Source organism: Thioalkalivibrio sp. ALE22 (genome assembly GCF_000381445.1).
GTDB lineage: Bacteria > Pseudomonadota > Gammaproteobacteria > Ectothiorhodospirales > Ectothiorhodospiraceae > Thioalkalivibrio.
In genome coordinates this window covers 281,279-337,761 of the sequence record NZ_KB906500.1, presented here as the reverse complement: position 1 = coordinate 337,761, position 56,483 = coordinate 281,279, and the positions used below count along the sequence as shown (strand labels likewise).

Annotated in this window: 50 protein-coding genes, 4 tRNA genes, 1 other RNA gene and 1 pseudogene (2 of these 56 running past the window's edge); 24 read left to right on the top strand and 32 right to left on the bottom strand. The window is 66.8% G+C overall.

Going from position 1 to position 56,483, the window contains the following annotated elements; translation table 11 throughout:
• Positions 1-219: the 5' portion of a LapD/MoxY N-terminal periplasmic domain-containing protein gene (locus F793_RS0103280; protein WP_026280835.1), read on the bottom strand. 1,689 nt of this gene lie to the left of the window's left edge; the window shows 219 of its 1,908 coding nt (coding positions 1-219); its start codon is at positions 217-219; the stop codon falls past the left edge of the window.
• A 13-nt stretch (positions 220-232) separates the two neighbouring features.
• The gene (locus F793_RS0103275) at positions 233-907 is read right to left on the bottom strand and encodes a transglutaminase-like cysteine peptidase (RefSeq protein ID WP_038032697.1); all 675 of its coding nucleotides are present in this window, start codon (positions 905-907) and stop codon (positions 233-235) included.
• A gap of 401 nt (positions 908-1,308) precedes the next feature.
• On the opposite strand from F793_RS0103275, the gene F793_RS0103270 reads away from it, so the two are divergent.
• Complete coding sequence (locus F793_RS0103270; RefSeq protein WP_026280836.1) at positions 1,309-2,697, top strand: TolC family outer membrane protein; 1,389 nt, start codon at positions 1,309-1,311, stop codon at positions 2,695-2,697.
• Between the two features lie 104 nt (positions 2,698-2,801).
• Here F793_RS0103270 and F793_RS0103265 read toward each other — a convergent pair whose 3' ends face one another.
• From F793_RS0103265 to F793_RS0103245, 4 genes and pseudogenes are all read right to left on the bottom strand, one after another.
• Positions 2,802-4,106: a citrate synthase gene (locus F793_RS0103265; protein WP_018867031.1), complete on the bottom strand. Its 1,305-nt coding sequence runs from the start codon at positions 4,104-4,106 to the stop codon at positions 2,802-2,804.
• 204 nt (positions 4,107-4,310) lie between these two features.
• A pseudogene (locus F793_RS0103260) lies at positions 4,311-5,276 on the bottom strand (diguanylate cyclase).
• Positions 5,277-5,317: 41 nt separating this feature from the next.
• Positions 5,318-6,268 (bottom strand): diguanylate cyclase domain-containing protein, encoded by a 951-nt coding sequence (locus tag F793_RS0103250; protein ID WP_018882011.1) that lies wholly within the window; start codon positions 6,266-6,268, stop codon positions 5,318-5,320.
• A 37-nt stretch (positions 6,269-6,305) separates the two neighbouring features.
• Positions 6,306-7,802: an FAD-linked oxidase C-terminal domain-containing protein gene (locus F793_RS0103245; RefSeq protein ID WP_018882012.1), complete on the bottom strand. Its 1,497-nt coding sequence runs from the start codon at positions 7,800-7,802 to the stop codon at positions 6,306-6,308.
• Between the two features lie 247 nt (positions 7,803-8,049).
• Between F793_RS0103245 and serS the strand changes: the two genes are divergently transcribed.
• From serS to F793_RS0103230, 3 genes are all read left to right on the top strand, one after another.
• Entirely contained in the window at positions 8,050-9,336 is a 1,287-nt protein-coding gene (gene serS / locus F793_RS0103240; protein WP_018882013.1) for a serine--tRNA ligase, read from the top strand.
• A gap of 82 nt (positions 9,337-9,418) precedes the next feature.
• On the top strand, positions 9,419-10,432 hold the full coding sequence (locus F793_RS0103235; protein ID WP_018882014.1) for a thioredoxin fold domain-containing protein: 1,014 nt from the start codon (positions 9,419-9,421) through the stop codon (positions 10,430-10,432).
• Positions 10,433-10,460: 28 nt separating this feature from the next.
• A complete protein-coding gene (locus F793_RS0103230) occupies positions 10,461-10,895 on the top strand; it encodes a hypothetical protein (RefSeq protein ID WP_018875617.1) in 435 nt (144 codons plus the stop codon).
• Between the two features lie 34 nt (positions 10,896-10,929).
• On the opposite strand, the gene cyaY is transcribed toward F793_RS0103230, so the two are convergent.
• From cyaY to F793_RS0103215, 3 genes are all read right to left on the bottom strand, one after another.
• Complete coding sequence (gene cyaY, locus F793_RS0103225; RefSeq protein ID WP_018867024.1) at positions 10,930-11,253, bottom strand: iron donor protein CyaY; 324 nt, start codon at positions 11,251-11,253, stop codon at positions 10,930-10,932.
• 337 nt (positions 11,254-11,590) lie between these two features.
• Positions 11,591-11,977 (bottom strand): DUF423 domain-containing protein, encoded by a 387-nt coding sequence (locus tag F793_RS0103220; protein WP_018875616.1) that lies wholly within the window; start codon positions 11,975-11,977, stop codon positions 11,591-11,593.
• Entirely contained in the window at positions 11,977-12,312 is a 336-nt protein-coding gene (locus F793_RS0103215) for a hypothetical protein (protein WP_018875615.1), read from the bottom strand. The genes F793_RS0103220 and F793_RS0103215 overlap by 1 nt, the downstream gene beginning before the upstream one ends.
• Positions 12,313-12,385: 73 nt before the next feature.
• Here F793_RS0103215 and F793_RS0103210 point away from each other — a divergent pair, with 73 nt between their 5' ends.
• Positions 12,386-12,946: a hypothetical protein gene (locus F793_RS0103210; RefSeq protein ID WP_018875614.1), complete on the top strand. Its 561-nt coding sequence runs from the start codon at positions 12,386-12,388 to the stop codon at positions 12,944-12,946.
• Between the two features lie 18 nt (positions 12,947-12,964).
• Here F793_RS0103210 and F793_RS0103205 read toward each other — a convergent pair whose 3' ends face one another.
• From F793_RS0103205 to F793_RS13965, 7 genes are all read right to left on the bottom strand, one after another.
• Positions 12,965-13,741 carry a class I SAM-dependent methyltransferase gene (locus tag F793_RS0103205; RefSeq protein ID WP_018882015.1) on the bottom strand — a complete coding sequence of 259 codons (777 nt, stop codon included), beginning with the start codon at positions 13,739-13,741 and terminating at the stop codon, positions 12,965-12,967.
• Between the two features lie 4 nt (positions 13,742-13,745).
• Positions 13,746-13,964 carry a SlyX family protein gene (locus F793_RS0103200; RefSeq protein WP_018867019.1) on the bottom strand — a complete coding sequence of 73 codons (219 nt, stop codon included), beginning with the start codon at positions 13,962-13,964 and terminating at the stop codon, positions 13,746-13,748.
• A 5-nt stretch (positions 13,965-13,969) separates the two neighbouring features.
• Positions 13,970-14,941 (bottom strand): D-2-hydroxyacid dehydrogenase, encoded by a 972-nt coding sequence (locus F793_RS0103195; protein ID WP_018882016.1) that lies wholly within the window; start codon positions 14,939-14,941, stop codon positions 13,970-13,972.
• Between the two features lie 97 nt (positions 14,942-15,038).
• Entirely contained in the window at positions 15,039-15,728 is a 690-nt protein-coding gene (locus F793_RS0103190; RefSeq protein ID WP_017941768.1) for a Bax inhibitor-1/YccA family protein, read from the bottom strand.
• A 122-nt stretch (positions 15,729-15,850) separates the two neighbouring features.
• On the bottom strand, positions 15,851-17,923 hold the full coding sequence (locus tag F793_RS0103185; protein WP_018867017.1) for a SulP family inorganic anion transporter: 2,073 nt from the start codon (positions 17,921-17,923) through the stop codon (positions 15,851-15,853).
• A 456-nt stretch (positions 17,924-18,379) separates the two neighbouring features.
• Positions 18,380-18,469, bottom strand: a tRNA-Ser gene (locus F793_RS0103180).
• A gap of 69 nt (positions 18,470-18,538) precedes the next feature.
• Positions 18,539-18,698, bottom strand: a tRNA-Ser gene (locus F793_RS13965).
• Positions 18,699-18,874: 176 nt separating this feature from the next.
• On the opposite strand from F793_RS13965, the gene F793_RS0103175 reads away from it, so the two are divergent.
• A tRNA-Val gene (locus F793_RS0103175) sits at positions 18,875-18,949 on the top strand.
• Positions 18,950-19,195: 246 nt separating this feature from the next.
• Here the strand turns inward: F793_RS0103175 and F793_RS13540 are convergent.
• From F793_RS13540 to pdxH, 3 genes are all read right to left on the bottom strand, one after another.
• Positions 19,196-19,326, bottom strand: a non-coding RNA gene (locus tag F793_RS13540) — RtT sRNA.
• A gap of 238 nt (positions 19,327-19,564) precedes the next feature.
• Positions 19,565-19,654: transfer RNA gene (locus F793_RS0103170), tRNA-Ser, on the bottom strand.
• A 91-nt stretch (positions 19,655-19,745) separates the two neighbouring features.
• Positions 19,746-20,390 carry a pyridoxamine 5'-phosphate oxidase gene (gene pdxH / locus F793_RS0103165; protein WP_018867016.1) on the bottom strand — a complete coding sequence of 215 codons (645 nt, stop codon included), beginning with the start codon at positions 20,388-20,390 and terminating at the stop codon, positions 19,746-19,748.
• A gap of 117 nt (positions 20,391-20,507) precedes the next feature.
• Between pdxH and F793_RS0103160 the strand changes: the two genes are divergently transcribed.
• The 3 genes from F793_RS0103160 (at position 20,508) to F793_RS0103150 (ending at position 25,030) form a co-directional block, all read left to right on the top strand.
• Positions 20,508-22,082, top strand: a complete 1,575-nt coding sequence (locus F793_RS0103160; protein WP_018880559.1) for a glutamate synthase-related protein — start codon at positions 20,508-20,510, stop codon at positions 22,080-22,082.
• A 92-nt stretch (positions 22,083-22,174) separates the two neighbouring features.
• The gene (locus F793_RS0103155) at positions 22,175-22,573 is read left to right on the top strand and encodes a globin (protein ID WP_018875608.1); all 399 of its coding nucleotides are present in this window, start codon (positions 22,175-22,177) and stop codon (positions 22,571-22,573) included.
• Positions 22,574-22,705: 132 nt separating this feature from the next.
• Positions 22,706-25,030: a YgiQ family radical SAM protein gene (locus F793_RS0103150; protein WP_018882017.1), complete on the top strand. Its 2,325-nt coding sequence runs from the start codon at positions 22,706-22,708 to the stop codon at positions 25,028-25,030.
• 12 nt (positions 25,031-25,042) lie between these two features.
• Here the strand turns inward: F793_RS0103150 and F793_RS0103145 are convergent, their stop codons facing one another.
• From F793_RS0103145 to hpnD, 3 genes are read right to left on the bottom strand one after another with little or no spacing between them, the layout of a single operon-like run.
• A complete protein-coding gene (locus F793_RS0103145; protein ID WP_018867012.1) occupies positions 25,043-25,831 on the bottom strand; it encodes an SDR family NAD(P)-dependent oxidoreductase in 789 nt (262 codons plus the stop codon).
• Entirely contained in the window at positions 25,828-27,174 is a 1,347-nt protein-coding gene (hpnE, locus tag F793_RS0103140) for a hydroxysqualene dehydroxylase HpnE (RefSeq protein WP_026280837.1), read from the bottom strand. The genes F793_RS0103145 and hpnE overlap by 4 nt, the downstream gene beginning before the upstream one ends.
• A 4-nt stretch (positions 27,175-27,178) precedes the next feature.
• Positions 27,179-28,039 carry a presqualene diphosphate synthase HpnD gene (hpnD, locus tag F793_RS0103135; protein WP_018882019.1) on the bottom strand — a complete coding sequence of 287 codons (861 nt, stop codon included), beginning with the start codon at positions 28,037-28,039 and terminating at the stop codon, positions 27,179-27,181.
• Positions 28,040-28,218: 179 nt separating this feature from the next.
• Here hpnD and hemN point away from each other — a divergent pair, with 179 nt between their 5' ends.
• Positions 28,219-29,607 carry an oxygen-independent coproporphyrinogen III oxidase gene (hemN, locus tag F793_RS0103130; RefSeq protein ID WP_018882020.1) on the top strand — a complete coding sequence of 463 codons (1,389 nt, stop codon included), beginning with the start codon at positions 28,219-28,221 and terminating at the stop codon, positions 29,605-29,607.
• Here the strand turns inward: hemN and hpnC are convergent.
• The 8 genes from hpnC to F793_RS0103090 form a co-directional block, all read right to left on the bottom strand.
• The gene (hpnC, locus tag F793_RS0103125) at positions 29,604-30,473 is read right to left on the bottom strand and encodes a squalene synthase HpnC (protein ID WP_018867008.1); all 870 of its coding nucleotides are present in this window, start codon (positions 30,471-30,473) and stop codon (positions 29,604-29,606) included. The genes hemN and hpnC overlap by 4 nt on opposite strands.
• 33 nt (positions 30,474-30,506) lie before the next feature.
• Complete coding sequence (gene gph / locus F793_RS0103120; protein ID WP_018882021.1) at positions 30,507-31,196, bottom strand: phosphoglycolate phosphatase; 690 nt, start codon at positions 31,194-31,196, stop codon at positions 30,507-30,509.
• Positions 31,193-31,936: a bifunctional 2-polyprenyl-6-hydroxyphenol methylase/3-demethylubiquinol 3-O-methyltransferase UbiG gene (gene ubiG / locus F793_RS0103115; RefSeq protein ID WP_018882022.1), complete on the bottom strand. Its 744-nt coding sequence runs from the start codon at positions 31,934-31,936 to the stop codon at positions 31,193-31,195. The genes gph and ubiG overlap by 4 nt, the downstream gene beginning before the upstream one ends.
• A 314-nt stretch (positions 31,937-32,250) precedes the next feature.
• Positions 32,251-33,585, bottom strand: coding sequence for a TRZ/ATZ family hydrolase (locus F793_RS0103110; RefSeq protein ID WP_018880565.1), 1,335 nt, complete (start codon positions 33,583-33,585; stop codon positions 32,251-32,253).
• A 380-nt stretch (positions 33,586-33,965) separates the two neighbouring features.
• Positions 33,966-34,358 carry a DoxX family protein gene (locus F793_RS0103105; protein ID WP_018877471.1) on the bottom strand — a complete coding sequence of 131 codons (393 nt, stop codon included), beginning with the start codon at positions 34,356-34,358 and terminating at the stop codon, positions 33,966-33,968.
• Between the two features lie 124 nt (positions 34,359-34,482).
• Positions 34,483-35,103, bottom strand: a complete 621-nt coding sequence (wrbA, locus tag F793_RS0103100; RefSeq protein WP_018867003.1) for an NAD(P)H:quinone oxidoreductase — start codon at positions 35,101-35,103, stop codon at positions 34,483-34,485.
• 109 nt (positions 35,104-35,212) lie between these two features.
• Positions 35,213-38,005 (bottom strand): EAL domain-containing protein, encoded by a 2,793-nt coding sequence (locus F793_RS0103095; RefSeq protein ID WP_018882023.1) that lies wholly within the window; start codon positions 38,003-38,005, stop codon positions 35,213-35,215.
• Between the two features lie 213 nt (positions 38,006-38,218).
• Positions 38,219-39,085 carry a phosphate/phosphite/phosphonate ABC transporter substrate-binding protein gene (locus F793_RS0103090; protein WP_018882024.1) on the bottom strand — a complete coding sequence of 289 codons (867 nt, stop codon included), beginning with the start codon at positions 39,083-39,085 and terminating at the stop codon, positions 38,219-38,221.
• Positions 39,086-39,432: 347 nt separating this feature from the next.
• Here F793_RS0103090 and F793_RS0103085 point away from each other — a divergent pair, with 347 nt between their 5' ends.
• Complete coding sequence (locus F793_RS0103085; RefSeq protein ID WP_038032684.1) at positions 39,433-40,473, top strand: hypothetical protein; 1,041 nt, start codon at positions 39,433-39,435, stop codon at positions 40,471-40,473.
• Positions 40,473-41,234, top strand: a complete 762-nt coding sequence (locus F793_RS0103080) for an OmpA family protein (RefSeq protein WP_018877467.1) — start codon at positions 40,473-40,475, stop codon at positions 41,232-41,234. Before F793_RS0103085 ends, F793_RS0103080 begins: the two co-directional genes overlap by 1 nt.
• Before the next feature lie 37 nt (positions 41,235-41,271).
• Here the strand turns inward: F793_RS0103080 and glnD are convergent, their stop codons facing one another.
• On the bottom strand, positions 41,272-43,947 hold the full coding sequence (gene glnD / locus F793_RS0103075) for a [protein-PII] uridylyltransferase (protein WP_018882025.1): 2,676 nt from the start codon (positions 43,945-43,947) through the stop codon (positions 41,272-41,274).
• Positions 43,948-44,005: 58 nt separating this feature from the next.
• Positions 44,006-44,791 carry a type I methionyl aminopeptidase gene (gene map / locus F793_RS0103070; protein WP_018866997.1) on the bottom strand — a complete coding sequence of 262 codons (786 nt, stop codon included), beginning with the start codon at positions 44,789-44,791 and terminating at the stop codon, positions 44,006-44,008.
• A gap of 245 nt (positions 44,792-45,036) precedes the next feature.
• Between map and rpsB the strand changes: the two genes are divergently transcribed.
• From rpsB to fabZ, 12 genes are all read left to right on the top strand, one after another.
• Positions 45,037-45,810, top strand: coding sequence for a 30S ribosomal protein S2 (gene rpsB, locus F793_RS0103065; RefSeq protein ID WP_018866996.1), 774 nt, complete (start codon positions 45,037-45,039; stop codon positions 45,808-45,810).
• 57 nt (positions 45,811-45,867) lie between these two features.
• Positions 45,868-46,737, top strand: coding sequence for a translation elongation factor Ts (gene tsf / locus F793_RS0103060; protein ID WP_026280838.1), 870 nt, complete (start codon positions 45,868-45,870; stop codon positions 46,735-46,737).
• Between the two features lie 102 nt (positions 46,738-46,839).
• Positions 46,840-47,577 carry a UMP kinase gene (gene pyrH / locus F793_RS0103050; protein WP_018866994.1) on the top strand — a complete coding sequence of 246 codons (738 nt, stop codon included), beginning with the start codon at positions 46,840-46,842 and terminating at the stop codon, positions 47,575-47,577.
• A complete protein-coding gene (frr, locus tag F793_RS0103045) occupies positions 47,570-48,127 on the top strand; it encodes a ribosome recycling factor (protein ID WP_018866993.1) in 558 nt (185 codons plus the stop codon). The genes pyrH and frr overlap by 8 nt, the downstream gene beginning before the upstream one ends.
• A gap of 12 nt (positions 48,128-48,139) precedes the next feature.
• Positions 48,140-48,892, top strand: a complete 753-nt coding sequence (uppS, locus tag F793_RS0103040; protein ID WP_018882027.1) for a polyprenyl diphosphate synthase — start codon at positions 48,140-48,142, stop codon at positions 48,890-48,892.
• On the top strand, positions 48,885-49,721 hold the full coding sequence (locus F793_RS0103035; RefSeq protein WP_018882028.1) for a phosphatidate cytidylyltransferase: 837 nt from the start codon (positions 48,885-48,887) through the stop codon (positions 49,719-49,721). Before uppS ends, F793_RS0103035 begins: the two co-directional genes overlap by 8 nt.
• 21 nt (positions 49,722-49,742) lie before the next feature.
• Positions 49,743-50,945 carry a 1-deoxy-D-xylulose-5-phosphate reductoisomerase gene (gene ispC / locus F793_RS0103030; RefSeq protein WP_018882029.1) on the top strand — a complete coding sequence of 401 codons (1,203 nt, stop codon included), beginning with the start codon at positions 49,743-49,745 and terminating at the stop codon, positions 50,943-50,945.
• The gene (gene rseP, locus F793_RS0103025) at positions 50,942-52,303 is read left to right on the top strand and encodes an RIP metalloprotease RseP (protein ID WP_018882030.1); all 1,362 of its coding nucleotides are present in this window, start codon (positions 50,942-50,944) and stop codon (positions 52,301-52,303) included. The genes ispC and rseP overlap by 4 nt, the downstream gene beginning before the upstream one ends.
• Before the next feature lie 72 nt (positions 52,304-52,375).
• Complete coding sequence (gene bamA / locus F793_RS0103020; RefSeq protein ID WP_369771499.1) at positions 52,376-54,709, top strand: outer membrane protein assembly factor BamA; 2,334 nt, start codon at positions 52,376-52,378, stop codon at positions 54,707-54,709.
• 41 nt (positions 54,710-54,750) lie between these two features.
• Complete coding sequence (locus F793_RS0103015) at positions 54,751-55,266, top strand: OmpH family outer membrane protein (protein ID WP_018866987.1); 516 nt, start codon at positions 54,751-54,753, stop codon at positions 55,264-55,266.
• Positions 55,244-56,257 carry a UDP-3-O-(3-hydroxymyristoyl)glucosamine N-acyltransferase gene (gene lpxD, locus F793_RS0103010; protein WP_018882032.1) on the top strand — a complete coding sequence of 338 codons (1,014 nt, stop codon included), beginning with the start codon at positions 55,244-55,246 and terminating at the stop codon, positions 56,255-56,257. The genes F793_RS0103015 and lpxD overlap by 23 nt, the downstream gene beginning before the upstream one ends.
• A gap of 94 nt (positions 56,258-56,351) precedes the next feature.
• Positions 56,352-56,483 carry the 5' portion of a 3-hydroxyacyl-ACP dehydratase FabZ gene (gene fabZ, locus F793_RS0103005; protein WP_018866985.1) on the top strand. Its footprint extends 363 nt past the window's final position, so 132 of the gene's 495 nt are visible here — the first part of the coding sequence; it begins with the start codon at positions 56,352-56,354; its stop codon lies beyond the right edge, outside the window.

Here is a 56,483-nt window from a genome sequence, read left to right as displayed (position 1 = left end):
GGTATCGAACTGGGAGGCAATCTGCAGTTCGACGGTCGTGTCGTCTTTGGGCAGCTGGGAAAGCGACAGGGCAAGCGAGGCGGCGTTGTCGATGTTCTTGGTCAGGATCTGCTGGGCCAGGTAGTTGCGTGCCGACAACGTGCTGGCGACGATGCTCACCAGCAGCGCGAGCAGCATGATGATGGCCACTGCGATCCAGAGTTGTTTTCTCAACGTCATGCCTGCGCCCTCTTTATGGGGTCGGGTTGATGGGTTGTTCAAGATCGAGACCGTATTCCGCCAGCTGTTCCAGGACCCGGCGCCAGCGGGACAGCCGGGCCGTCGGGTCGGCCTGTGATTGTGATGCGCCGTCGGGCCAGAGGCCCCGACTGTTGAACGAGAAGATTGGCGTCAGATCGTCGCGCTCCCCGGCGCGCTCGATACGGGTGATCAGATTGTCGAGAACCAGGGGCTCATCGCGCGGAGTTTCGAAGTAGCCCAGGACCATATGGGCCTGGCTCAGGTTGCTGCCCGGGCCGCCGATACGGGCGCGCACGTAAAAGAGCCGCAGACGTTCATCCGGGATGCCCAGTTTGCGCAGGCTGACGTACTTGGCGATCGAGTAGTCCTCGCAGTCGGCGGCACCCTTGTCCATGGCCTCCAGCGGCGTCGCCCAGAAGTCCTCCTGGCCCCAGGTGACCTGATCGTCCTGATAACGCAATAGACGGTTGAAGAACTCGTTCACCCGTGCGATCTGGGTTTGCTCGTCTTCGTCTGCCAGCGATTCGAGCAACTCGCGCCATTCACGGACCCGCTCCGCGGTCTCCGGGCCGTACCGGATGGCGGCGACCTCCTCCAGTTGCGCGAAGTCTTCGAGCCCCGCGTCGGAAGTACCCAGGGTCCACGTGCCCAGCGCCAGCATCAGCACGACGCCGAGCAGCCGGGTCACTTGTGAGGGGGTGCGGGCACAAGACAGAAGCACGTGGGCGTGCCCTCCGGTGAAAGCGGATTACGCATCACACCCGATGATGGGCTACGCTGACGGCAAAAGCCAGATTCGCAAAGAGAAAATCATCCTTAATATCACTTCTTTTTCGTTTTCCGTTTAGCGAGCGTTAGCCGGCGAAGGAAGCGAGAGTTGTGCCACCTGGGGGTGGTCCCTAGTATTCAAAAGTTTTGATAACCAGAACTTTTCTGACCGGCAAGAAAAAAGCCCGGCAGAGGTCGTTCTGGGGGGTGTCCGTGCCAAATGAAAGGACAAGAGCGATGAAGCGATTCGGGACTGTGATCAGCAAGGGGGCTCTCGTCGGCCTGACGGCGGCCGTGGCGATGGCGGTGGGGGTGTCTGCGCATGCAGCGCCGCCAGAGGAACTCCGGGACGCCGCCATGGAGGCGGTACTGTCCAATCCGGAGGTCCAGTCGCAGTGGCACGCATTTCGTGCGGCCGGCGAAGAGCAGACTGGTGCGCGCGGCCGATTCATGCCGGAGATCGATCTCAACGCGCGCGCGGGTTACCAGCGGCAGCGTTACAGTGACGACGGTTTCGACACCTTCTCGCGTAACCCGCGCGGCGTGGATATTACGTTGACGCAGATGTTGTATGACGGGTTCGAGACTGCCAGCGAGGTGAATCGTCTTGGCGAGATCCAGCGTGTCCGGTTCTTCGAGCTGCGGGAGGCGACCGAGGATATTGCGCTGGAGGCTGTTCGGGCGTTTGCCGACGTCCAGCGTCAGCGGCTGCTGGTGGATCTGGCGCAGGAAAACTACGACGCCCACAAAGACGTCTACGATCAGATCGTCGATCAAACCGAGCGCGGGGTTGGCCGGGGCGTGGATCTGGAACAGGCGGCCGGCCGCCTCGCGCTTGCGGAATCCAATCTTCTGACCGAGCGACAGAACCTGCATGATGTCAATGCTCGCTACTATCGCGTGGTCGGGCAGATGCCAGCCGATGGCCGGGCGGATCTCGTCGGGACGTTCTCCGAAGAGCCCATCCCGGGTACGGTGCAGGAGGCACTGACCGAGGCGGTCACCATGAACCCGGCCATGTTTGCGTCCCTGAGGAACATGGAGGCGGCGCAGGAGCAACGCAACGTCGCCCGTGCGGCCTTCCACCCCCGGGTCGACCTGCAATTGCGTCACGCCTACGAGAACGATCTTCTGGAGCGGCAGGACATCCGGGTCCACGACACCTCGGCAATGGTGATGATGACGTTCAACCTCTTCCGGGGTGGAGCGGATCAGGCGCGTGTACGCCAGTTCACGGAGGAGTTCAATCAGGCGCGTGACCAACAGGAAGTGGTCTGCCGTAACGTCCGTCAGACCGTATCGGTGGCGTACAACGACGTCCGTTCCCTGGAAAGCCAGCTGCGTTTCCTCCGTCAGCATCGCGATTCCTCGGACCGTGTGCGGACCGCATACCGACAGCAGTTCGGTATCGGCCAGCGCAGCCTGCTGGACCTACTCGACACCGAGAACGAGTACTTCGAGGCGAGCCGCGCCTATATCAACGCGCAGCACGACATGGAAATCGCGAAGGCACGGGCGCTGAACGGCCTTGGCCGGTTGCTTGAGTATCTGGAGATTTCGCGTGGGGATATGCCGACGGCTGCCGATCTGGGGCTGGTCGACGAGCGTGCACGCATCGAGCCGGACTCGGTGTGCCCGCCGGAAGCACCGCAGATGATGGAAACCCGGCACGAGAGCATCTTTCGCTGATTGACCGCCGGGCATGTCCGGCACACAAAAAAGGGCCAGCCTGAGGGCTGGCCCTTTTTCGGTTGGAGGGCATGCCGATCGGTACGCCTGCCGGGTCTTCTGGCTCAGCGCTGCTCGATGGCGACGTATTCGCGGGAGGGGTAGCCGGTGTAAAGCTGGCGCGGACGGCCGATGCGGGATTCGGGGTCCATCATCATCTCGTTCCAGTGCGAGATCCAGCCGACGGTGCGGGCGAGGGCGAAGATCACGGTGAACATGTTCAGCGGGATGCCCATCGCGCGCAGGATGATGCCGGAGTAGAAGTCGACATTCGGGTAGAGCTTGCGCTCGATGAAGTAGTCGTCCTCCATCGCGATGCGTTCGAGCTCCATCGCTACGTCGAACAGCGGCTGGTTGTCGGCGCCCATGTCGCCCATCTCTTCCAGTAGCTCGTGGCACATCTTGCGGATGATCTTGGCGCGCGGGTCGTAGTTCTTGTAGACCCGGTGACCGAAGCCCATCAGGCGGAAGGGATCGTTCTTGTCCTTGGCCCGGGCGACGAAGTCCTCGACGCTCTTGTCGGAGTTCACGATCTCCTCGAGCATGCGGATGACCTTCTCGTTCGCGCCGCCGTGGAGCGGGCCCCACAGCGAGGCGATGCCGGCGGAGATGGCCGCGAACGGGTTGGCCTCCGAGGAGCCGGACAGGCGCACGGTGGAGGTCGAGGCGTTCTGCTCGTGGTCGGCGTGCAGGATCAGGATCAGGTCCAGCGCGCGCACGAACACCGGGTTCGGCTGGTAGGGCTCGCTGGGGACCCCGAACATCATCGACAGGAAGTTGGCCGTGTAGGACAGGTTGTTATCCGGGTACATGAACGGCTGGCCGTGGGCGTATTTGTACGACCAGGCGGCGATGGTCGGCATCTTGGAGATCAGCCGGTGCGCGGCGATGCGGCGGTGCTCCGGGTTATGCACGTCGACGTTGTCGTGATAGAAGGCCGACAGGGCGCCGACTACGCCGACCATGATCGCCATCGGGTGCGCATCGTGGCGGAAGCCGTCGAAGAAGCGGCGCACCGCCTCGTGCAGCATCGAGTGTTCCTTGATGATGCGCGAGAAGTCGTGGAGATCGTCGGAGGAGGGAAGTTCGCCGTTCAGCAGCAGGTAGCAGACCTCGAGGTAGGTGCTCTCGGAGGCGAGTTGCTCGATGGGGTAGCCGCGATAGAGCAGGGTGCCTTCGTCGCCGTCGATGAAGGTGACGTCCGAACGACAGCTGGCCGTGGACATGAAGCCCGGGTCGTAGGTGAAGTAGCCAAGCTCCTTGTACAGGGCGCGGATATCCAGGCAGTTGGGGCCGTGCGAGCCCTCCTGGATCGGCAGCTCGATGCTCTTGCCCGTGGTGTTGTCGGTCAGCGTGACGGTTTTGCTCATGAAACGGCCTCGTAGAATTGGGGTCGCCCGGATGCGAAGGCCTCAATGGTAAACCAAAGGCGGGCCTGCGGCAGCGGGTTTCGGGCGGGGCGGAGCGAGACGGGCCGCCGGTTCTGGATACCCGCCGCTCGGCACCTGCGCGACTTCGGGGCGCAGGCGGGCCGCAACGCGCGTAACCATGAGTCAGTGCTTCCCTGGCGGCGATCAGTGGGCCGACGGGCCGCGGCGCTGGCGCTTGTCGGCGTACATGGCGGCGTCGGCGTTGCTCTGGGCGGCGGCCAGCGAGCCGCTGACGGTGCGGCAGGCGTAGCCAATGGAGGCCTCGACACCTGCCGCCAGGAGCGCCGCGCGCAGCCGGTCGGCGATCTCGGGCAGGTAGTCCGCCGGGGTCTCCGGCAGGAGCACGCCGAACTCGTCGCCGCCCAGGCGCGCGACCACATCGTTCTCGCGGCTGGCACTCCGCAGCGCCTGGCCCGCCGCCTGGATCATCCGGTCACCGGCGTCGTGGCCCTCATGGTCGTTGACCGCCTTCAGGTGGTCGAGATCCAGGGCGATGATGCCCGCCGGAAGGCTGTGATCCTCGCAGCGCTGTTCCTCGGCATCGAGCGCGATCTGCCAGCCGCGGCGGTTGCGGGTACCGGTCAGGCTGTCGTTGTAGGCCTCCAGGATCAGCGCTTCGCGTTCGCGTTCGTCGATGTGGCGGCGTTGTCGCAGCAGTGCCTCGATCACCTGAACCGCGGACTCGATCTCTCCCGCGCGCGATTCGATCGCCTGGGAGACGGGCTCGGGATGCATTGCACACAGCACGCCGTACATGCCGTACTCGCGGTCGTGTACCGGAAAGCCGATGTAGCTGCCAATGGCGGGTGGATCCGTCTGCGCGGCAAGTGCATCCTGGTAGGCGGGCACCTGTGTCACGTCCGGAGCGATTCGCGGGCCGCGCTCGGCCAGCATGCGGATGCAGAAGGAGTTGCCTCAGTCAAAGGCGGTGCCCGGTTCAATCCCGTAGCCGTGGTCGTCGGCGCGCACCACGATCTGCTCGTTGTCCTCGATGCGGGTCAGCATCCAGACATCCAGCGGCGCGAGGCGGTGGAGCAGCTTCAGGGTGTGATCGACCCCGAGATTGAACGGCGTGTGCGAAGGGTCGGCTGGGTCGAAGGTCCGGGCCATGGTGTGTCCTGTCGAGCGAGCGCTGGGGCGGGACGGGTGGTTCAGGGAGACGTGGGTTGTGGCGCGTTGCGTTTCCCGCGTGCGGCGTTTTGCAGGGCGCTTGCGAGGCTGCCGGTGCCCGGTTCGCGTGCTGCGTACCCGACACTGGCCGGGATGCCCTGATCCGCCAGGTATTGTTGCAGTGATCGGGCGCGTTCCGCGAGCGATGGGTTCTTCATCTCGCTCGCGAGCAGGGCGAAGCGGCCGCCACCCAGGCGTCCGATCCGGTCAGTGGGGTGTGCCCGCTCCTGCAGGGCGAGGATCGCCCGCACCAGTTCGGTGTCGTCGTGGCCCTCGGCCCCTTCGGAGGACAAGCCCCGCGGGAAGAAATCCAGCGCGATGATCCCGGCGGGTTGCCCGAGCCGCTGGCATCGGGTCTCTTCGGCCTCCAGCGCGAGCTCCCAGCCGTGGCGATTGAGGACCCCGGTCAGCGGGTCGCTGTGCACGGACAGGGCCGTGTGCTGGCGCAGGCGGTCCAGGACCTCGGCGCGCTGGCTCAGGCGCAGCACGTGGCTCAGGGATTCGGCCAGGGCGCGGATGACCGGTTCGTGGCGTTCGATGGCGGGATCCACGGGCTCGGGGTGCAGACCGCACAGGGTGCCGAACAGCTGGCCTTCGGCGTCGTGCAGGGGGAATCCCACGTAGCAGCCGATGGCCGCGATGTCATTGATCGGGGCACTGGCGTAGGCGGGCACGCTGCGCGCGTCGGCGGCCACGTTCGGCCCCTCGCCGGCGTGCATGTGGACGCAGTAGGAGTGCTGCCAGCTGAAGGCGGCACCCGGGCGGAAGCGTGGGGCCCGCCCGCGTGTGTGCAGGACGATCCAGTCGTCGGCCTCGACTCGCGTCAGCATCCAGATGTCCAGTGGGACCAGGGCCTGCAGCGCGTTCAGGGTGGCATCGACGGCACCGGAGAACTCGTCGGCCAGCGGGGTGGCCAGCGTCGTGGCGGACATGGTAGCGGTCGCGTGCGGTGGGGTTGAGGCTGGCATCCTACAGACGCGGCAGATCGGGATGCGACACCTGGCCGCCGTGTACATGCTGGCGCCCGAACTCGGCACAGCGTGCCAGGGTGGGGACGGCCTTGCCGGGATTGAGCAGGCCCAGCGGGTCGAACGCACGGCGCAGGTGGTGAAACTGTTCCAGCTCCGGGGCGGCGAACTGCACGCACATCCCGTCCAGCTTTTCCACACCGACGCCGTGTTCCCCGGTGACGGTGCCGCCGACCTCCACGCACAGCTCGAGGATCTGCTGACCGAAGGTCTCCGCGGTCTCCAGTTGTCCGGGCTGATTGGCGTCGTACAGGATCAGCGGGTGCAGGTTGCCGTCGCCGGCGTGGAACACGTTGCACACCCCCAGGCCGTGCTCTTGTGACAGCCGGTTGATGCGTTCCAGAACGATGCCAAGCTGGTGGCGCGGGATGGTGCCGTCCATGCAGTAGTAGTCCGGCGAGATGCGGCCGGCGGCGGGGAACGCCGCCTTGCGCCCGGCCCAGAAGCGGGCGCGCTCGGCATCGTCGCGGGCGGTGCGCACTTCGGTGGCGCCCAGGTCCAGCAGCTTCTTGCGCACGACCATGATGTCCTCCGAGACCTCGGCATTGGTCCCGTCGAGCTCGCACAGGAGGATGGCCGCCGCGTCGGTCGGATAGTCGGCGTGGACGAAGTCCTCCGCGGCGCGGATGGCGGCGTTGTCCATCATCTCGAGCCCGGCCGGGATCAGGCCGGCGGCGATGATCCCGGCCACGGCGCGCCCGGCCGATTCCACGTCGGCAAAGCTGGCGAGCAGAACCTGGGTGCGTTCCGGGCGTGGCAGCAGCCGGACGGTAACCTCGGTGACAATCCCCAGCATGCCCTCGGAACCGACCATGAAGGCGAGGAGGTCCAGGCCGGCGGTATCCAGGGTCTTGCCGCCCAGCCGGATGGTCTCGCCGTCGAGGGTGACGATCTCCAGCCCGATGACGTTGTGCACGGTCAGCCCGTACTTGAGGCAATGCACGCCCCCCGCGTTCTCGGCGACGTTGCCGCCGATGGAGCAGGCGATCTGCGAGGAGGGGTCGGGGGCGTAGTAGAGCCCTTGCGGCGCCGCGGCTTCGGAGATCGCCAGGTTGCGCACCCCCGGCTGCACCACTGCACAGCGATTGTCCGCGTCGATCTCGAGAATGCGGTTGAAGCGTGCCATGGACAGCAGCAGCCCGGTCTCGCTCGGCAGTGCGCCGCCGGACAGCCCCGTGCCGGCGCCGCGCGGGATGATCGGCACCCCGTGTTCGCGGCAGACCTGCAGGCAGGTCAGGAGTTCTTCCCGCGTGCGCGGGAGGGCGACCGCCCCTGGGATCTGGCGGTAGGCAGAGAGGCCGTCGCACTCGTAGGCGCGGCGTTCCGCGGTCTCGGTCACCAGGGCATCGGCGGGCAGCGCGGTCGCCAGGGTGTTGATGACCGTGGCCAGTGCCTGCGTGGCGGTCTCGGTCGGGTCGATGGACGGATGTGCGCTCATGGCTTCGATGGTAGGGGCCTGCTGGGTGCACGCGATGTGATCGCATAAACTGTAGGTCTTTTCCGCGAACTGCGCATGGGATGGGGATGGGGCGGGGTTCCGGTGTGGCCGCGGCCGCCGGGCTGTGCGGGGTGTGCGTCCCCGGGGGCGATGGCTTCGTGAGCGACCGGGTGGTGCCCGTGGACGCCACGGGGCCGCAACCGTAGACTTCCCCGTCGTTCCCGCAACCCCGTACTGGAAAGCCGTCATGCTTGATATCCGCAGCCTGCGTCAGGATCTGGACGCGACCGCCACCGCGCTCGAGCGTCGGGGGTACACCCTGGACCGCGAACGTTTCGAGGCCCTGGAAGCCCGGCGCAAGGCGTTGCAGGTGCGCACCCAGGAGCTGCAGGCCGAGCGCAATACCCGTTCCAAGGGCATTGGTCAGGCCAAGGCCCGGGGGGAGGACATCGAACCGCTGAAGGCCGAGGTCGGGCGTCTGGGCGACGAGCTCAAGCAGTGCGAGACCGACCTGCATGGGGTGCAGGAGGAACTCGACGCGCTGTTGATGTGGATCCCCAACCTGCCGCAGGCGGATGTGCCGGACGGTCTGGACGAGAAGTCCAACGTGGAAATCCGGCGCGAGGGTACGCCGGCGGATTTCGACTTCACGCCGCGGGATCACGTGGATCTGGGTCTGCCGGGCGGCTGGCTGGATTTCGAGGCGGCCGTTCGTGTTGCCGGGTCGCGGTTTGTGGTCATGCGCGGGGAGATGGCCCGGCTGCACCGGGCGCTGACCCAGTTCATGCTGGACCTGCACACCGGCTCGCACGGCTACCAGGAGACCTATGTGCCCTACCTGGCGAATCCCGAGTCGCTGGAGGGCACCGGCCAGTTGCCAAAATTCGACGCGGATCTGTTCTCGGTGGACTGTGATCAGCGCTACCGCCTGATCCCCACGGCCGAGGTCACGCTGACCAACCTGGTGCGGGACCAGATCCTGGAGGCCGACGAGCTGCCGTTGCGGATGGTGGCCCATACCCCGTGCTTCCGCTCCGAGGCGGGCAGCTACGGCCGTGACGTGCGCGGCCTGATCCGGCAGCACCAGTTCGAGAAGGTGGAGCTGGTGCAGATTGTTCGTCCCGAAGACTCCGATGCGGCGCTCGAGAGCCTGCTGGGGCACGCCGAGGCCGTGCTGCAGGCACTGGAACTGCCCTATCGCGTCATGCTCCTGAGCGCTGGTGACATGGGCTTCGCCGCGGCGCGCACCTACGACCTCGAGGTCTGGTTGCCGGCGCAGGATGCCTACCGCGAGATCTCGTCGTGCTCGAACTTCGAGGCCTTCCAGGCCCGGCGTATGCAGGCGCGCTTCCGGCCGAAGGCCGGCGAGCGTCCCGAGCTGGTTCACACCATCAATGGCTCGGGGGTGGCGGTGGGGCGCGCACTGGTCGCGTTGCTGGAGAATCATCAGCAGGCGGATGGCTCCATCCGGATCCCGGAAAAGCTGCGTCCGTATCTCGGGGGAACCTCGGTGCTGGAGCCGCCGTCCGAGTAGCAGGCCCTTTCGGAAAACCGCCCACGTGAAACGCCCGTCTTGCCGAATTTGCCATCCCGGCCTGCTGGCCGGTCTCGCGCTGATGATGCTGGCGTGGATGCTTGTGGCGTCGCCCGTGCCGGCGGACGAGGGGGCCGGGGCGGATGAAGGACTGGTCTTTGACGACACGCCGCGGCCGATTGGCCTGCATACGCCGGACTGGTTCGAACTGAGTTTCCTGGACCTGCGCGAGGACCTGGACGATGCGGTCGAGCAGGGCAAGATGGGGCTGGCGGTCTACTTCGGCATGGACGACTGTCCCTACTGCGAGGCGCTGTTCGACAAGAATTTCGCGCAGGGCGACATCCGCGAGTATCTGTCGGCGCATTTCAATGTCGTCGCGATTGATGCCCTGGGGACGCGGGAAGTTACCGATCTCGATGGGGAGACCTGGATCGAGCGGCGCTACGCGGCCGAACAGCGGCTCAACTTCACCCCTTCGATTGCCTTCTACGACGAGGAGGGCGAGCGCATCCACCAGATGCGTGGCTACTACCCGCCGTATCGTTTTCGCGCGCTGCTGGAGTACGTGATTGACCGCCACGACCGGGAGGGGGGCTTCCGCGACTACCTGGACCGGGCCGACCCGCCGCCGAAATTTGACCTGGACGACATCAACCAGCGCGACTTTTTCGCGAACCCGCCGTATGCGCTGGATCGCAGCCGGATCCCTGCGGATCGGCCGCTGGTGGTGTTCTTCGAGCGCGAGGCTTGCCATGCCTGCGATATCCTGCATTCCGAGCCGCTGCAACAGGACGAGGTGCTGGAACGCATCGCGCTGATGGATGCGGTGCAGCTGGATGCCGACGATGCCGATACCCCGGTGCTGACGCCCGGCGGGGAACGCACGAACCCGAAGGAGTGGGCGGCGGCGCTGGATATACACTGGGCGCCGACCCTGATCTTCTTCGACGAGCAGGGTGAAGAGATCATCCGCATCGACTCCGTGGTGCACCTGAATCGACTGCGCAACGTGATGGACTACGTGCTGACCCGGGGCTACGAGGAATACCCGACCTTCGAGCGCTGGCGGGCGCAGCAGCCGGCGCGTCCCTGACGACACCCCGAACCGAGGAAACTGCCCCTTGCATTTCGAACGTGATTTCGTGATCCGCAACCGCGAGGTGCTGGAAGGCATCGTGGCCCGTTCCCACCGTGTTGCGCTGGGGATCTTCGTGCTGACCTTCGGGGGCTACGGTGTAGCAGTGTGGCTCTGGTTCCAGGACAACATGTGGGGTGCCCTGGTAGTGGCGACCGTCAGCTATCTGGTATTCCGCCAGTTCCGGATGCTGGCGCTGGGGGTGGCACGCATGCCGCTGCGGGGCGACCCGCAGGCGGTGGAGGCGCTGCGGGCGATCGACGTGGCGCTGGAACAGGACAAGCCGCACCCGGTGCTGGCCGAGGTCGAGGCGCACCTGCGCGCGCTGGAAGACGAGCCGCCCGCCGCCGCTGATCGGCCCACGGATCGGGCCACAGCCGGGCAGGACGATACGGACAAGGGGTCGGGCAAGGGCGACTAGGAGCTGTCGAGTTCGGGCGCCCGGCGGCGGCGCCTCAGAGTTCGACCGGCACGCCCAGCTTCTGCTCGATCACGCGCACCAGGGTCGCGTGCAGGTCTTCGCCGTTGCGGTCATCGATCCAGGCACCTTCCTCCTCGGAATAGCCGAAGTGGGCCGGACCCTCGGGGGAGGACAGCCAGATCTGCTCGGCGGCCTCTTGGCGGTTCAGGATGAGCTGGGCGCCGTCGTCGAATTCGATGGTCATCACGCCGTCGATCAGGTCGATATCCAGGTCGTCCAGCGCGCTCTGGTCGCTCAGGCGGGTCTGGATGTCGTCCAGGGCTTTCTCGGCGAATACGGCGAAGGAGGTCTGGCTCATGGGGCGCTCGGTCCGGTGGTGAAGGTTGGGGTCAGGCAGGGCGCGATTATAGGGAGACGCTGATTGAATCGCACGTCCGCGCTCGAGTCGCTTTTGCGTGCGAACAAGGCGCGGTGACTGCCGTGCAGTCACTCTGCACAAGGGAACCGCAACGCCGTTCCCACGCAAAAGCGGCCGAGCCCCTGCTTTCAATAGCTTGTGGGGTTGGAGCCCCCTGTTCCCCGATCCTGCGTTGCGCCGCTTGCGGGTAGAACCACTACCCGCTGCACGACGCGCCTTGTCTCGGAAAACAGGGGGCACCAACGCGGACGTGCGATTCAATCAGCGTCTCCCTAGGTCAGCCGCGCCAGGCGGCAATGGCCAACCCCGCCCAGCCGAGGATAAAGGCCGTCCCGCCCAGTGGCGCGATCGCCCCGAGGATGCGGGGTGCCCCGAGCGCGAGGGCGTACAGGCTGCCCGAGAACAGGAGGATGCCGATCACGAAGGCCACCGCGCTGGCGGCGGCCCAGCCGTTGGCCAGATGCGCCCACAGGGCGGCGACCAGCAGCAGGGCCAGGGCATGGATGAAGTGGTACTGAACGCCGGTGTGCCAGGTCGTCAGGGCGTGTTCCGAAAGGCGTTCCTGGAGGGCGTGGGCGCCGAAGGCACCGAGCACGACCGCGATCCCGCCCAGCAGACTGGCGATGACGATCAGGGGGCGAATCAGGGGCTCGCCGGCGACCATCAGGCGTCGTCGCCCATCTCGCTATCGATGTCCTGTCCGGCGACCCAGCCGTGTTCCCGGGCGCGCTCGATCGCTTCCTGATGGATGCGTTCATGACGTTCACGAAGTTCTGGCGGGAGATTGCTGATACGCAGGTCGTACTTGTCCCATTCGGCATTGACCTGGTCGTGCAGCATCTGGATGCGCGAGACATCCCAGCCGTCGCAGGTTTCGGTCTCCGGGAGGATGCCGAATACCCAGGCATCACGGATGAAATTGCCGATGGGGGTCATGCCGCCGTACATGTCGTTGTACAGGCCGACGTAGGTGCGGTTGGAACGGTTGGGTCCTTTCATGCCGCATAGTGTAGGGGCGACTAGGGCTCAGGCAAAGCGTTTTCGCCGGTGGGCGAGAAAAACGGAGATCAGGGTGCAAACCGGGAACGATTCACTGACGCGGGTGCGGATCCGCGGGCTCATGAAGCTGATGGTGCTGGGGGCCGCCTTGCTGCTGGTGGGGGTTATGCTGCGGTATGCATTTTCCGGATCGGTGGACACCCGTGGCGACACCCTTCGGGTGGACCTTGCGGAGATCGCGCCGGGCGAGGCGGGGCGCTTTGTCCACGGGAACCGGCATGTCCTGGTGGTCCACCGGGATGCGGCCTGGCAGGGCGCGCTGGCGAGCGACGAGGAACTGGTCGATCCCGCTGCGCGCCGCGGTCAGCAGCCGGACGGGCTGGACCTGCCGCTGCGCAGCTTTCGCCCCGAATGGCTGGTGGTGATCGGTGAGGGGACGGACCTGGGCTGCGAGCTGGATCTGGTGCACCCGGACGAAGCCGATGGCTGGAGTGGCGGGTTCGTCGATCGTTGCCGGGGCGGACGCTATGACGGGGCGGGGCGGGTCTACGCGGATCAGAACGCCCGCCGTAACCTGCCCATCCCGGACTACCGGTTCGCGGGGGAGGACCGGCTGATCCTGGGCAGCCCCTGAAACGGGCGAGGAGCGATATCAGCCGGACGCCGCGGTCGCTTCGGCGGGCTCCGTGGCCGAATAGAGGTCGAAGCGCACGCTCTTGCCCTTGACGCTGGCCTGTGGGGCGTCCGGTCCGAGAGCCGGGGCGTGCAGCGGGCGTTTTACGATCACCCGGCGTTCCACGTGGCCGCGCAGGGCGGCCAGGGTCTGTTCGCCGTCGGGGTCGGCCGTATCCGCCATCAGCGCCTGGATCAGTTGCATGTCCTTCTTGACCGCGGCGCGTTTGGCGCGCTCCGGGAACATGGGGTCGAAGACCGCGGCCATCGCGGGCGGGCTCACGGCCGTGGGCTCGGCGACGCCCTCGAGCAGGGTAATGCGCTGGATGACAGGGGCCAGATCCGGGTGGGTTGCAGCGCGCGCCAGGGCATCGGCGAGCAGACGATATACCACGGGGTGACGTTCCCAGGCGGTCACGCGAAAGCCGTGCGCGGCCAGCAGCAGGGTGTCGCGCCCGAGACCGGCGGAGGCATCCAGTACGTGGCCGTCGCGCGGGAGTTTGCCGAAGGCGCGGATCAGCCCTTCGCGCTGATGGCCGGCATGGGCCAGTCGATAGCCCTGGCGTCCGGCCGGGAAGTCGAGGTGCAGTCGCAGCGCCGGGTGGACGTCCTCGCGGATGAGCTGCAGGCCGTGATCGCCCGTTTCCAGGACCAGCCGAGCCGCGCCGCCGTGCCGGTAGCCGCGCGCCTCGAGGGCCTTGCGCAGTGCGTCGGCAGCGCTGTCGTAGCCCGGAGCCGCGCGTACGGTCAGCGCCATGGGGTCAGTAGTGCGGCGGGGGTGGTTCGGCGTCTTCGCGCCCGCCCCCGCGTTCCTCAAGCTCACGCAGGCGGTCGCGCAGCCACTGGACCTGCTGGCGCAGGTCGGCATTGGCCTGCTGCAGTTCCATCTGGATGCGGGCCTGCTCCTCCTGGGTGTATTCCTGGTGGGCCAGGCGGATCTCCAGGTCCTCGATTCGCTGTTGCAGGGGGTCGGTGTCCATGTGCGTCATTCCACCACGTTGCGCGGTGAACCGCATGCGAAGCTGCGGATGTTGTGCGTGACTTCGTCGATCACCCCCTGACGGGCGCTGCGCGCCGCCCAGGCGGTATGCGGGGTCAGCACGAGGCGCGGGATGTCGTCTGCCAGCAGCGGATGACCCGGTGGCGGGGGTTCCGGTTCCAGGACGTCGATGCCCGCGCCGCCGAGATGACCGCTGCGCAGGTGACGCGCCAGGGCCTCAGGGTCAACGAGACCGCCGCGGGCCGTGTTCAGCAGAATGCTTCCCGGCCGCATTCGGCGCAGTGCGTCGTCGTCGATGAGGTGGCGCGTTGCGGGCGTGAGCGGGCAATGCAGGCTGATCACATCGCACTCCGCGAGCAGGCGCTCCAGCGGCAGGCGATCCGCGTGCGTCTGCTGCGCGGGATCGTGACTCTGCGCAACCCGTACCTCCATGCCGAAGGCCTCGGCAAGACGGGCGGTGGCCCGGCCCAGCACCCCCCACCCGATGATCCCGATGCGCATCCCGGCCAGGGTGCCGATCGGGTGGTCGAGGAGGCAGAACTGATCCGAGTCGCTCCAGCGTCCGGCGCGGATGTCGGCTCGGTAGTCATCCAGCCGCGTGACCAGCGTCAGGAGCAGGGCGAAGACATGCTGCACCACGGAGTCTGTGGCGTAGTCGCGCGCGTTGCTGACGACGATGCCTTGTCGGCGGGCGGCGGCCACGTCGATATTGTTGAAGCCGGTCGCGGCGGCGCAGATCAGTCGCAGGCGGGGCGCGGCGGCCAGCAAATCGGCATCCAGTTCGACCTTGTTCGTGATCACGACATCGGCGTCCGCGATCCGTTCGGCGCACTGGTTGGGTCGCGTGCGGTCGTGGAAGGTCCACTCGGGCAGGCAGGCGCGTAGCCCGGTGAGGTCGAGGTCGTCCCGGTCAACCGTGTTCAGGTCGAGAAAGACGCCGCGCTGGAGCTGGGTCATGGGCCGAAGTCCCCGGGAGTCTGCGTAAGCGGTGTCCAACGAAAAGGGCCCCGCGCGGCGGGGCCCTTGAACGAGTTCCTGCGGTTGGCGCTGGACCTTAGTTGTCACCCATAAAGGCGTGGAACAGGTTCAGCAGGTGCAGGAACATCACGTAGAGGTTCGCGTACAGCGAGACGGTCATCACGATGTAGTTGGCCTCGGGGTCGTGAATCATCCGACTGGTGTCGAACAGGATGGCCGCGGACAGCAGCAGGACGACTGCGGCCGAGATGGCCAGCGAGAGCGCCGGGATCGCCAGGAACAGATTGGCGACGATGGCCAGCAGGGCCACGATCAGGCCGACGACCAGGAAGCCGCCGAGGAAGCTGAAGTCCTTCTTGGTGGCGAGGGCGTAGCCGGAGAGCGTGACAAACGCGATGGCCGTGGCGGCGAAGGCGTTGCCGACGATCTGCGGGCCGTTGGGCAGGCCCAGATACATGCTCAGGATCGGGCCGAGGAAGAAGCCCAGCACGCCGGTGAAGGCGAAGGTCAGGACGATGCCCAGTGCCGAATTGCGCGCGGCGTGGATGGCGAACGGGCCGCCGATCAGCACGCCCAGCATGATGATCCAGTGCACCGGCGGCGCATTGACCGCCATGGCGATGAACGCGGTAACCGCGCTGAACGCCAGGGTGAGCGACAGCAGCATGTAGGTCTGCCGGATCACCTTGTTGGTGGAGATGGTCTCGCTGATGGAGCCAGTGCTGGACGGGTTGCGACTCGAGCGGACGATCTGGTCTCGGGACACGGGTCAACTCCTCAATGCATTCGAATAAGCCACAGTGTAGCGATAAGCGCGCCCGGTTGCAGTGTTTCCACAGCCGGTCCGGGAGATCCGGCCGGCCGTGGGGCAACGGGCGCTGGCGTCCCCTACTTGATGGGTTCGCCGACCTTTTCGGAGATCGTCTTCACGGCGTGATCGGTGGACTTGAAGATGTTGTCCTCGCCGATGATCTCGTCCAGCCCGGTGCGCTGCATCACCTCCATCACCTGCGCCTTCACCCCGGCGAATACCAGCGTGATCCCGCGCGCCTTGAGGCGATGCACCAGCTGATGGATGACCTCTTCGCCGGAGGCATCGATCTCGTTGATGCCCTTGCCGACCACGATCAGGTACTTGGCCTGCGGGTGCCGTGCCACCAGGTCGAGCACTGCGTCTTCAAAGTACGGCACGTTGGCGAAGTAGAGCGAGCCGTCGAAGCGCATCATGCCGACCTTCTCATTGGTCTCCAGGCCATAGCGCTGGGCCTCGCGCAGGGTGCCGTCCTCGTAGCGGGCCAGCTCCGATACGCGCGGCTGCATAGTGCGGTACAGGTAGAGCACGATGGCCAGGCCGGCACCGGTCAGGATGCCGTAGTCCAGGTTCGGGGCCATGGCGAGCGTGGCGATGAAGGTCACGATCGCGGCGGCGCCGTCGTGCTTGTTGGCCACCCACGCGTGCTTGATCGCCTTGAAGTTCACCAGGCCGGCCACTGCCATCATGATGATGGCTGCGAGGACCGCCTGCGGCAGGTGATAGATCAACGGAGTCAGGAACAGCAGCGCCAGGCCAATGATCACGGCGGTGAAGACCGACGAGAGTCCGGTCTTCGCGCCGGAATTAAGGTTCACGGCCGAGCGGGAGAACGAGCCGCTGACCGGGTACCCCTGGGTGAAGCCACCCGCGATATTCGCCAGGCCCTGACCCATCAGTTCCTTGCTGGGGTCCAGCCGCTGGCCGGTCCGGGCCGCCATGGCCTTGGCAATCGCGATGGCCTCGGTAAAGCCCACCAGGGCAATGACGAAGGCGGTGGTCAGGAGTGTCGTGAACGTGCCGAAGCTGATCTCCGGAATCGAGAAGCCGGGAAGGCCCTGAGGCACATTCCCGACCACGGCTCCGCCCCCGTTCAGGTGCACGGTGTCGTCGCCCACACGCTCGATGCGCCAGGCAGCCCGGTCGGCGCGCTCGCGCTCAGCGTCGGTCAGGTGTTCGTCGGCAATGAAGCGGGCGGGTTCGTCATCGGTGCCGGGCACCCGTCGCAGGGTGAGGTCGCGGATCTCGTCGCGCATGGTCGCCAGTTCTGGGCGCAGTTCCTCGCGCTCCAGGCGCAGCTGGTCGGCCTCGTGGCGCAGGCGGACGGCCTCGGCGCCTTCCTGTTGTTGCAGTTCGGCCTCCAGGCGTCGGATCTGGTCGTCGAGTTCGGCCAGGCGGGCACTTTCGCGCTCGATGTTCTGGGCAAGGGTCAGGACCTCGGCCGGGGCGATCTGCTCGATGGAGGTCTCGGCCTTTTGTTCGTAGCCGATCGCCCAGCTGGCGACGATCGCCACGACCACCGCGACCAGCACGCCGGGGATCTTGGGCGTGAAACGCTTCATCGCGACCATCAGGGCGATCGCGCCTATCCCGAACGCAAGGGTTGGCCAGTGCACGCTGCCCAGTTCCATGAGCACGCCCCAGAGACCGAGCATGAAATGGCCGCTGGTATCGATCGGCACGCCCAGAATCTTGTTTACCTGGGACAGGGCGATGATGATCGCGGCCGCATTCGTGAATCCGACGATCACCGGGTGCGAGATGAAGCTGACCAGCGCACCCAGCTTGAACAGCCCCAGCATCAACTGGATCACGCCAACGATGAACGCCAGGGCGATGGCGAGCATGATGAATTCGGAAGAGCCTTCGGCCGCCAGCGGTATCAGTGCCGAGGCTGTCAGCAGGGAAACTACCGCCACCGGACCGGTCGCCAGCTGATTCGAAGAGCCCCACAGGGCCGCCACCATGACAGGAAGCAGAGAAGCGTACAGCCCGTAGACCGGCGGGAGCCCCGCCAGTTGGGCATAGGCCATGGATTGCGGGATCAGGACCAGGGCGACCGAGATCCCGGCGATGAGATCCGCGTTGAGGGTTTGCTTGGTCGGGCGCCAGCCGAGAAAGGGAAACACTCGCAGCAGGATCGGATTCATCGGGTCACTCGCTTGGCCAGTTCGTGAGAAACGACGACGGCCGAAACCAGGGCTGGGGCGCCGGAAGGCATTCCGGGCCAGGGCGTGCCAGGGCCGTCGTCACAGAACTGGCAGCCGGAGCTGGGCCCGCTGGATGTTCGCGGGCGCAAGCGGGAAAACGGCGCCGATTATAGTGCCTTCAGTCATTTTCTTCTATCTAACTTGTTCTATGTGAAACATGTTAGATGGGCTATGTGTGGGGTGCGGGGAGGGTGCGGCGAGTGGGGTGGGGGAATGGCGGAGAGGGAGGGATTACGGTGCCGCGGGCGCCGCCCTTCGGGCCGCCACCTCGCGGCGGCGTTCCGGCGTCGCTGTGCGTCGCCGGTCGAACCCGAGCGTTGGATCTCGAGGGTTCGAATCCCGGATTGGCGGGGTTGGCCCATGCGTTAGATAGCATTTGGATTTCTTGCTGGAATCTGGCGGAGAGGGAGGGATTCGAACCCTCGAGGGGCTTTCACCCCTGCCGGTTTTCAAGACCGGTGCAATCAACCGCTCTGCCACCTCTCCGAGGCTGGGCATTGTCTGGTACGGGGCTCGGGCTGGCAACCGGTGGGCGGGCTGCGTGGCCTGGCGACCACGAGAGGGAGGGATGGATTCGGCCCCGCGGGCCTCACCCTTCGGGCGTTGCCTGACGGCAACGTCCTGCGGCGGCTGCGCCGCCTTGTCGAACCCTCGAGGGGCTTTCACCCCTGCCGGTTTTCAAGACCGGTGCAATCAACCGCTCTGCCACCTCTCCGAGGTCGGGCATTGTCTGGTACGGGGCTCGGGCTGGCAACCGGTAGGCGCGCTGCGTGGCCTGGCGGCCACGAGAGGGAGGGATGGATTCGGCCCTGTGGGCCCGGGGCGCGTGGGGAAACACGGCACACAATGCTTGACGTTCGCTCGCGCGAACCCTAATCTTGTCCGCGCTCCGGGCGGTTAGCTCAGCGGTAGAGCACTGCCTTCACACGGCAGGGGTCACTAGTTCGAACCTAGTACCGCCCACCAGATTCGGATCAAAGGAAAGCGGCCTCGGGAAACCGGGCCGCTTTTTTTGTGCGCGTGGAGGGCCCGAGGCCGGATCGTCCGGGGCTGGCACAGGCGCCTGCCGTGACTCCGGTGCGCCGTGTCTCCCCGGGGCGACGTTCCGGCATTTCCGTGGCCTGCCAGTCGGATGGTCGGTTTCGATTCTCGCCGTAATTGGGGGTATTCAGACGCGCGAAAGGGGCCACTTGGGGCCCCCTTGCTTGAATCTGGCGGAGAGGGAGGGATTACTCGGCGCGGTGCGCCTCGCCCTTCGGGTCGTCACCTGCGGTGACGTTCTGGCATCGCTTCGCGCTGCCAGTCGAACCATCGTTTTCGATTCCTCGGGTTCGAATCCTGAAACCTCAGGGGCCAGACATGCGAAAGGGGCCACTTGGGCCCCTTTGCTTTGATCTGGCGGAGAGGGAGGGATTACGGCGACGTGGTCGCCGCCCTCCGGGCCGCCTTCGCTGCGCTGCGGCGTTCCGGTGTCGCTGCGCGCCACCGGTCGAACCATCTTCTCTAATTCCTCGGGTTCGAATCCCAGAACGTTGGGGCTATACATGCAAAAGGGGCCACTCGGGCCCCTGTGCTTGAATCTGGCGGAGAGGGAGGGATTCGAACCCTCGGTACTCGCGAGAGTACAACGGTTTTCGAGACCGCCCCGTTCGACCGCTCCGGCACCTCTCCGTATTTGCTGAACCGGGCGGGGTCGAGCCGCCACGGCGGAGCGAATCCTAGCAGATTCGGCCGGGCGAGCGGTAGCGGCCGCCGGGGATGCCTATGGCATCAGGCGGGTGATTTCCCAGTCGCTCCCGACGCGGTGGTACTGGAACCGGTCGTGCAGGCGGTTGGCGCGCCCCTGCCAGAACTCGAACAGCTCCGGTTGCAGGCGATAGCCGATCCAGGCGGGGTCGCGCGGGATGTCGCCATCCGGATACTGCTGTTCCAGCGCGCGTACGCGCTGCTCCAGTTCGTCGCGGTTCGCGACCGGGTGGCTCTGGGTGGAGGCGGCGGCGGCGAGCTGGCTGCCGCGTGGACGCTGATGAAAATACTCGTCGGCGAGATCGGCGGGCAGGGCGGCGACGGGTCCCTCGATGCGGATCTGGCGCTCCGTTTCCGGCCAGTAGAACAGGAGCGCGGCGCGCGGGTTCTCGTTGAGGTCCTGGCCCTTGCGGCTGCGCGAGTCGGTGTACCAGGCAAGCCCGTCGGCATCCACATGCTTCAGGAGCACCGTGCGTGCGGACGGCTGGCCATCGGCATCGGCGGTGGCGAGGATCATCGCGGTCGGGTCGGGGTTGCCGGCCTCGCGCGCGGCCTCCAGCCAGTCGTTGAGCAGGCCGAGCGGGTTGGCCTGAAGGTCGCTGCGACGCAGTTCCGCGCGGGTGTAGTCGCGGCGGGTGTGGCGGTGGTCGGCGGTCGTCATGAGGGGCCTCGTGCTTGAGCGAGAGGCGCCCATCATACGGCGGCGCGCCGGATTCGGAAATTTGTCGCGGTTTCGCTGTCACACTGGGGGACGATCACAGAACGCAAGGAGCATACGATGGCCGAGCCGATTATCGCCGCAGTGGAACCCCGGGGTGTGGAGCTGAAAAAGGGCGAGGAGTACGCCTTCTGCCGCTGCGGGCGTTCGCAGGATCAGCCGTTCTGCGACGGTTCGCACCAGGGGACGGGCATCGAGCCTCTGGTATTCACCGCACAAGAGGATGGCGAGGCCTACCTGTGTCAGTGCAAGCAGTCCGGGAACCTGCCGTACTGTGACGGGACCCATGCGCAGTTCGAGGCCGATGCAGTCGGCGGGCCGGCGAGTGCCGCGGATGCTGACACCGAGGGCGAAGCACGTGACGCCGAGCCCGGGGATCGGGCGCCGAGCCCGCGCAACAGTGAGACGGAGCCGCATGTCGAGTGGATCCACGCGCTGGCGCGGGATGGACTGGAGGGTGTGGGACGACACGGGACCACGGTCGCCATGGGGGTCCCGCGGGACCGGCTGCCGAGCTGGGACGGGATGCAGTTGCTGGCGGCACAACTGGCCACGCGGCCGCTGGACGAGGGGGCCGAGATCGGGACATCGCTGGTGATCGGGCCGGAGGCGAAGCGGCCGCTGGAGCTGAAGATCCCGTTGCTGGTGTCCGACATGAGCTTTGGCGCGTTGTCGCGGGAGGCGAAGATCGCCCTGGCGCGCGGGGCCGAGCGCGCAGGGACGGGCATCTGCTCTGGCGAGGGCGGCATGCTGGATGCGGAGCAGGCGGAGAATTCCCGCTACCTGTTCGAGCTGGGTCCCGCCGGGTTTGGCTACTCCGACGCGGTATTGGACAAGGTCCAGGCGTTTCACTTCAAGGCCGGCCAGGCGGCGAAGACCGGTGTTGGGGGTGTCCTGCCGGGGAGCAAGGTGAGCGACGAGATCGCGCGGGTGCGCGGGATCGAGGCCGGCCAGGATGCCCATTCGCCCGCGGCGAACGCGGATCTGCAGACCCCGGCCGATTTCCGTCGGTTTGCCGATGCGGTGCGCGAGAAGACCGGCGGCGTGCCGGTGGGCTTCAAGCTCTCGGCGAACCACATCGAGGCGGACCTGGCGTTTGCCCTGGAGGCCGGGGCCGATTACCTGATCCTCGACGGCCGCGGAGGTGGCACGGGCGCGGCACCGGCCCTGCTGCGCGACCACATTAGCGTTCCGACCATCCCGGCGCTGGCCCGCGCGCGTCGATTCCTGGACGCGAACGGGGTCTCCGGTCGCGTGACGCTGCTGGTGACGGGCGGCTTGCGCACCCCGGCGGACTTCGTGAAGGCCCTCGCGCTGGGGGCCGACGGTATCGCCCTGGCCAATTCGGCGATTCAGGCGGTGGGCTGCGTGGGCGCGCGGATGTGCCACACCAATCAGTGCCCCAGCGGCGTGGCCACGCAGGATCCCGCCCTGCGCGCCCGGCTGGATCCGCAGGAAGGAGCGGAACGTCTGGGTCGGTTTCTGGAGGGCTCCACGGAGTTGATGAAGGTGCTGGCGCGGGCCTGCGGGCATGCCAGCCTGGAGGACTTCGGGCCCAATGACCTGACCACGTTCGATCGCGACCTGGCGCGGCTGGCCGGTATCCAGTACGCGGGTGTGCTCGAAGGCAGTTGACCGTCGATTGGGCGGGCCCGGGCTTGATCTGGATCAGCACCCGCCGGAGCAATCCCGTTACACTCGCGCATTTTCGCGACTGGGGGATCTGGATGAGCTACTCCGATGTGCACCAGAGCTACGGGCGTTGCCGGCGGGCCGGCAACTTCGTGGACCGCTTCTATGAACGCTTTCTCGCGGCGGACGAGCGGGTGGCGCAGGCCTTTACGACCACGAACTGGTCGCAGCAGAAGCGGGCCCTGGGGCAGGCGGTCTCCACCGCGATCAGCTACGCGGAGGGCGAGAGCTTTGTGGCGCCGACCATGGAGAAGATGGCCGAGGTGCACAGCCGTCATGGCCGGGTGCCGGTGGCGCCGGAGTTGTACGGGGTGTGGCTGGACTGCATGGTGGAGACGGCCCGCGAGGTGGACCCGCGCTGGGACGAATCCCTCGCGCAGCGCTGGCGCGGGGCGCTGAGCCCGGCCATCGACCTGTTCATTGAACGCTACTGACGCCAGGCGCGTACCCGGCGGGGACTGAAGGACGAAGCCCCGCCCGTGGGCATGCCCTGTTGATCTCGCTGCGCCCGGGGCGTGTAATGCGCGGATTTCCCGTTGCCGGCGCCCGCCGGAAGAAGCCTGGTGATGTCCGCAGCCCCCGAGACCCTGTTTGCCCGCAAGCCCTACTGGGCCAAGCGCTTTGGCACGGCACCGTTCTTGCCGACCACGCGCGAGGAGATGGACGCGCTCGGTTGGGACAGCTGTGACATCGTGCTGGTCACCGGCGACGCCTACGTCGATCACCCGAGCTTCGGTATGGCGATCATCGGGCGGCTGCTGGAGGCGCAGGGGTTCCGGGTCGGCATTCTCGCGCAGCCGGACTGGACGTCGGCCGAGCCCTTCCGCGCCCTGGGGCGGCCCAACCTGTTCTTTGGCGTGACCGCCGGGAACATGGACTCGATGGTCAACCACTACACCGCGGAGCGGAAGCTGCGCTCCAACGACGCCTACACCCCGGGAGACGTGCACGGCAAGCGTCCCGACCGGGCGGTGATCGTCTACGCCCAGCGGGCCCGCGAGGCGTACAAGGATGTGCCGGTGGTGGCCGGCGGCATCGAGGCCAGCCTGCGCCGGATCGCGCATTACGACTACTGGCAGGACAAGGTGCGCCGCTCCGTGCTGCTGGATTCGCGCGCGGACATCCTGCTGTTCGGCAATGCCGAGCGGGCCCTGGTGGAGCTGGCGCATCGCGTGGCCGCGGGCGAGCACCCGCGCGAGATCACGGATCTGCGGGGCACGGCCTTCCTGCGGGATGCGGTCCCCGCCGGCTTTGTCGAACTGGACTCCAGCGAGGTCGATACCCCGGGGCCGGTGGATGCCAACCCCGACCCCTACGCGATGGTCTCGCCCGCAACCTGTGCCGATGCCGAAGGGCAGGACAGCTCGGCGGTACAGGGCGAGCCGGGCATAAAGGTCGTGCGCTTTCAGCGGCAGATCCCGCGGGGCACGCCGCGCGACCAGACGGTGATCCGCATCCCTGCGTTTGAGCAGGTGAAGGGGGATGCGGTGCTGTATGCCCATGCCTCGCGGGTGCTGCATCTGGAGACTAATCCGGGCAACGCGCGGGCGATCGTGCAGCGCCATGGCGACAAGGAGGTCTGGCTCAACCCGCCGCCGATCCCGCTTTCCACCCCCGAGATGGACGCGGTGTTCGACCTGCCCTATGCCCGTGCCCCGCACCCGGCATACGGTGATGCCCGCATCCCGGCCTGGGAGATGATCCGCTTCTCGGTGAACATCATGCGCGGGTGCTTTGGTGGCTGTACCTTCTGTTCGATCACCGAACACGAGGGGCGGATCATCCAGAGCCGCTCCGAGGACAGCGTGCTGCGCGAGATCGAGGAGATCCGCGACAAGGTGGACGGGTTCACCGGTGTGATCTCGGACCTGGGCGGGCCGACGGCCAACATGTACCGCCTGGCCTGCAAGGACCCGAAGATCGAGCAGAGCTGCCGGCGGCTGTCCTGTGTGTACCCGGGGATCTGCAGCAACCTGGATACCGATCACGCCCCGCTCATCCGTCTCTACCGCAAGGCGCGCGCGCTACCGGGGATCAAGAAGATCCTGATCGCCTCGGGGCTGCGCTATGACCTGGCGATCGAGTCCCCGGAGTACGTGAAGGAGCTGGTCACCCACCATGTGGGTGGTTACCTGAAGATTGCGCCGGAACATACGGAAAAGGGCCCATTATCCCGGATGATGAAGCCGGGCATGGGCACCTATGACCGGTTCAAGGCCATGTTCGAGAAATACTCGAAAGCGGCAGGGAAGGAGCAGTACCTGATCCCGTATTTCATTGCCGCGCACCCGGGGACCACCGATCAGGACATGCTGCAACTGGCGCTCTGGCTCAAGCGCAATGATTTTCGCGCCGACCAGGTGCAGGCGTTCCTGCCCAGCCCGATGGCGCTCGCCACGGCTATGTGGCACTCGGGCCGGGATCCGTTGCGTGGCATCCGCCGCAAGGCGAGCGAACGGGTGCCGGTCGCCCGGGGCTTCCGCGCCCGCCGCCTGCACAAGGCCTTTCTGCGCTACCACGACCCGAACAACTGGCCGCTGCTGCGCGATGCCCTGCAGCGCATGGGGCGGGCCGATCTGATCGGGAACGGGAAGCACCATCTGGTGCCGACCTGGCAGCCGGCCGGGACGGGGCAGGGCGCGGCGCGCCCATCCACGGGCGGGCGGATGACCCGCGGCGGGAAGGCCCTGAAAAAGCGCGGCCAGACCTTCCAGACCCAGCACAACGGGGTGGAGGCCGCGGCCCGTCCGGGGGCGAAACCAAAGGCCGGGGCCGCGTCGGCGGGCAAGGCGGGCGGCCGTTCGCCGGCGCCCCACGGTGGCAAGCCGCGGGCTGGTGCCGGGAAGCTCCGCAAGAAGGGGCGCCCGGCCGGCAAGCGGCCGCGCGCCTGACGGCGCAGTGGCTCAGGCCGACGCGTCGGGCGGCGGTACCTGGCCTTCCAGGCTGAGATTCAGGCCGGTGGTGGTGCGGTCGCCGGGGTCCAGGAAGTACAGGTAGGGGCCCACCACCGCCTCGGGTTCGGGCAGCAGTTCCGCGTTCTCACCCGGATAGTGGCCGGCCCGGAAACGGGTGCGCACGGGACCGGTGTCCACGCCATTGACGTGGATGAAGCGCGGCTCGTTGCGATGCTCGTGGGACAGGATGTCGATCAGGGCGTCCTGCGCTGCCTTGGCCATCCCGAAGGCCCCCCAGAAGGCCTTGCGCGCGTTCTGGGTGGAGACCACCAGGCTTCCGGTCGGGCTGGCCTCCAGCAGGGGCAGCACAGCCTGGGTCAGGAAGAACGGGCCGTGCAGGTTGCTGTTGATGACCTTGAACCACAGCTCCGGGTCGTAGTTCTTCATCGGCATCAGGGCCCCGGCCCAGCCGGCGTTCAGCACCAGGCCGTCGAGGCGACCCAGCGAGTCACGGATGTTCTCCGCCAGGTCGCCGTAATCCTTGACCGTAGCCCCCTCGAGATTCAGCGGGTAGATCGCGGGCTGGGGCTGGCCGGCCTGTTCGATCCGGTCGTAGACCGCCTCCAGGCCCTTCAGGTCCTTGTCCAGCAGGACCACCGTGGCGCCGGCGGCGGCGCAGGCCTCGGCGACTGCCCGGCCGATGCCGTCGGCGGCGCCGGTGACGAGGATCACGCGCTGGTCAAAGGCGCCCGGTTCGGGACGGTAGGCGAGGAGGCGAGGGATATCGAGGTCGGTCAAGGATGGTCCTCCAGGAACAGGTGCGCCGATTCTAGTCCAGATTGTACGGCGGCTTCGAGCGTCGACGGCAGTGCGTGGGTCAGGTAATCCCCTGACAGGTAGCAGTCGGGCCAGGGCGTGCGGGGCGGTGGACGGTGCCGATCCAGATCGACCCGGGCGTCCACCGTCGCGCGGCGCTCGCAGACGCAGTGACCGGCTGCGGGCTCCCCCAGCTCGGGAAAGGTCCGTACCAGCGAGCGGGCGACGGTGCGCCATCGGGCATCCGCCGTCAACGGTTCGAGGTCGTCGGCGGCCGAGATCACAACAGCCAGCCAGTGCGGGGCGCCCGCGACGTGCCGGGGGATCAGCCACTGGCCATGCTGGCCGAGCAGCCCCTGGAGAGGGGGCCGGTCCGTCAACCGCCGCGGGTAGCGCAGGTAGACGGTGCAGATGCTGCGTGCGCCCATGGCCTTGAGCCCCTGATGCGTGGCGCCCCATCGAGCGTCCGCTGGCAACAGGCTGGCGGTGGCGGTGGGCGTGGTGGCCAGGATCAGCGCGCGGGCGTTGCTGGTGTCGCCCTGGCGATCGTGCAGTCGATAAGGGGCATCCGGGCGTGTCGCGTCGCGCTGGATCATCGTGATGCGGCGGCCAAGGTCCACGCGCGCACCCCGGGCCCGAAGCTCGCGGATGGCGGCGTCGGGGAACACCTCGCCCAGGGGCCGCGCAGGGATCAGCAGGCGGGCGGCCTCCGGCCCGTGATTCAGGGCCCGTCGCAGCACGTTCTGGAAGATCCGCGCGGAGGCCAGGCGGGTCGGAGTGTTCATCACCGCCAGGCACAGGGGGTCCCACAGCCGCTCGATCAGGGCTTCCGGCTGGTGGCGGCGCTGCAGCCAGTCGAGTACCGGCAGGTCGTGTCGCAGGGGACGGTGCAGCAGGGCCGCCGCGCCGATCAGGGCGCGCAGCCGGATGCCGGTGGCGTGGCCGGGAAGGGAACGATAGAGGGCCGTGGCCAGGGCCGGCAGCCGGGGCGAGCGGGGCTCGAGCGCGAAGGCCGGGGATGCTGGCCGGCGGTCGGGGTCGAACATCCGCAGGCCGAACGGGACGGCGTGAAAGGCCGAGTCGGGGTCGATACCTACCGCGCGGATCTGTTCCAGGGTCTGCTGGCAGGCCCCCACGAGGATGTGCTGGCCGTTGTCCAGTGGGGTGTGGTCCAGCTCGAGGCTGCGGGCGCGCCCGCCGGGGATCCGGCCGGCCTCGATCAGGTGTACGGGCTGTCCGGCGCGAGCCAGGGCGAGGGCTGCGGTCAGGCCGGCCCAGCCCGCGCCGACCACGGCGACAGGGTTCGCGGGAGGGCTGGAGGCCATGGCGTCAGGCCGCGCGGCGGCGATGCTCGCGTTTCAGGCGCCGGGCGGTGCGCCAGGCGATCCACAGCTTGCGGATCGGGGTCAGGCGTACGCGGTGTTCCAGAACTCGGAAGCCGTCGTCCTCGATCTCGTCGAGCAGGGTGCGGTAGATCGCCGCCATGATCAGGCCCGGGCGCTGGGGGTAGCGGTCGGCAGCGGGGAGGTGTTCCTCGGCGCTGTTGTAGTAGCGCCGCGCGCGCTCGGCCTGTTGTGCGAACAGGGCTCGATGACGGTCGTCGGTGATGTTGACCTGGAACTCCTCGGGTTTGACCCCGTGCTTGCGCAGCTCGTCGAGCGGGATATAGACGCGGCCGCGCATGGCGTCCTCGTGGACGTCGCGCAGGATGTTGGTGAGCTGCAGGGCCATGCCGAGGTCGTGGGCGTACTTCAGCGTGCGCCGGTCGCTGTAGCCGAAGATGTGGGCGGACAGGATGCCGACCACGCTGGCGGCTCGATAGCAGTACAGCGACAGGGTGGTGAAATCCGGGTAGCTGTCGTAGTCGAGATCCATCTGCATGCCGTCGATGATCTCGTCGAAATATTCGCGGCCCAGGTCGAAGGCGGCGATGTGGGGCTGCAGTGCCTGGGAGATAGGATGACGCGGTTCGCCCGCGAACAGGCGTTCGATCTCCTGGCGCCACCAGTCCAGCTTGGTCCGGGCGACGCTCTCCTCGCGGACCTCGTCGACGATGTCGTCCACTTCCCGGCAGAAGGCGTACAGCCCTGTGATGGCGCGGCGCCGGTCGGGCTCCAGAAAGCGAAAGGCGTAGTAGAAGCTGGAGCCGCTCTGTGCGGCCTTCTCCTCGCAATACTCGTCGGGGGACATGCGCTCTCGCGTGGCGGGTGTCGAACAGGGACGGGAAGGCTAGCACAGGCAGTGCGCGAGGCGGGAGATTGCCCCCGAAGGCGGATTGTTGACCTGTATCAAGCCCGCTACCGGGTCGTGGTCGTAGCCTGTGGTGGTCCGATGCCGTAAATGGGCGGTACACGCTCGAGGGGGACCCGATGGAGCAGCGCCTGGTATTTGATCCGGAGATCCTGCGTCGCTATGACGTGAGCGGACCTCGCTACACGTCGTATCCCACGGCACCCCAGTTCCACGAGGGTTTCGACGACCGCGCGTATGCCGAGGCGGCGCAGGCCACCAACGGGGCGGACCCGGCGCGTCCGCTGTCGCTGTACGTGCATGTCCCGTTCTGCGACACGGTCTGCTTCTATTGTGCCTGCAACAAGGTCATTACCGGCAACTACCAGCGGGCACAGCGCTATCTCGCGTATCTCGAACGCGAGGCCGAGCTGCAGGGCGAGCTGTTTGATGCGGAGCGCACGGTGGGGCAGTTGCACTTCGGCGGGGGCACGCCGACCTATCTCGGGGACGAGGATCTGCGCCTGGTGATGGCATTGCTCGGGCGCCACTTCCGCCTCGACGACAGTGCCGCGCGCGAATTCTCCATCGAGATCGACCCGCGCGCGGTGCGACCCGAGACGATTCCGCTGCTGGGCGAACTGGGTTTCAACCGCATCAGCCTCGGCGTGCAGGACTTTGATCCGGACGTGCAGCGGGCGGTCAACCGCATCCAGCCCTTCGACGTCACCGCGCGCGCCGTCGAGCAGGCCCGGGCCCATGGGTTCGAGTCCACCAACTTCGACCTGATCTACGGGCTTCCGCTGCAGACGGTGGAGACCTACACCCGCACCCTGGAGCGTGCCCTCGAACTGCGCCCGGAACGCCTGGCGATCTACAACTACGCCCATCTGCCACAGATGTTCAAGACGCAGCGCCAGATCCGCGAGGCGGACCTGCCCGATGCAGCCGAGAAGCTCGCGATCCTGGAGACGACCATCGAGCGGCTGACCGCGGCGGGCTACGTCTACATCGGGATGGATCACTTTGCCTTGCCGGACGACGAGCTGGCCGAGGCACAGCGAGCCGGGACGCTGCAGCGCAACTTCCAGGGCTATTCCACCCGTGCGGAGTACGATCTCGTGGCGCTGGGTCCCACGGCCATCGGGAAGGTCGGCGCGACCTACAGCCAGAACCTGCGCGAGCTGGATGCCTACTACGCCCGCCTGGATGCGGGCCGCCTCCCGGTCTTTCGGGGGCTGGAGCTGAGTGCCGACGACCGCCTGCGGCGGGACGTGATCAGCGAACTGATGTGCCACTCGCGGATCGACTTTGCCGCGATCGAGGCGCGCCACGGGATCGTGTTCGGCGAGGTCTTCGCGGACGCGCTGGGGCGCCTCGAGGGTATGCAGGACGACGGCTTGGTGCGGATCGAACAGGGCCGGCTGGATGTGCTGCCGCGCGGTCGCCTGCTCCTGCGCAATGTGGCCATGGCATTCGACGCCTATCTGGCGACCGAAGGCCAGCCGCGGTACAGCAAGGTGGTTTAGCGGGCTCGGGGGCGCCGACGCGGGCGCAGGCTGTGGCTCAGGATGATCCAGGCATCGCGGGTGCGCAGGCGCGGGCGGGCGAAGACGTCGTCCTGCTGGCGCAGGCGCCAGAGGATGCGGGCGCCGCCATTGATGATGGCGCGGATTTCCAGCCCCATGCGCCCGCGCAGCATCCCGCCCAGGGGCGCGCCGGCCCGTAGCAGGCGATCGGCGCGGGCGTACTGGAACTGCATCAGATTGCGTAGCTGGAAGGTGGTCTTTTCGGCCGCGAGCATGGCCTCGGTGACGCCGTACTGGTCCATCTCCTCCTGCGGCAGGTAGATGCGGTTGTTCTCCTCCAGGTCCTGCTGCAGGTCCTGGTAGAAGTTGATCAGTTGCAGGGCCGAGCAGATGGCGTCGGAATGGCCCAGCATTTCCTCGGTCGGGTTCCCGTTCAGATGCAGCAGCAGCCGCCCGACCGGGTTGGCCGAACGCCGGCAGTAGTCCATCACCTCGCCAAAGGTCGCGTAGCGCGTCTGGTCGAGGTCCTGCAGGAAGGCATCGATCAGGTCGGAGAACGGTGCCGCCGGCAGGTGGAAACGGGCGCGGGCATCCGCCAGGGCGATCCATTCGGGATCGTGTTCCGCGGCCGGGTCCTCCAGGACCTGCACGCGTTCCTGCATGGCCAGCAGTGCCTGGCGGCGTTCTTCGACCGGGCGCGGGTCCTCGTCGGCCAGGTCGTCGGCGTCGCGGGCAAAGCAGTAGATCGCCGCCACCGGGTCGCGCAGGCGGCCGGGCAGCAACCAGGAGGCCACAGGGAAGTTCTCGTAGTGCGCCGTGGCACGCTGACGGCAGTGGCGATAGGCCTGGCGGATCCGGGGTTCCATCAACCATCAGCCCCCGCGGGGTGGCGGGCGTGATCAGCCGGCAAGGCTGCGCTCCGGGGCGGGGGCGCCGTTGTACCAGGCCCAGAAATCGTCGGGTTGCTCCAGGGCGCCGTCGGCGCCCCATTGATCCGGCTGCTGGTCCGCGTCGATGTAGCCCCAGTTGGCGATCAGGGTGGGCATGCCGGCGGCGCGTCCGGCCGCGATGTCGCGCTCGGCATCGCCCCAGTAGCAGTGGCGCTCCGGGGGCAGGCCGGTTTGCCGCGCCGCCAGCCACATGGGTTCGGGGTCAGGCTTGCGCTGGGGCAGGGTATCGCCGCTGACAACGGCCGCCATGCGGGAGCGCAGGCCGAGGGCCTCCAGCAGTGGATCGGTGAGCCAGCCCGGCTTGTTGGTGACCACGCCGACGGACCAGCCCCGGGCCTCGCAGCGGTCCAGGAGCTCGGCGAGCCCGGGGAACAGGGTGGTGGCCTGGCACAAGTCGCGGGCGTAGATCTCCAGGTAGCGCTTCTTCAGGTGCTCCGTGAAGGCGGCATCGGCGTCGGGGAAGGCGAGCGCGACGAGGGCCTGCGAGCCGTGGGAGACATGGTTGCGCACCGCCTGGAAAGGGAGTGGCGCGCGGTCGTATTCGGCCATCAGGGTGACCAGCGCCGCATGCATGTCCGGCGCGGTATCCAGCAGCGTCCCGTCGAGGTCGAACAGGAGCGAACCCAGATCGCGCGTCATGCGGTGGTGTCGTCGCCCCGGCGGGCGGCCATGAGGTAGTTCACGTCGGTGCGCCCCACCAGGCGGTAGCGACCGCTGAGCGGCGAATAGGTCAGCCCGGTCATTGCGGTGACCTCGAACCCATGGCGGCGCAGCGCGGCGCCCAGTTCCGAGGGCCGGATGAAGCGGCCGTACTCGTGGGTGCCGGCGGGCAGCATGTTCAGCAGGTATTCGGCCCCGACGATCGCCTCGGCGAAGGCCCGCGGCGTGCGGTTGATCGTGGACAGAAACAGCCAGCCGCCGGGACGCACAAGCTTCACGAGCGCATCGATGACCGCTTCGGGGTCGGGCACGTGTTCCAGCATCTCCAGGCAGGTGACCACGTCGTAGTCGCCGGCGTGGTGTTCGGCATGGGCCTCGGCGGTGGTATGCAGGTAGTGGATCTCCAGCCCCGCTTCGTGGGCGTGCTCGCGGGCAACTTCCAGGTGTTCGGCACCGGCGTCCAGGGCGGTGACGTGCGCGCCGCGCACCGCCATTGCCTCGGACAGGATGCCGGCACCGCAGCCGACGTCCAGCACCTTCTCGCCGGTCAGGTCGGCCTGGGCGTCGATCCACTCCAGACGCAGCGGGTTGATCGCATGCAGGGTGGCGAAGGGGCCGCTGGGGTCCCACCACTCGCGGGCGCGGTGCGTGAACTTGTGGATCTCGGCGCTATCGACGTTGGCGTGCGTCTGCGAACGGGATTGAGTCTGCGGGCTCATGGGATCGGTCTCGCTCAGGGAAACACTGGTTAATGTACACGTTCGCGCTCGAGTCGCTTTTGCGTGCGAACAAGGCGCGGTGACCGCCGTGCAGTCATTCTGCACAAGGGAGCCGCAACGCCGTTCTCGCGCCCGTTTTCGATAACAACGGGCGGCCGAGCCCCCGCTTTCAATCGTTTGTGGGGTTGGTACCCCAGGTCTCCCGATCCTGCGTTGCGGCCCTTGCCGGTAGAACCACTACCGGCTGCGCACCGCGCCTTGTCTCGGAAAACCTGGGGTACCAACGCGAGCGTGTACATTAATCAATGTTTCCCTCAGGCAATGGGCTGCTGGGTTTCCAGCACCCGGATGCGCCAGTCATCGGCTTCGGCGCGGAGGTCCTGCACGTTCAGCGTAAGCAGTTCCCGGTCGCGCAGCAACGGGCGTCCGGCCACGTAGACGTCGCGTACGGCATCCCGCGTGGCGGCATACACGATTTGCGCGCTGGGGTCGTGCGCCGGCTGCAGCTCCAGGGCCTGCAGGTCCACCGCGACCACGTCCGCCTGCTTGCCGGGCTCCAGCGAACCGATGCGGTCGTCCAGCCCCAGGGCGCGGGCGCTGCCGAGGGTGGCCATCTCCAGGGCCGAGGCGGCGGGCAGCGCCGCGGCGTCGCCGCTGACGGCCTTGGCCAGCAGGGCGGCGGTGCGCATCTCGCCGATCATGTCCAGATCGTTGTTGGAGGCGGTGCCATCGGTGCCCAGGCCGACGGTGATCCCGGCTTCCTGCAGACGCGCGACGGGGCAGAACCCGGACGCCAGCTTCAGGTTGGATTCCGGGCAGTGGGCGACGGACACCGGCCGGTCGCGCAGCTGGTCCAGATCGGATTCGTCCACCTGGGTCATGTGCACAGCGATGAAGGGCTGGTCCAGCATGCCGAGTCGGGCGAGGCGCGCCAGGGGCCGTTCGCCGTGGTCACGGACGGCGTCGGCGACCTCGCTGGCCGTCTCGTGGACATGCATGTGAATCGGGGCGTCGAGTTCGCGCGCGCGATCGGCCACGCGCTCCAGGCTCGCATCGCCAACGGTATAGGGCGCGTGCGGGGCCACATTGAAGGCGATCCGTTCGTGTCGGCCCCAGGCGGTCACCACGTCGGCGCCGCGCTGGAAGTACTCGTCGGCCGTGCTCGCCCAGGGGGTGGGGAAATCGAACACGGTCAGGCCCAGGGAGGCGCGGATACCGGTCTCGTCGACCACTCGCGCCGCGTCCTCCACGAACAGGTACATGTCGCTGAAACAGGTGGTGCCGCCACGCAGCATCTCCGCGACCGAGAGCCGGGTGCCGGCGCGCACGAACTCGGGCGAGAGCAGCTTGCCTTCGGCCGGCCAGATGTAGCGCTTGAGCCAGTCCATCAGGGTGTGGTCGCTGCCGATGCCCCGCAGCAGGCTCATCCCCGAGTGGGTATGGGCATTGACCAGGCCGGGAATCAGGGCGTGCCCGGGATGGTCGCGGTACTCCGCATCGGGGTATCGGGCGCGGGCGGTCTCCGTGGGCTCGATCGCCTGGATGACGCCGTCGCGGATGATGAGGGCGTGATCCCGCAAGATGGTGTCGCGGGGGATGACCGGGAGAATCTGGGGGGCGCCGAGGATCAGCGTCTGGGTCTGGTTCATGGGACACGGTCTGCGCGGGATACAGGGTCGCGCATGGTACCCGAAAGGGGCGGCGTTGCGCCGCCCCGGGTCGGTAAGGAGACGCTGATTGAATCGCGCGTCCGCGCTCGAGTCGCTTTTGCGTGCGAACAAGGCGCGGTGACCGCCGTGCAGTCATTCTGCACAAGGGAGCCGCAACGCCGTGTGCGCGCCCGTTTTCGATCAACAACGGGCGGCCGAGCCCGCTCTTTCAATCACTTGTCGGGTTGGTGCCCCCTGTTCCCCGAGCCAGCGTTGCGCCACTTGCGGGTAGAACCACTACCCGCTGCACGACGCGCCTTGTCTCGGAAAACAGGGGGCACCAACGCGGACGCGCGATTCAATCAGCGTCTCCTTTAGGACTACTGGCGGTTGATCGCGAAACGGCCGGGGCCGGTCAGGGCCAGCGCGATGGCCGCGAACAGGAACATACCCTGCAGTTCCAGGGCCCAGCCGCCGTGGCCGGTGAGCTGGAAGACCTCGTGGGCATGCGCCAGAGCGATGGCAAAGACCATGTTGATCGCGATGAGTACGGCGCCGATGCGTGCATAGAGTCCGAGGATGACCAGGATCGGCGCCAGGATCTCGCCGATATACACCCCGTAGGCCAGGATGGTCGGGAGTCCGGCGTCGGCCAGCATGCCTTCGATGCCACTGATGCCACCTGTGATCTTCGCGATGCCGTGCAGCAGGATCATGATGCCGAGGGCCAGTCGCAGGATCAGCTTGCCGCTGTCGTCGAGGGTGTGGTCCATGTCGATACTCTCCTTGTAGCAGGGCGGGCAGTGGCCCGCGTTGGGGCCCGGGGCGATGCCGCCGGGCCCGATTCGGCTGGGCCCCCGCCAGAACGAGGGGGCCCTGGAAAATGGACCGGTTCGGTCAGCCGGCCTCGCGCCCAAGGCGCTGGGCGCGGGCGACCTCCGCAACGTGCCGGCCCTGGGAGGCGGCCATGCCCAGTTCGCTCTCGCTCGGCTGGCGCGAGCCGTCGCCGGCGGCCAGCGTGGTGGCACCGTAGGGCGTGCCGCCGCAGACCTCGCTGACGTCGAGCATGCGCTTCTCGGTGTAGGGTAGACCAACCACGGTCATGCCGTAGTGAAGCAGATTGACGATGGTGGAGACCAGGGTCGTCTCCTGGCCGCCATGCTGCGATGCCGTGGAGCCGAACACGCTGCCGACCTTGCCGACCAGCTTGTCGCCGAACCACAGGGCGCCGGTCTGGTCGAGGAAGTTGGCCATCTGGGCGGCCATGCGGCCGAAGCGGGTCGGGGTGCCGATGATGATGGCGTCGTAGTCCGCCAGTTCCTCCGGCTTCGCGATGGGTGCGGCCTGGTCAAGCTTGGCGCCGGCGTTGCGGGCCACCTCGTCCGGCATCAGTTCCGGGACACGCTTGATCGTAACCTCGGTATCCGGGACTTCGCGGGCCCCCCGGGCCACGGCCTCGGCCATCTGCTCGATGTGGCCCCAGGTGGAGTAGTACAGGATCAGGATCTTGGTGCTCATGGTCGACGGGCCTCCGTTTGTCGGGAATCGAATATCCGTCAGCCTAGATCCGATTTATACGAAAGAAAATGCCGAAAAAAGCCCCTTAACGTTCGTTTAAATTGAACGGTTATCGGTGGGCGGCCGGGTGGCGGTTTCCCGCCTGGCGGAGGACCTGTGCCTCCAGGACGGCCAGGGTGTCGGGGTGACCGTACAGGTAGCCCTGGAAATGACGGCAGCCCAGGCCGAACAGGAAGGCGCGCTGATCGTCGTTCTCCACCCCTTCGGCGATCACGTCGAGGTCCAGGGTGTGGGCCAGATTGACCACCATCTGGGCAATCGCGGCATCGTTCGGGTCATCCAGCACATCGCGCACGAAGGATTGATCGATCTTTAGTTGGGCCAGCGGCAGGCGCTTGAGGTAGGCCAGCGACGAGTAACCGGTGCCGAAGTCGTCCAGGGAGAATTCGATCCCGAGCGTGCGCAGTTCCTCGATGTGGGCAATGACCGTTTCCACGTTCTCCAGCAACATGCTTTCGGTCAGTTCCAGTTTCAGGCGTTCCCCGGGGGCGCCGGTTTCGTCCAGGATCGCCGCCAGGTCGCGGACGAAGTGGCGGTGGCGGAACTGGCGGGCGCTGACGTTGACCGACAGCGTCAGGTCACGGAAGGCCGGCTGGTGCTGCCAGGCGGCCAGTTGCTCGCAGGCCGCGCGCATGACCTTGCGGCCGATGGGGACGATCAGGCCGGTCTGCTCGGCTACGGGAATGAACTCGGCGGGGGAGATCGCGCCACGGGTTTCGTGCATCCAGCGCAGCAGGATTTCGGCGCCCATGACCGCGCCGGAGGCATCCACCTGCGGCTGGTAGTGCACGCTGAAATGGTCCTGATCGAGCGCATGGCGCAGCTCGCTCTCGAGTTCGAAGCGGGCCTCGACCGCGCGGTGCAGGTCGGGGTCATAGAAGCGGACGGTGTTGCGCCCGGCGTTCTTGGCCCGATACATCGCCAGGTCCGCCTGTTTCAGGATCTCCTCCACGCCCAGGCTGCGGCCGCTGAACAGCGTGGCGCCGATGCTCGGGGTGACATGGCGTTTCTGTCCGGCGAGCTCGAAGGGGTCGCGCAGGAGGTCGATCAGTTTGCGTCCCACGGCTTCCGCCTGGGTCGCGGCCCGCGCCGGGTCGGGGTGGAGGTCGTTGAGGATAACCACGAACTCGTCGCCCCCAAGGCGCGCCAGGGTATCCGCCTCGCGGACCGAGTCCTGCATGCGCTCGGCGACCTGCCGCAGCAGGTCGTCGCCCACGGCATGCCCCAGGGTGTCGTTGATGTCCTTGAAGTTGTCGAGGTCGATGAACAGGAGCGCGCCGTGCAAATGGCTGCGCTCGGTGTTCCCGAGCGTCTGGCTCAGTCGATCGTGCAGCAGGGTACGGTTTGGCAGATGGGTCAGGCCGTCGAAGAAGGCGAGACGGCGGATCTCGTCCTCGGCCTGCTTGCGGTCGGAGATGTCGGTCATCGTGCCGAAGGTCGCCGTGACCTCGCCGCGTTCATTGAACCGGGCACTGGCATAGACGCTGACCCAGCGGATGTCGCCTTCGCGGGTGCGCAGGCGGATCTCCTCGGACTGGGCATGGGACCCGCCCTCCAGCAGGGTGGCACAGAAGCTGCGGGCGTCCTCGGTGTCCTCCGGGGCCACGAAGTCGCACATCGGGCGGCCCAGGGTCTCTTCCACGCTGAAGCCGGTGAGGTGTTCCCAGGCGGGATTCAGGAGGGTCCAGCGTCCGTCCGCATCGGTGCGGAAGATGACCTCGGAGATGTGGTCCACGACATCGCGGTAGCGATTCTCGCTTTCGGCCAGGGCATCGGTGGCGCGCCGGTGGGCGGTGATGTCCAGGGTCAGTCCGCGCAGGCTCTCGCGGCCGTCACCGTCCGTGGCCCAGGACAGGATGTCGCGCAGCCAGATCCACTGGCCGTCGCGGTGGGCAAAGCGGTAGTCCACGGTGCGCGACTGGTTGCGGCTCTCGCGGGCGGCGTTCTGGACCCGTGGCAGGTCGCTTGGATGGATGTGGCGGGCCCGCAGTTCGCCGCGGCCCAGATTGCGCGCGGGAAAGCCGAGCAGGTGGCGGGTGTCGCCGGCGACGAACTCCCATTCGTGAGTGGCGGGGTTGGCCTCCCACAGGATGGCATTGGCCCCGCCCAGCATGGATTCCAGGCGCGCGACCGAGCGGTTGAGTTGCTGGTTTTGCTGTTCCAGCGTGGTCTGGGTTGTGCCGAGATGGGCGGCGACGTCGTTGAAGGTGCGCGCGAGGTCGCCGAATTCGTCGTTCGAGCGCATCGGGATGCGATGGTCCAGGCGGCCGACCTGCAGGGCCTTCGCGCCCTGATTCAAAAGGCGCAGCCGGCGGGTGATCACCAGACTGAACACAATCGCGGCGACCATCGACAGTACCAGAACCCCCATGGCCAGCAGGACGTTGCGCTGCAGGAGGTCGGCGGACAGGGCATCGATGGCGTCCGTCGAGTACCCGACCGCGAGGGTGCCCAGGGGTTGTCCGGCCAGTTCGATGTCCCGGAGGATCTCGATCTGTCCGGGGGCAGTGCGAATGCGGTCGCCGGATTCGGGGATTGCCTCCGGCGAGATGCCCACGGAGGCCATGGGCTGGTCCTGGGCATCGAGCACTACCGCGTAGAGCACGTGGGAGTCGTCCGCGACCAGGTCCAGCAGGTCCTGCAGCATCGCCGGATCGGCGTAGGCCAGCCCCGGAGTCAGCGCGCTGGACAGGAGGCGCCCCTGCTGCTCGGCAAAGCGCTCCAGCATCTGCGACTGGTTCTGCTGCACCTGGGAGATGCCACTGAACATCAGTACTGCGACCATCGCGACCTGGATCGCGACAGTGCCGATGATGATCTGCCAGGCGAAATTCAGGCGCATGCGGGGCTTGGCTCGCATATTCGCGGCGCCACCAGAAGGCTGGGGCCGAAGCTGGTTGGAGCCAGGCCGGAGCGGTTCATGGAAGGGTTCCGAGTCGGGGGCTTGCCAGTAGGGATGATTGGTCAAAAGCCGAAATTGTCGCGCATATTCTACGGGACTGTTCCGTAGATGCCCATCGTGGCAATGTCGCCCCACAGGTTTCTGGAGCCCACTTCATTTCGCCTTGGGTTCGAACGAATCAAAAGCATTCTTGAACGCGTCCTGGCGAAAAGGCAGGAAATCGGTGTCCTGAACGGCAACGAAACCTCGGTGGCGTATCGCACGCAGGAGGTGCTGCCCCTGGGCGGAGTCTTCAAGCCTGATGAGCGAGCGGGTCAAATCGCCGGCGTTCGCCACGACAGTGTCGCGTGCCAGAAGCGTCATGCCGGGGAAAGTGGGTGATGCCTCGATGACACGCACGAGAGTCCCATCCCCGAGTGACATCAGCATGGTTGTAGCACCCAGACGGGTGAGAGATTCCACCAGGTCACCATCCGTGACCAGAACCAGGGCCTCTGTTTCGCCGCGCACGAAGGTGGTCACGGCGGCGCTGTGATGGTGGTGGTGCTGGATGATCGGCCGGGATGCTCCGTCTGTCCATACTTGCCTGGAGAGGGCGTGATCCAGGTAGGCCGATGCCAGGCTTTCTTCGAAGGGTGCGGCAATGCGTGCATTCGCCAGGTCCTCGACACTGTCGAATGGCGTTTCGGGTAGCACCGCAATCAGGATTGCCAGCCGATCCCGGGTGGCCGCGATTGCCTGGTAGCGCGTCTCCGTTTCAAGGAACGGCACCACATGCGGCGAGGTGAATACCAGGTCGTAGCGTTCGGCAGCGAGTCTTTGGTGGAAGACGTCACGGGTTCGTGCAGATTCGATTCGAACCGGAACCTCGAGCTGCTCGCTCATCCAGTCGCGCAACGGGGCGTACCGCTCGAAGAGGGCTGGGGGGCTGAGAAAGGGCTGGATGCCCAGGGACCGAGGCTGGGCATCGTTTGCCAGTGTCGGCAAACCGCCGAGCATCAGCAGAACCGGGATGAGCACCGCACTGGCCGGCCGCGTGATCCAGTGCGCGGCAGGAACACGTGCGGGGATTGTGCGTGTTCTGGTCATGTCATTGCGCCCCTCTCTCGTTCATACGGCATTCCGAATATTGAGTAAAGCCCAACGCGACCGGAACGACCCGTCGTGAAACTGTTGGGGATGGCGGTGCCGGCAAGCTGACGATTTGAGCGAAGAGTTGTGTGACCCGCCTGGGAATCGTCAATAACTCGTCGGTTCTGGTGGGTGTCCAAGCGGCCTTGCCGCGCCTTCGGCGAAACTGGCGCTTTTCTTGCTTGTTTGAACCGGCAGTACACAAGCGTGCCCGGGGTGCGGCAGGAGAATTCAGGATGGGAGTATTGGACAGGATCGCAGAGGCCTTGCTGGCGACACTACAGGGGCTCAGCCCGCTGACGGTGATTGGCCTGTTCGCGCTGGTGTTGTTCGCGTTGTTCCTGGTGGCCCTGGGCGCGACGGCGCTGCGGCGCGCGAAGGCCCTGCAGGGGGCCGCGCCCGCGTTGCTGACCACGCTCGGGATCCTCGGGACGTTCCTGGGGGTGGCGATTGGCCTGCTGGACTTCGATGCGGGACGTGTGGAGGCGAGCATCCCCGCGTTGCTGGAGGGGCTCAAGCTGGCCTTTGTGACCAGTATCGTGGGCATCCTCCTCTCGGCGGTGCTGCGCATGGTGCAGGTGTTGACGCCCACCGCGGCTCTAGCGGAGCGCGAGGTTCCCGCCGAGGCGACAAACGGCACCAAAGATCCGGCGCAACTGGCCGAACAGCAACGCGATGCCGCGCTGGCGATGGTCGAGGCCGTGCGGACTCTGGACCAGCGCCTCGATGCCCGGCTGGAGCGGCAGCACCGGGAATTGACCGGGGCGCTGGACGGCATGGCCGAGCGCATCACCGAAATGAGCAGCACGCATCTCGTCGAGGCGCTGGAGCGGGTGATCCACGATTTCAACCATCGTCTTGGCGAGCAGTTCGGGGAGAACTTCCGCCGCCTGGATGACTCGGTCGCGAGACTGCTGGAGTGGCAGGATCAGTACCGTCAGCAGATGGAAACCCTGCAGCGTGCCTTTGATCAGGCGCGCAGCGGGGTCGAGCAGACCGAGCAGACGCTGGAGCGCATGACGGGCCAGGCCCTGCAGATCACGCGTCACGTGGAGGATCAGGAGTCGACGCTCTCCAGCCTGCGCCGCGAGACGGTCGAACTGGAGGCGCTGCTGGGCAGCATCGCCGCCCTGCGCGATCGCGCAACCGAGGCTTTCCCCGCCATGGATGCCCGCCTGGAGGCGATGCTCGAGAGCATCGAGAACGCCGTTCAGGCCGGACACGCGGCCGAGCAGCGCTGGAGCCGGCCGGTGGCATCAGCGGGCGGGCGTAACTGATGTTTGCGTGGATGGCGCGGCGCGGACGCCGGGCCGAGGGCCCCGGCAGCGAGGCGGACCAGGGCTCGCACTGGCTCGCCGTGGCGGATCTGATGGCGGCGTTGATGATGATCTTTCTGTTCCTCGCCCTGCTGCATATGGTGCAGGTGGAGCGCGAGAGTGCCGCGCACACGGAGGTGCGCAACGAGGCGGCCGCGCTGCGCGCGGCGATCTATTCGGTGCTCGAGGAGGAGTTCCGGGAGGATCTGCCGCGCTGGAACGCGGAGCTGGATCGCGACAGCCTGACGCTGCGTTTCCGTGAGCCGGAGGTCCTGTTCGAGCGCAGTTCGGCCTCCATCCGGCCGCGATTCGAAGCGATTCTGGCGGATTTCATGCCGCGCTATGCCGAACAGCTGCGCCCGTTCGCCGACGTGATCCGGGAGGTGCGAATCGAAGGCCACACCTCGAGTGAGTGGGCCGGGAGCGACGATCCCCTGGAGGCTTATTTCGGCAACATGGATCTTAGCCAGCGGCGCACGCGGGCGGTGCTGGAATATGCATACCAGCTGGAACCCCTGCAGGAGGCGGACTGGTTTCGCTCGCGGGTCGCCGCCGTGGGCCTGTCATCTTCGCGGCGGGTGCTGGATGCACAGGGCGAGGAGGACCGCCGCGCCTCCCGACGGGTCGAATTCAGCGTGCTGACGGACTTTGAAACGCGCCTGCTGGGCGAGGCCTCGCCGGCGGCGCCGGACCCCTTGCCGCTGGAGGCGCGCGGGCGCTGATCGTAAGGGGAACACGTAATCAGTGTTTCCCTCGGCGTCAGAGGGCCTGAAGCAGGGCCTCGCGCAGTCGGGTCTGTGCCTCGGCGTCCAGCGGGGTGCGCCCGGGTCGGCTCAGCAGGAAGCTGTCTTCGACCTGTTCGCCGGCCGTGGCGATGCGGGCGGTGCGGACGTCGATACCCTGCTCGCCAAGGATATGCCCGATGGTGGACAGCAGGCCCGGTCGATCCAGGGCCCGCAGGCGCATGCGCGTGGCGTGGCCCCCGGGCGCCGGCTCGAATTCGATGCGGGTGTCCACGTCGAAGTGCTTGAGGCGTCGCGGTAGCTGACGCGTGGCGGGGTTGGGGGTGCGGCCCTGGCGGGCGAGTTCCTGCTCCAGAGCGTGGCGGATCTCGTCGGCGCGATAGCCGGCATCGACGGTCTGGCCGCCGCCGCTCTCCAGGACCAGGAAGGTATCCAGGGTGCGGCCACCCGCCGTGGTGATGATGCGGGCGTCCACGATGTCGAGCCCGAGCTGGGTCAATGCGCTGGTGATGCGGGCGAAGATCTGCGGGTGATCCTCGGCATAGACGAAGATCTCGGTGCTGCCGCGCGAGGTCTTGGGGCGTACCAGGATCAGCGGGAGCGCGTCCGGTTCCAGCGGGAGCAGGGCCTGGGCATGCCAGGCGATCTCGTCGGCGGAATGGCGGAGGAAATACTCGTCGTCGAGTTCATCCCACAGCCGACGCGCCTGTTCCGGATCGAAACCCTGTTGCTGCAGCCGCTCGAGCGCCTCGACGCGCGTCTGGCGGATCTGCTCGTCCATGTCCGGCGGGGTGTCCAGGCCACGATCGAGGACGTTGCGCGTGGCGTGGTAGAGGGTCTGGAGCAAGGCATCCTTCCAGCTGTTCCATAGCTCCGGGTTGGTGCCGCGGATATCGGCAATCGTGAGCAGATAGAGAAAGTCCAGGCGTTCGCCGGTGGCGACCTCCCGTGCGAAGCCGAGGACCACCTCGGGGTCCGAGATGTCCTTGCGCTGGGCCGTGAGGGACATCAGCAGGTGCGAGCGCACCAGCCAGGCGACCAGCCCGGCATCGGCGTCCGAGAGCCCGTGTTGCTGGCAGAAGTGCAGGGCGTCGTGGGCGCCCAGCTCGGAGTGGTCGCCGCCGCGACCCTTGGCGATGTCGTGAAACAGCGCGGCCAGGACCAGGCGTTCCGGCCGTTCCAGGCTCGCGTGGATGCGGTGCGCCAGGGGTTGTTCGTGGGCGAACTCGGGCAGCGCGAGCCGGCGCGCGTTGCGCACCACGTTCAGGGTGTGTTCGTCCACGGTGTAGGCGTGGAAGAGGTCATACTGCATGCGCCCGATGATGCGGCCGAAGGCCGGCAGATAGTTGCCCAGCACGCCATAGCGGTTCATCCGGCGGAGCTGGCTGGTGATGCCGCGCGGCGCGCGCAGGATGTCCATGAACAGCTCGCGGCAGACCGGGTTGCGTCGGAAGTGACCGTCGATCAGGTGGCGGTGGGCCCGGATCAGGCGGATGGTGGAGGCCCGTATGCCCTGGATCTCGGGGTGTTCCTGCAACAGGCGGAAGACCTCCAGCAGGGCCGGCGGGTAGATCATGAAGACCTGGTCGTGCGCGGCCTCGAGATAGCCGCCCCGGAGCTGGAAGCGCTGATGGATGCGCACCGGTTCCTGCAGGTTTTCGGGGTCGTCCAGGATGGCCTCGTTGAAGTGCTGCAGGAGCAGCTCGTTCAGGCGCTCGAGGTCGTTGATGGTGCGGAAGTAGCGCTGCATGAACTGCTCGACCGCCCGGTTGTGGTTCTGGTCGACGAAGCCGAAGGTGTTGGCCAGCTGGCGCTGCAGGTCGAACAGCAGGCGGTCCTCGCGGCGGCCGGCCAGCATGTGGAGGGCGAAGCGCACGCGCCAGAGGAAGTTCTGGCCCTCCATCATCTCGCGGAACTCGCCCTCGCGCAGGAAGCCCAGCGAGACCAGCTCCTCGATGCGCTCGGCGCCGTAGTGGCGTTTGGTGACCCAGCCGATCATCTGGATGTCGCGCAGCCCGCCAGGGCCTTCCTTGACGTTCGGCTCCAGGCGGTAGGCGGTCTCGCCGAAGCGGCGATGCCGGGCCTGTTGTTCCGCCAGCTTGGCGGCGTAGAAACTGCGCGAGTCCCAGATGCGATCGGGTTCGATGGCCTGGCGGAAGTCGTTGAACAGACCCAGATGGCCGGCCAGGTAGCGGGCCTCGATCAGGTTGGTCGCGACGGTGATGTCGTCGCGCGCCTCGCGGGTGCAGTCTTCGATGCTGCGCACGCTGTGTCCGACTTCGATGCCGATATCCCAGAGGAAGGTGACGAAATCGCTGATGCGGTCGAAGCGGGCACGGTCGTGCTCGCCCTCGAGGATGATCTGGATATCGATGTCGGAGGCGGGATGCAGTTCGCCGCGCCCGTAGCCCCCGACCGCAATCAGGCACAGCCGGTCGTCATCGGCCAGACCCTTCTGCGCCCAGATCAGCTTGAGCAGCTCGTCGATGCGCCGGGCATGGCCATGGATCAGTTCGGCGATGGGCATGCCGTCGCGAAAGCCCTGGTACTGCTGCTCCAGGATGGCGCGGCGGCGGTCCCGGAACAGGGCGATGTTCCCCGGGTTGCGGCTCAGGCGCTGGTAGTCCTCGCCCCAGTCGGCGGTGAAGGCCGGGGTATCGAGTTCGCCGGGGGTGCTGCCCGCAGGATTCATTGCAACTCCGTGGCGTTGTTGGTGCGAATCGGCGGGTAAGGGAGGCGAAAAGCCCGGATCAGGCCGCGATCTCCTGGGGCGGGGTTTCGTCCTTGCGCAGGGTCAGGATCTCGTAGCCATCCGCGGTCACCAGGATGGTGTGCTCCCACTGGGCCGAGGGGCTGTGATCCTTGGTCACGGCGGTCCAGCCGTCGGCGAGGATGCGCGTATGCCGGCGTCCGGCATTGATCATGGGTTCGATGGTGAAGCACATGCCTTCCTCCAGCGTCATGCCGGTGCCGGGCTTGCCGTAGTGCAGGACCTGTGGGTCCTCGTGAAAGCCGCGCCCGATCCCGTGACCGCAGAATTCCCGCACCACGGAGCAGCGCCGGGCCTCGGCGTATTCCTGGATGGCGTGTCCGATGTCGCCCAGCGTCGCCCCGGGGCGGACCTGCTGGATGCCGAGGTACATGCTGGTGCGCGCCACGTCGATCACCCGCTGGGCCTGGATGCCGGCCTTGCCGATCACGAACATGCGGCTGGTATCGCCGTGAAAGCCGTTCTTGATGACGGTGATGTCAATGTTGAGGATGTCGCCGTTCTTCAGCTTCCGGTCGCCCGGGATGCCGTGGCAGACCTGGTGGTTCACCGAGGTGCAGATCGACTTGGGAAAGCCCCGGTAGTTGAGCGGGGCCGGGATCGCGTCCTGGGTGTTCACGATGTAGTCGTGGCAGATCCGGTCCAGCTCCCCGGTGGTCACGCCGGCCTGCACATGGGGCTCGATCATCTCGAGGACTTCGGCGGCCAGGCGGCCGGCGACGCGCATGTGTTCGATCTCTTCGGGGGTCTTGATGGAAACGGACATGGAGGCTCCCGCCGCGGCGCCCGGAGGGGCTCGGCGTTTGGTTCGGGTAAGCGTCCTATGCTATAAAGCGCGCGCCTCGCTGGCAATTCGGCGGGGCCGGATGCCGCCCTTTGCGGGGCCGGTGTTCGAAACCTAAATCCACACACGTATCGGCACGGTCTGTCGGGTGCCCGCTCGCGAAGAAGATTCGGTTCGGGTTTCAGATCGGGATACGTGGAGGCTCAACCCGTTACAGGAGAAACCTCATGTCCCTCGTGACTATGCGACAGATGCTGGAGGCCGGCGTGCACTTCGGCCACCAGACGCGTTACTGGCATCCCAAGATGGCCCCGTACATCTTCGGGGAACGCAACAAGATTCATATCATCAACCTCGAGAAGTCCCTGCCGATGTTCAACGACGCGTTGAACTTCCTCGGCAAGCTCGCCGCCGACGGCGGCCAGATCCTGTTTGTCGGCACCAAGCGCTCGGCGCGCGACGTGGTCGCGGAAGAGGCACGTCGCTGCGGCATGCCGCACGTGAGCCACCGCTGGCTGGGCGGGATGCTGACCAACTTCAACACGGTCAAGCAGTCGATCAAGCGCCTGAAGGATCTCGAGACGATGGACGCCGACGGCAGCTTCCAGGTCCTGAACAAGCGCGAGGCCCTGAGCCGTCGCCGCGAGAAGGAAAAGCTGGATCGCAGCCTGGGCGGTATCAAGGACATGAACCGCATGCCCGACGCCATGTTCGTGATCGACGTGGGCTACGAAAAGATTGCCGTGGCCGAGGCGAAGAAGCGCGGCATCCCGGTGGTGGCCGTGGTCGATTCCAACCATTCCCCGGAAGGCGTGGACTACGTGATCCCGGGCAATGATGACGCGATGCGTGCCATCCAGCTCTACGTGGCCGCGATCGCCGACACGATCATCGAGGCCAAGGGCGCCGTGAGCACCGGTGGCGTGAGCGAAGAAGAGTTCGCCGAGCCGGCCGCGGCCGAAGGTTCCGACGACACCGCGTCGCCCGCCAACCCCGCTTGATAACCGGGACCGGCCGCCCGAGGCGGCCGGTCCGAGCATGATTCAGGAGCACCAACGATGCAGATTACTGCTGCACAAGTGAAAGAACTGCGCGAGCGCACTGGCGCCGGCATGATGGAATGCAAGAAGGCCCTGACCGAGACCGGGGGAGACCTGGAAGCGGCCGTGGAAGCCATGCGCAAGTCCGGCATGGCCAAGGCCGACAAGAAGGCGGATCGGGTTGCGGCCGAGGGCCGGGTCGAGATCGCCTGCGAGGGTTCGCAGGCCGTGATCGTCGAGATCAACTGCGAAACCGACTTCGTTGGCAATGACGACAACTTCCGCGCCTTCACCGGCACCTGCGCCAAGGTGGCGCTGAACACCGCAGCCGATTCCGTCGAGGGTCTGATGGCCGAGACCGTGGATGGCCAGACCCTGGAAGAGCAGCGCACCCAGCTGATCGCCAAGGTGGGCGAGAACGTCCAGGTGCGTCGCTTCGAGCGGATGAGCGCGGAAGGGGCCCTGGGCTTCTACCAGCATGGTGCCCGCATCGGTGTGCTGGTCGGCCTGAACGGCGGAGACGAGGCGCTGGCTAAGGACATTGCCATGCATATCGCGGCCAGCCACCCGGTGTGCGTGGACGAAAGCCAGGTGCCGACCGAAATGCTCTACAAGGAGCGCGCGATCTTCAAGGCGCAGGCCGAGGAGTCCGGCAAGCCCGAGAACATCATCGAGAAGATGATTGAGGGCCGGATCCGCAAGTACCTGGGCGAGATTACCCTGGTCGGCCAGCCGTTCGTGAAGGACCCCGATCAGACTGTCGGCCAGTTGCTGGAGAGCAAGGGTGCGTCGGTGTCCGGATTCATCCGCTATGAGGTGGGCGAGGGGATCGAGAAGAAGACCGAGAACTTTGCCGAAGAGGTCATGGCTCAGGCGCGCGGCGCCTGATCCAGCAGGATCCCGGGGCGGCCGCTTGAAGCGGCCGTTTCCGGATAAGAGGGCCAGAAAAAACTGGCAAGCGAGAATAACGAGCCCGAGATAAGGAACTCCATGAGTCAGGACAGCCAGCCCGCGTACCGGCGCATCCTTCTGAAGTTGAGCGGGGAGGCCCTGATGGGCCAGCAATCCTACGGGGTGGACCCGGATGTCCTGGCGCAGGTGGCCGAAGAGGTCTCGGAGCTCTCCCGCATGGGGGTAGAGGTCGGCATCGTGATCGGTGGCGGTAATATCTTCCGCGGTGCGGGTCTGGCGCAGGGCGGCATGGACCGGGTGACCGGTGATCACATGGGCATGCTGGCGACGGTGATCAACGCGCTGGCGCTGCAGGATGCGATCGAGCGGGCCGGGCGTTTCTCCCGCGTAATGTCGGCGATCCGGATCAACCAGGTCTGCGAGGACTACATCCGGCGCCGTGCGGTGCGCCATCTCGAGAAGGGGCGGATCGTGGTGTTCGCGGCCGGGACCGGTAATCCGTTCTTTACGACGGACTCCGCGGCCAGTCTGCGGGCGATCGAGATCAACGCCGATATCATGATCAAGGCGACCAAGGTCGACGGGGTCTACGATGCCGACCCGGTCAAGAGCAAGGATGCCCGACGCTTTGAACGCCTGACGTTCGATGATGCGCTGGAAAGGCGCCTGGGCGTGATGGATACCACGGCCCTGGTGATGTGCCGCGACAACGGCCTGCCGATTCGTGTAATGAACATGTTTGCCAGGGGCGACCTGCAGCGGCTCGTGATGGGCGAGGCGGTGGGTACCCTGGTCGAGGGATCCCGCAATGAGTGACGCCACCATCAAGGACGCGCGCGAGCGCATGGACAAGAGCCTGGAAGCGCTGCGCAACGAACTGTCGAAGATCCGCACGGGGCGGGCGCACCCCACGCTGCTCGAGCACGTGCACGTGGAGTACTACGGCATGGAAGTGCCGATCAACCAGGTCGCGAACATCACGGCCGAGGATGCGCGCACGCTGGCCGTGGTGCCGTACGAGAAGGACATGGTGGGTAAGGTCGAGAAGGCCATCATGACCTCCGATCTGGGGCTGAACCCGGCGAGCATGGGGACCGTGATCCGGGTGCCGCTGCCGGCGCTGACGGAAGAGCGCCGCCGCGAGCTGGTGAAGGTGGTGAAGGCGGAGGCCGAGCACGCACGGGTCGCCGTGCGCAATATCCGGCGTGACGCCAACAATGCCTTCAAGCAGCTGGTCAAGGACAAGGAGATGTCCGAGGACGACGAGCACAAGGCCCAGGAGCAGGTCCAGAAGCTGACCGACGACCACATCGCGAAGATCGACGCGATGCTGGCGGACAAGGAAGCCGAGTTGATGGAAGTCTGACCGGCGCGCACGATGCCGGTTACCCCCACACCCCGCGATGGGCTTCCCGCGCATGTGGCCATCATCATGGATGGCAACGGCCGCTGGGCCGAGGCGCGCGGTCTGAGCCGATCCGAAGGCCACCGCGCCGGGCTGGAGGCGACGCGCAACGCCGTGCGCTTCTTTGCCGAGCAGGGCGTTGGCACCCTCACCCTGTTTGCCTTTAGCAGCGAGAACTGGGGCCGCCCCCGGGAAGAGGTCGAGGCCCTGTTCGACCTGTTTGTTTCCGCCATCGAGGCGGAGCTTCCGGAGCTCGTCGAGCGGGGTATCGCGCTGCGCTTTATCGGGGATCGCGCGACGTTCCCGTCCGATCTTCAGGCACGCATGACCGAGGCCGAGGAGGCCACCGCCGGGAACGACCGCATGTGCCTGGTGGTCGCACTGGGCTATGGCGGGCGCTGGGACATCCTGCAGGCGGCCCGCCGCTGGGTGGCCGACAGCGACCGCGGAGCGGACCCCGAGGCCGCCTTCTCCGGATATCTGAGTACGGCCGGCCTGCCGGACGTGGATCTGCTGATCCGCACCGGGGGTGAACACCGGGTCAGCAATTTCCTCTTGTGGCAGGCGGCCTACGCCGAACTGCTGTTCATCGAGACCTTCTGGCCGGATGTGACGAATACGGAGCTGGAGGAAGGGCTGACCTGGTACGCAAGCCGCCAGCGCCGCTTCGGGCGCGTGCCGGCCGCGGGCGACGCGGCCGCGCCGGGGGAGGCGACCGGTGCTTAGGCAACGGATCCTGACGGCGTCGGCCCTGGGCCTGCCGGCCCTGGCCCTGGTGGCCTGGGGCCCCAACTGGGCCGTGCTGCTCCTGGTGGTGCTGGTGCTCGGGCTGGCCACCTGGGAATGGGGCGGCCTGGCGGGACTGGTGGGCCACGGTGCCCGCGCCGCGCTGGTCGCGGCCGTGGGCGCCCCCGTGCTGGCGCTTGGAACTGCCCCCGCAGGGGCGCTGCACTACCTGATTCTGGGCCTGGCCCTGCTGTGGTGGCTGGTGATCCTGCTGGTGCTGCCGTTCTACCGGGAACACGAGGAGGGCGCGCGCGGCCGACATGGACCGCTGTTTGCGGTTGCGGCGATCCTCACCCTGGTGCCGGCCGGAATGGGCCTCGTCTGGTTGCACGCACTGGCCCCGTTGCTGGTGGTGTATCTGGTGGTGCTGGTGGGGCTCGCGGATACGGGCGCCTACTTCGCCGGCAAGGCCTTCGGCCGCAACCCGCTGGCGCCCCATATCAGCCCGGGAAAGACCCGCGAGGGGTTGTTCGGCGGCCTGCTCACGGTACTGGCCTTCGCGACCGTGGTGGCGATCGGGTGGGGGCTTGCCCCGATGGACGCGCTGGTCTTCCTGCTGCTGTCGGTACTGATCGGTCTGGTGTCGGTGGTCGGGGACCTGTTCGAGAGCATCCTGAAGCGCGAGGCCGGGGCCAAGGACAGTGGTTCCTTGCTGCCGGGTCACGGGGGTATTCTGGACCGGTTCGACAGTATGGTCGCGGCCGTCCCGGTGTTTCTCGCCGGGCTGTTGTGGCTGGCGCTGATACCGGCCTCGCCGGTGACGGGATAGCGCGCGCAGGCGCAGGTACTCATGAAGACGACGCAGCTCACCATTCTCGGATCGACCGGCAGTATCGGGCTGAGCACGCTGGACGTGGTGGCGCGTCAGCCGGAACGGTTCCGCGTCCATGCCCTGACGGCTCATCGCAATGTGGAACGCATGCGCGAGCAGTGCCTTCGGCACGCGCCGGACGTCGCGGTGATGGTCGATGCGGATGCCGCGGATGCCCTGCGCACGGCCCTGGCGGCGTCCGGTTCGCGCACGCAGGTGCGCGCGGGCGCGGAGGCCCTGGCCGAGGTGGCGCGCGCGCCGCAGGTGGACGCGGTGATGGCCGCGATCGTGGGGGGCGCCGGGCTGTTGCCCACGCTGGCCGCGGCGGAGGCAGGCAAGCGGGTGTTGCTGGCGAACAAGGAGGCGCTGGTGATGTCCGGCGCCTTGCTGATGGATGCCGTGCGGCGCTCCGGGGCGTGCCTGCTGCCCATCGATTCCGAGCACAACGCGATCTTCCAGTGCCTGCCGAACGGGTACGTCTGTGCGGAGCCGGTGACACCGCACGGCGCCCGCCGGATCTGGCTGACCGCGTCGGGCGGGCCGTTTCGCGATCGTCCGCTGGATAGCTTTGCCGGCATCACCCCGGACGAGGCCTGCGCTCATCCCAACTGGGAGATGGGGCGCAAGATCTCGGTGGACTCCGCAACGATGATGAACAAGGGCCTGGAGGTGATCGAGGCCTGCTGGCTGTTCGCAGTACCGCCGGCGACGATCCAGGTGGTGCTGCATCCGCAGAGTATCGTGCACTCGATGGTGGCCTATGACGACGGCTCTGTGCTCGCGCAACTCGGGAATCCCGATATGCGAACACCGATTGCCCATGCCCTGGCCTGGCCCGAGCGCATGGAATCCGGGGTCGAGCCCCTGGACCTTCTGACCATGGGCCGGCTGGAGTTCTCCGAACCGGAAGCGGCGCGCTTCCCTGCGCTGGGGCTGGCCTATCAGGCCCTGGAGCGCGGGGGGACGGCGACGGCGGTGCTGAACGCGGCGAATGAGGTGGCGGTGGAGGCGTTTCTCGCCGAACGCCTGGCGTTCAGCGAGATCCCAGTGGTGATCGCCGCCACTCTCGATGCCATCGAGGCCGAGCCGGTGGACTCGCTGGAGCGGGTGTTGAGCGCTGACCGGAAGGCACGCGCGATCGCCGGGGAGCAGGTGGCGAACGCACGGCAAGTGGTGTCATGACCTTTCTGACGAGCCTGCTGGCATTTGCGGTGGCGATCGGCGTGCTCGTGACCGTGCACGAGTATGGACATTACCTGGCCGCGCGCCTGATGGGTGTCAAGGTGCTGCGGTTTTCGGTCGGTTTCGGGCGCCCGTTGTACAAGCGCTACTTCGGACGGGATCGGACGGAGTTCGTGATCGCCGCGCTGCCCCTGGGCGGCTACGTGAAGATGCTGGATGAGCGCGAGGGGGCCGTCGCGCCGGAGGAGGTCCCGCGCGCCTTCAACCAGAAGGGTCTCGGGGCCCGTACCTTTGTGGTGTCGGCGGGACCCGCGGCGAATTTCCTCCTGGCCATCGTGGTGTACGCCGTGATGTTCATGGTGGGCGTGGGAGGGGTCAAGCCGATTCTGGGCGAGGTGGCGCCGGAGACGCCGGCCGCCGAGGCCGGGCTCGAGCGCGGGCAGGAGATCCTGCGGGTGGGGGATCGCGCGGTCGTGGACTGGGAACAGGCCAACCTGCGGCTGCTGGATCATGCCGTGCGCGGCGAGGCCGTGACCCTGCTGGTGCGGGATGTGGAGGGTCGCGAGTTCGAGCGCGAGGTGGATCTGCGCGATCGCCAGGCGCTGCTGGGCGAGGGGCAGTTCCTCGACAAGCTGGGCTTGCAGCCGTATCGCCCCGCGCTGGAACCGCGTATCGGCGCGGTCGAGGCCGGGAGCCCCGCCGCGGCGGCGGGGCTGGAGCCGGGTGATCGCGTGCTGGCCGTGGATGGCGACGCGGTGACCGACTGGAACGACTGGGTCGAGCGCGTGCGTGCCCGTCCGGAGACGGACTTGCAGGTGACGGTCGAGCGTGATGGCCGAACCCTGGAGCTGCGCATGACGCCGGAGGCTGTGGATCATGAGGGCACGCGCATCGGCCGTATCGGTGCCGGGGTGGACCCGGATCAGCCGGCGGCGCGGGAGATGGCGGTCCTGGTGCGTCAGGGCCCGGTGTCGGCCTTTGTTTCCGGTGTCCAGCGCACGTGGGATGTCTCGGTCCTGACGCTCGGCATCCTGTGGCGAATGATCACCGGGGATGCGTCGGTTAAAAATATCAGCGGACCGGTTACCATAGCCGAGTTCGCGGGGGTCTCGGCGCTGATCGGGATCTCGGCTTTTCTGGGTTTCCTGGGGCTGGTCAGTGTGTCCCTTGGGATCATCAACCTGCTGCCGATCCCGATGCTGGATGGCGGACATCTGCTGTATTACGCCGCTGAGGCGGTCAAGGGCAGCCCGGTGTCGGAGCGTACCCAGATCATCGGACAGCAGGTGGGGCTCCTGGCGATCGCGGGCCTGATGACACTGGCCCTGTACAATGATTTGACACGACTGTTCGGCTAGGCGTGGCGACGGGCCCCTCCGGATCGGGGGTCTTCGACGGGTCTGCCGAGCGGCCTTTTTCTGGCGGAGAGCATGGCGCGAAACAGCTTGAGAGGAATGGCCCTGATCGGCTTGCTGGGCCTGGCGGGGACGGCCTGGGGGCAGGCCTACGAGATCGAGGACATCGAGATCGAGGGGCTCGAGCGGATCACCGCCGGCACCGCGCTCAGCTATCTGCCCGTGCAGGTGGGCGATACCTTCGACGACAGTCGCAGTCCGGAGGTGATCCGCGAGCTGTTCCAGACCGGTTTCTTTGACGACGTCGAGATCGCGCGACGCGGTGACGTGCTGGTGGTGATCGTCTCGGAACGCCCCGCCATCAACGAGATCAACTTCTCCGGCAACCGCGACATCCCGGACGACGGGCTGCGCGAGGCCCTGAACTCCGCGGGCCTGCGCTCGGGGCGGGTGTTCAACCGCACCATGCTGGACCGTATCGAGAGCGAACTGCGCCAGCAATACTTCGCCCGTGGCCGCTACAACGTCCAGATCGATGTCGAGATCGTCGAGCTGCCGCGCAACCGCGTGGACGTAGAGATCGATATCGCGGAAGGGCCGGTGGCGAAGATCCGCCAGGTCAACGTGGTCGGCAACGAGAGCTACAGCACGCGCGAGCTGACCCGCGGTTTTGAATCCGGGGTGCCCCGCTGGTGGGCGTTTTTCAGTCGCCGCGACAATTACTCCCGCGAAAAGCTCTCCGGAGACCTGGAGCAGTTGCGTTCGCATTACCTCGACCAGGGGTTCCTGGAGTTCGACATCGACTCCACGCAGGTCACCCTGACGCCCGACCGCAAGGACCTGTTCATCACCATCAACGTGGACGAGGGCGAGCGCTACACGGTGACTGGCGTGGATCTGGCTGGCGAATTCGTGATCCCGCGCGAGGAGCTGGAAGACCTGATCGAGGTGGATATCGACGCGCCGTTCTCGCGCAGCCAGATCACCGAGTCGGCGGAGCGCATCAGCGAGCGGCTGACACGCGAGGGCTATGCCTTCGCCAACGTGAACCCGGTCCCCGATGTGGACGAGGACAACCGTGAGGTCGCGATTACCTTCTTCGTTGACCCGGGGCCGCGCGTGTATGTGCGCAACATCCGCATTACCGGCAACCAGAATACCGAGGAGCGGGTCTATCGCCGCGAGCTGCGCCAGATGGAGAGCGCCTGGTACAACGGCGCGCTGATCGAGCGCTCGCGCGTGCGCATCCAGCGCTTGCCGTTCGTGCAGAGCGTGAACGTGGAGACCGAGCGGGTCGCCGGTACGGATGACGAGGTGGACCTGAACATCACCGTGACCGAGCAGCAGTCCGGGGCCCTGTCCCTGGGGGCCGGGTTCTCGCAGAACCAGGGCCTGTTGCTGACCGCCAGTCTGACCCAGGACAACTTTCTCGGGACCGGGAACCGCTTCTCGACCGAGGTCAGTACCAGCAAGGTTAACCAGCTGTTCCGGATGAGCGTGACCAATCCGCACTTCACGCCGTCCGGCGCGAGCCGCGGATTCTCCGTGTTCTACCGGAAGATCGATGCCGAGGAGGCGAACATCTCGCGGTACTCGTCGAATCGCTTTGGCTTCGACGTGACCTACGGCATCCCGCTGTCGGAATTCGACCGCATCCAGGTCCGGCCCGGTTTCGAGAACATCGAAATCGAGACGGTCGAGGCGTCGGAGACGCGCATCGGGACGCCGGACGAGATCATTGATGAACTGGACGAATTCGGTGACACGGCCAATCTCTACAAGCTCGAGACCAGCTACGTCCATGATACTCGGGACAGCACGACCTTCGCCTCGGAAGGTCGGCGGCACCGGGTCGGACTGGAAGTGGCGATTCCGGGCAGTGACCGCGAGTTCTACAAGCTGACGTACTCGGGCCAGGAGATCTTCCGGCTGTCCGATCGCTATTCTTTCAGTCTGTCGGCCGGGCTGGCCTATGCGGACGGCTACGGGGGGGACGAGGTGCCGTTCTACGAACGGCTGTTCGCCGGCGGCATTCGCTCCGTGCGCGGGTATGAGGACAACCGCCTGGGCGACCTGCGCCCGCTGCGGGATGGCCAGCCCGCGACGCGTGATTCGAACGACGACCCCTACGGGGGTCGCTTCCGGACCACGCTGTCCGCGGAGCTGTTCTTCCCGATGCCGTTTGCCGCCGACAACGACGCGGTGCGCATGAGTACTTTCGTGGATGCCGGGAACGTGTTCGATCAGGTGTCGGATTTCGATAGTAGCGAGTTGCGCGCGTCGGCCGGGGTCGCGGTCACCTGGTTCTCCCCGGTGGGGCCGTTGAGCTTCAGTGTGGCCGAGCCGTTCAACGACCAGCCGGGTGATGATCTGCAGCGCTTCCAGTTCCTGCTGGGGGCCAGTTTCTGAAGATGGTCGATGCAAACGATGCCAGGGCATCGGGAGGCGGTATGAGATCCGGGCTCGCCTGGTGGGTGATCGTGATGATGGTCGTCAGCGGGTGGCTGGTGCTGCCGGCGGCGGCGGGTGCGCAGAACGTGGCCTTCGTCACCATGAACCGGATCCTTGAGGATTCGCCGCAGGCCGAGGAGGCGATGCGCGAACTGGAGCGCGAATTCTCGCCGCGCGATTCCGAGCTGGTGGCGGAGCGTGAGGAGCTGCAGCGCCTGCGGGACCGGCTGGAGCGCGACGGGGACCTGATGAATCCGTCGGAACGTGCCGACCTGGAACGCGAGTTCTCGCAGCGCTCGCGCGAGTTCCGGCGGGCCCAGGAGAGCTTCAGCGAGGATCTGAACGTGCGGCGCAACGAGGAGCTGGCCAAGCTCCAGCGGCGCATCAACGATGCCATTGTCGACCTCGCCCGCGAACGCGACATCGACCTGATCCTCACCGAGCGTAACGTGCTCTACGCCAGCGATCGCATCGATATTACGGACGACATCCTTGCCGCAATGCAGCGCGACTGACGGCGGGTATACCGCCCGCGAGCTGGCGGAAACCCTGGGCGGGCGGCTTGTCGGCGAGGGTGAGCGGCGGGTTGCGGGGCTGGCCCCGCTGGCCGCAGCCGGACCCGGGGATCTGACCTTCGTCACCGACCCCGACCGGCATGCCGAAGAAATCGAGAACTGTGCTGCGGGCGTGATCCTGGTGCCCGCAACCGCGGACCTGCCTGTGATTCCCGGGCGGTCCCTGATTGTGCTGCAGGATGTCTACCTGGGCTATGCACGTGCGAGTCAGTGCCTCGGCGCCCGCCGCCGCTTGCGGCCCGCGGGCGTACATCCGGGTGCGTTCGTCGATCCCGGTTCTTCGGTGGCGGCCGATGCAAGCGTCGCGGTCGGCGCCGTGATTGGTGCTGGGACGGTGATCGGCGAGGGGGCCGTGGTGTCCGCGCATTGTGGGGTCGGCGAGGGTGTCACCATCGGGGCCGGTACCTTCCTGCACCCGCGCGTGACGCTGCTCGATGGGGTGGAGGTCGGGGAACGGTGCATCCTGCACAGCGGCTGCGTGATCGGCGCCGACGGCTTCGGCTTCGCATCGGCCGGCGGCAACGGCTGGGAGAAGATCGAGCAGCTGGGCCGCGTCGTGATCGGTTCGGATGTGGAAATCGGGGCCAATACCACCATTGATCGCGGGGCGCTGCAGGCGACGCGCATCGGCACCGGTGTGAAGATCGACAACCTCGTTCATGTTGCCCATAACGTCGAGATTGGCGACCATACTGCCATTGCCGGCTGTGTGGGCATTGCGGGGAGTGCCCGTATTGGGGCCCATTGCGCGATCGGGGGCGGCGCCGGGATCCTGGGGCATCTTTCCATTGCGGATCACGTGACGATCCACGCGATGACGCTGGTTACGCGCTCCATCGACCGGGCGGGTCACTACGCGTCCGGAGTGCCGCATCAGGAGGCGCGGCTGTGGAATCGCATGCTGGCACGGCTGCGACGCCTGGCACGTTAGGGGGACGATCCCGTCCCGGGAACAGCCGGTTCTGGCCCATGTACGGGCGGAGAACCGATCGAACGTCGTATTGCACGTCCGCGCAGCGGTCCGTATGCGGCATCTCAAGAATCAGAAAAAGGACACCGGCGTGGATGACTTTAACGTCCAGGAGATCATGCGCTACCTGCCGCATCGCTACCCGTTCCTCATGGTGGATCGGGTGCTGGAGTGGGAGGCGGGCAGC

Coding starts and splice junctions, on each gene's coding strand:
- rseP (WP_018882030.1), top strand. CDS start 50,942: ATGACCTTTCTGACGAGCCTGCTGGCATTTGCGGTGGCGATCGGCGTG.
- cyaY (WP_018867024.1), bottom strand. CDS start 11,253: ATGAGCCAGACCTCCTTCGCCGTATTCGCCGAGAAAGCCCTGGACGAC.
- glnD (WP_018882025.1), bottom strand. CDS start 43,947: ATGAATCCTGCGGGCAGCACCCCCGGCGAACTCGATACCCCGGCCTTC.
- F793_RS0103235 (WP_018882014.1), top strand. CDS start 9,419: ATGATGCTGGCGTGGATGCTTGTGGCGTCGCCCGTGCCGGCGGACGAG.
- frr (WP_018866993.1), top strand. CDS start 47,570: ATGAGTGACGCCACCATCAAGGACGCGCGCGAGCGCATGGACAAGAGC.
- wrbA (WP_018867003.1), bottom strand. CDS start 35,103: ATGAGCACCAAGATCCTGATCCTGTACTACTCCACCTGGGGCCACATC.
- tsf (WP_026280838.1), top strand. CDS start 45,868: ATGCAGATTACTGCTGCACAAGTGAAAGAACTGCGCGAGCGCACTGGC.
- bamA (WP_369771499.1), top strand. CDS start 52,376: ATGGCGCGAAACAGCTTGAGAGGAATGGCCCTGATCGGCTTGCTGGGC.
- F793_RS0103205 (WP_018882015.1), bottom strand. CDS start 13,741: ATGGCGCTGACCGTACGCGCGGCTCCGGGCTACGACAGCGCTGCCGAC.
- ubiG (WP_018882022.1), bottom strand. CDS start 31,936: ATGAGCCCGCAGACTCAATCCCGTTCGCAGACGCACGCCAACGTCGAT.
- hemN (WP_018882020.1), top strand. CDS start 28,219: ATGGAGCAGCGCCTGGTATTTGATCCGGAGATCCTGCGTCGCTATGAC.
- F793_RS0103160 (WP_018880559.1), top strand. CDS start 20,508: ATGGCCGAGCCGATTATCGCCGCAGTGGAACCCCGGGGTGTGGAGCTG.
- F793_RS0103215 (WP_018875615.1), bottom strand. CDS start 12,312: ATGAAAGGACCCAACCGTTCCAACCGCACCTACGTCGGCCTGTACAAC.
- gph (WP_018882021.1), bottom strand. CDS start 31,196: ATGACGCGCGATCTGGGTTCGCTCCTGTTCGACCTCGACGGGACGCTG.
- hpnD (WP_018882019.1), bottom strand. CDS start 28,039: ATGTCCCCCGACGAGTATTGCGAGGAGAAGGCCGCACAGAGCGGCTCC.
- F793_RS0103185 (WP_018867017.1), bottom strand. CDS start 17,923: ATGAATCCGATCCTGCTGCGAGTGTTTCCCTTTCTCGGCTGGCGCCCG.
- F793_RS0103265 (WP_018867031.1), bottom strand. CDS start 4,106: ATGAGCAAAACCGTCACGCTGACCGACAACACCACGGGCAAGAGCATC.
- F793_RS0103270 (WP_026280836.1), top strand. CDS start 1,309: ATGGCGGTGGGGGTGTCTGCGCATGCAGCGCCGCCAGAGGAACTCCGG.
- F793_RS0103250 (WP_018882011.1), bottom strand. CDS start 6,268: ATGTCCGCCACGACGCTGGCCACCCCGCTGGCCGACGAGTTCTCCGGT.
- rpsB (WP_018866996.1), top strand. CDS start 45,037: ATGTCCCTCGTGACTATGCGACAGATGCTGGAGGCCGGCGTGCACTTC.
- F793_RS0103220 (WP_018875616.1), bottom strand. CDS start 11,977: ATGGTCGCCGGCGAGCCCCTGATTCGCCCCCTGATCGTCATCGCCAGT.
- F793_RS0103150 (WP_018882017.1), top strand. CDS start 22,706: ATGTCCGCAGCCCCCGAGACCCTGTTTGCCCGCAAGCCCTACTGGGCC.
- F793_RS0103085 (WP_038032684.1), top strand. CDS start 39,433: ATGGGAGTATTGGACAGGATCGCAGAGGCCTTGCTGGCGACACTACAG.
- F793_RS0103095 (WP_018882023.1), bottom strand. CDS start 38,005: ATGCGCCTGAATTTCGCCTGGCAGATCATCATCGGCACTGTCGCGATC.
- hpnE (WP_026280837.1), bottom strand. CDS start 27,174: ATGGCCTCCAGCCCTCCCGCGAACCCTGTCGCCGTGGTCGGCGCGGGC.
- hpnC (WP_018867008.1), bottom strand. CDS start 30,473: ATGGAACCCCGGATCCGCCAGGCCTATCGCCACTGCCGTCAGCGTGCC.
- pdxH (WP_018867016.1), bottom strand. CDS start 20,390: ATGACGACCGCCGACCACCGCCACACCCGCCGCGACTACACCCGCGCG.
- ispC (WP_018882029.1), top strand. CDS start 49,743: ATGAAGACGACGCAGCTCACCATTCTCGGATCGACCGGCAGTATCGGG.
- F793_RS0103015 (WP_018866987.1), top strand. CDS start 54,751: ATGAGATCCGGGCTCGCCTGGTGGGTGATCGTGATGATGGTCGTCAGC.
- F793_RS0103105 (WP_018877471.1), bottom strand. CDS start 34,358: ATGGACCACACCCTCGACGACAGCGGCAAGCTGATCCTGCGACTGGCC.
- F793_RS0103155 (WP_018875608.1), top strand. CDS start 22,175: ATGAGCTACTCCGATGTGCACCAGAGCTACGGGCGTTGCCGGCGGGCC.
- F793_RS0103110 (WP_018880565.1), bottom strand. CDS start 33,585: ATGAACCAGACCCAGACGCTGATCCTCGGCGCCCCCCAGATTCTCCCG.
- uppS (WP_018882027.1), top strand. CDS start 48,140: ATGCCGGTTACCCCCACACCCCGCGATGGGCTTCCCGCGCATGTGGCC.
- F793_RS0103200 (WP_018867019.1), bottom strand. CDS start 13,964: ATGGACACCGACCCCCTGCAACAGCGAATCGAGGACCTGGAGATCCGC.
- F793_RS0103245 (WP_018882012.1), bottom strand. CDS start 7,802: ATGAGCGCACATCCGTCCATCGACCCGACCGAGACCGCCACGCAGGCA.
- F793_RS0103080 (WP_018877467.1), top strand. CDS start 40,473: ATGTTTGCGTGGATGGCGCGGCGCGGACGCCGGGCCGAGGGCCCCGGC.
- serS (WP_018882013.1), top strand. CDS start 8,050: ATGCTTGATATCCGCAGCCTGCGTCAGGATCTGGACGCGACCGCCACC.
- pyrH (WP_018866994.1), top strand. CDS start 46,840: ATGAGTCAGGACAGCCAGCCCGCGTACCGGCGCATCCTTCTGAAGTTG.
- F793_RS0103195 (WP_018882016.1), bottom strand. CDS start 14,941: ATGACCCAGCTCCAGCGCGGCGTCTTTCTCGACCTGAACACGGTTGAC.
- map (WP_018866997.1), bottom strand. CDS start 44,791: ATGTCCGTTTCCATCAAGACCCCCGAAGAGATCGAACACATGCGCGTC.